This is a genomic window from Mycobacterium zoologicum (genome assembly GCF_020181635.2).
In the GTDB taxonomy this organism is placed as follows: domain Bacteria; phylum Actinomycetota; class Actinomycetes; order Mycobacteriales; family Mycobacteriaceae; genus Mycobacterium; species Mycobacterium zoologicum.
In genome coordinates this window covers 1-55,601 of sequence record NZ_JAYJJS010000030.1, presented here as the reverse complement: position 1 = coordinate 55,601, position 55,601 = coordinate 1, and the positions used below count along the sequence as shown (strand labels likewise).

Here is a 55,601-nt window from a genome sequence, read left to right as displayed (position 1 = left end):
TGCTGGCGTTGATGCGCAACCAGGTGGCCGCGGCCGAGCGGGCCGGGGTGCATGCCGCCACCATCAACTCGGCGAACGTCACCGAGTGGGCCGACGTGCAGCGCCGAGTTGCCGCGGGTGATCTCGACGTGTTGCTGGTCAGCCCGGAGCGGCTCAACAACCCGGACTTCCGTGACGATGTACTGCCGGCGCTGGCGGCCCGCGCCGGGCTGGTGGTGGTCGACGAGGCACACTGCGTCTCGGACTGGGGGCACGACTTCCGGCCGGACTACCGGCGCATCCGCACCCTGATCGCCGAACTCGGTTCCGGCATACCGGTTCTGGCGACCACCGCGACCGCCAACGACCGGGTGGTCGACGACGTCGCCGGCCAACTCGGGGTCGGCGGTGGCGACACGCTGGTGCTGCGCGGCGGCCTGGACCGCGAATCGCTGCGGCTGTCGGTGGTGGCCGCCGGCGGCCCGGCGCAGCGCGCCGCGTGGATCGGCGCCCACTTGAACGAGCTGCCGGGTTCCGGGATCGTCTACACACTGACCGTGGCCCAGGCCCACGACGTGGCCGCCGACCTGCGGGCACAGGGGTTCGCGGTGGCCGCCTACACCGGCTCCACCGAAGCGGCCGACCGGGAACAGCTGGAGGCCGACCTTTTGGCCAACCGGGTCAAGGCGCTGATCGCCACCTCGGCGCTGGGGATGGGATTCGACAAACCGGACCTCGGGTTCGTGATCCACCTGGGGGCGCCGTCGTCGCCGATCGCCTACTACCAGCAGGTGGGCCGCGCCGGCCGGTCCACCGCTCATGCCGAGGTCATCCTGCTGCCCGGTATCGAGGATCAGGACATCTGGCGTTACTTTGCGTCGCTGGCCTTCCCGTCGGAAGCCTTGGTACGCAAGGTGATCGGGGAGTTATCGCAAGACCGGCCGACCTCGACGCCGGCCCTGGAGCCGCTGGTCGACTTGAACCGATCGCGACTGGAGATGGTGCTCAAGGTGCTCGACGTCGACGGCGCGGTGCGCCGGGTCAAGGGCGGCTGGCTGGCCACCGGGGCGCCCTGGAGCTACGACGAGCAGCGCTACCGGACGCTGGAGGAGCTGCGCCGGGCCGAGCAGCAGGCCATGCTCGACTACCAGCGAACCGATGACTGCCGGATGAGCTTCCTGCGCGCCCAGCTCAACGACCCGCAGCTGCGTGCGGGGGAGCGGTGCGGTCGGTGCGACAACTGCGCCGGGTCGCGATTCCACGGTGTGGTGGACGCCGCGGTCGCGGCGGCCACCCGGGAGCGGTTGATGCGTCCCGGGGTGGAGATCATCCCGCGCCGCCAATGGCCCTCCGGCCTGTCGCGACTGGGTGTCGAGCTGTCCGGCCGGATCACCGGCGGGCCGGAGCCCGGCCGGGTCATCGGCCGGCTGACCGATCTGGGCTGGGGTGCCCGGCTGCGCCGGTTGCTCGACGAGCCGGATCAGCCGGTGCCCGACGAGGTGGTGCGGGCCGCGGTCGCGGTGCTGGTGAGCTGGGACTGGCAGATACGCCCCACCGCGGTGATGGGGCTGGACTCGGCCACCCACCCGGTGCTGATCGGGTCACTGGCCGAGCGGCTGGCCGAGCTTGGCCGGCTGACGCATCTGGGAACGTTGCGTTACGCGGACGGGCGGCGGGCGGTGACGGCCGCCAACTCGGCCTACCGGGTGGTCGCCCTGAACGGTTCGTGGCAGGAACCCGCCAAGCTCGAATCGGACGGGCCGGTGCTGCTGGTCGACGACGTGACCGACACCGGGTGGACGTTGACGATGGCGGCCCGGGTGCTGCGCGCCGCCGGTGCGCCGCAGGTCCTGCCGTTCGCTCTGGCCAGCGTGAACTGAGTACGGGCGTACGGTCGAGTGATGAGCGCAATCAATCGAGCCATGGCCGCGGCCTTGACGGGTGCGGCGCTGATCCTGACCCCGGCGGCGCACGCAGCACCATGCGAGCAGACGTTCGGTGAGGGGGTCGACGCCTACCTGAACCGGCACCCGGACGTCCGAGCCGAGCTGGACGCGAAGGGCCGGCAGGAAGACCCGGGCGCCCCGAATCCGACGCTGTCCTATCTGGAACGGCACCCGCACGTGCGGCAGGCGCTGATCACGCTGTCTCAGCAGTGCATCTGACGAACGGCGTCCGGAACACGTAGCGACTGGTGGGCACCGTGTCGATGTTCTGGTTCGCGCCGAACCTCGAGACGCTGGCGACCATCCGGCCCACCCGATCGGTGAGATCGGCCTGGTCGGCGGCGCCGTAGAACGCGTACGGGTCTGACACCGCCTCGTCTGGGAAGTTCTCCTCGACGATGGCGTCGATGCGGGGCGCATCCGGAGTGAGCGGGCGGACCACCGCGTTCTGGGTGTAGCCGAAGGTGGCCTGGGTGTCGATGGCGACCTGGGTGTGGTCGATGTGCCAGCGATGCAGCCAGGTCGCCTCGTCCAGATCGGCCGGCCTTCGCAGCAGCGCGACATTGGCCATTCCCGGGGTGCGGCCGCCCTCGCCCGGGTCCGGCGGCGGCATGGGCATCGATTCGGTCACCAGATAGGCTGCCGCCGAATCGGATTCGGCCTGGATCACTGCGATGGCCGCGCGGGTCGCCTCGCTGTAGTACTGCTGGGTCCACAGGCTGATGACCGCGGCTGCCGGGGGATCCAGAGTGGTCAGGGCGAGCATGGAGTCGCGCACCGGCTCGTCGCGCACATTGACCACGACTCCCGGCAGTCCCAGGTCCAGCAGCTGTGCGGCGATGGGGCCGCGCAGTTTCTGGCACCACTGTTCGCTGAAGTTGGCCTTCTGCGCGACGATCATGACCTTTTCCATGACTCTCCCTCCTCGGTGGCGGATCAATCGGTGGCAGCGCGGAACGCCTCGACGAGTTCGGACAGCAGTTCGCCTGCCCGGCCGCTGTCGCGCGGCAGTGAACAAGTCACCCGCACATCGGTGACGCCGGCCGCCACCAGTGCCGGCGCGCTGGCCGCGGTGGCCGCGGAGTCCAGTGAGCCGTCCGGGCGCTTGACAGTGGTGGCGTGGCCCAGCACCTGCAGATCGGCCGGGTCGCCACCGAGGGTGCTGATGCGGTCCCTCATCGCGGCGATGGCGCCGGCCGGGTCGCGCATCGCCGGGCCCCAGGGAATCCAGCCGGTGCCGAACCGGGCCAGCCGGCGCGCCACCGCGTCGTTCACGGTACCGCTGACCCAGATCGGAACACCGTGTGGCTGCGCTGGTTTGGGCATCTGGTGGATATTGTCGAAGGACAGCTCCGCCGAGTGGTAGCTGCTGCGCTGCTCGGTCCACAGCGACTGACACACCTCCAGGGTGTGATCGAGCAGCCGACCACGGTTCTCGAAGGCCAACCCCGCGGCCTCGTACTCCTCGCGCTGCCAACCGACCCCCACACCGAGATCCAGCCGCCCACCCGAGAGCACGTCCAGGGTGGCCAACTCCTTGGCGAGCACCGCCGGACGGCGCAGCGCCGCCAAAAGTATCGCGGTGCCCAGTCGGATTCTGCTGGTAGTGGCCGCCAGCGCGGTCAGCACGATCAGCGGGTCCAGCCACTGCCCGTCGGGACCGGTCGGCTGGCGTCCGCCGGTGATCCCGCCGAGCCGAGGATCCGCGTAGGCATCCGGGTTCTCGCCGAACACCACGTGATCGGAGACCACCACACGGTCCACCCCGGCGGCGTCCATAGCCCGGCCCAACGCCAGCGTGGCACCCCAGTCATGGTCAGGATCGTCGGTGAAAGTCTTGAGCTGCAGCGAGATCTGCGGTCTGGTCATGGTCGAACCTGCCGTGTCGTTCGGGTCTCTATCGCATCGATGGTCAAGGCGCGCAACGCGATCCGCCAGCCCGGCCCGACGCGGTGGTAGGTGTCGCGGTAGCGCAGGTACCAGGCGTGGTCGGTGATCTTGCCGTCGGCCTCGATCCAGTGGTGCGCCACCCCGGTGATGTCGCCGGTCGCCGTGTCGGTGGCATCGCTCTCGGAGGTGTAGATCTCCCCGAGGATGCCGTGGTGTGTCCGGGTGATGCCGGTCAGTGCGGTCATCGCGTCGAGCACTCCGGCGTGCCCGTTGTGACGCACGCACGGCTCGAGGTGTTCTGGCGGTTTCGGCAGGATCAATTCGGCGTCGGCGGCGAACAATTCGGCCAGATCGTCGAATCGGCGGGCGTCGACGTATCCGGCGTAGCGGTGCACCAGCTCGGACAGCTTCAGCCGGTCGGCCGCTGTCAGGGTCATGCCGGCGGCTTCGGCTTGGTGCCGCCGAGCTGCGCGGTGAGCGCGTCGGCGGCGCGCATCAGACCGCGGGCCCATCGGGTGATCTCGGAGTCGGTGAGCCCACGCTGGGCGTGCAGTGACACGACCATCACCTGACGTTGGTGATCGTCATAGACCGGAGCGGAGATGACGCTGATGTCGTGGCGGCCCCGGCCGCCGGCCTCGCTACGCAGGTACACCCGCTCTCCGATATCGGAGACCAATTCGGCCAGCAGCGCCCGCAATTCGTCCGGGAGGTTACTGGACAGGCCGGCCATCAGGCCGTAAAGCCGTTGCCCGCCCGGGGTCAGCCGCTCCACCAGGTAGCCGTTGGCCCGGCACTCGTCGACCACGCGCTGCAGCCGCTCGCTCTCGGCGCGCAGCGGAATGGTGGGCTGGCGGGCCAGCCAATCCTGTAGTGCGCGCTCGTCCCAGAGCACGAACATCAGCCCCACCGGCGGTGCAAACGGATAGCTCTGCCCGGCCTGCACGCCCAGATGTGCATCGGGCGCGGCGACCAGTTCCAGCACGGTGATCCGATCGTCGACCACCGCGCTCAGCGCGGCGGAAGTGGCGAAGTCCTGCGAGAGCCGTCGCAGTTCGTCACGTGCTTCCGGGCCGACCCGCAGTGACTGCTGCGCGGCGCGACCGAGCGAGATCAGCCCCGGACCGAGTCGATAGGTCTTGTCCAGATCGTCACGCATCAGGTAACCCACCGCGGTCAGGGTCGTCGCGATACCCAGACAGGTCGGCTTGGACAGGCCGGTGCGGCGGGCCAGTTCGGACAGGCCGAAGCGCTGGTCGGGGTGGTGCGCCAGAAAGTCCAGGATGGTCACCACCCGCTCGGTCGGCGGTGATGACCGAGCTGCGGTCTCCGCTTGTTCTGGCACAGCCATTGCAGCATGCTACCCCGACCGGCTAATCTCGGTTCGAGATATCTACCGAAATGGTCCAATATTGAACCGAGAGGGTGCTGCGTGATGTACTCCGAGCCACTGTCGGCCGCGATCGCCGAGGCGGAGCAGCTGGTTGCCGCCGCCGGTCACATCGAGACCGAGGCCGACCTGCTCGAAGGCCTGCAGTACCTCGCGGGCGGCGTCGAGGCGTGTGTGCACGCCGCCTTCAATGGTGAACGCGACCATCCCTTCCTGATGTCGGGAACCGGGCCGTTCACCAAGATGGGGCTGGACAACCCCGACACGCTGTACTTCGGTACCGTCGTGCGCGCCGACCACGACTACGTCGTCACCGGCCGGCGGGGCAGCACCACCGACCTGAGCTTCCAGCTGCTCGGCGGCGAATACACCGACGACAACGTCCCGGCCAGCGAGGCGGCCTTCGACGACCGCGAACTCGATGTCGCCGACGACGGCAGCTTCACCTGGCGGTTCCGGCCGAAGAAGCCCGCGCAGTTGGTCATCCGCGAGGTCTACAACGACTGGGCCGCCCAGCGCGGAACGTTGGCGATCTCCCGCACCGACACGGTCGGCACCGCGCCGCCCCCGCTGACCCGTGAGCTCGTCGAAAGACGTTATGCGGCAGCGGGGAAGCAACTGATCAACCGGGTGAAGACCTGGCTGGCGTTCCCGCAGTGGTTCTACCTGAACCTGCCGGTCAACACGATGGTGGCACCCCGGCTCACCCCCGGCGGCCTGGCCACCCAGTACTCTTCGGCCGGACACTACGAGTTGGCGCCCGATCAGGCCCTGGTGATCACCCTGCCGGTGACCGACGCGCCCTACCTCGGGTTCCAGCTGGGCAGCCTGTGGTACATCTCGCTGGACTACATCAACCATCAGACCTCGCTCAACGGCACTCAGGCACAGGCGGATCCGGACGGCAAGATCCGTATCGTGGTCTCCGACACCGACCCCGGCGTCACCAACTGGGTCGAGACGCTGGGCCGCCGCAAGGGCTTCCTGCAGTTCCGCTGGCAGCGGGTGTCACGCGCGCTGACCGAGGCGGACGGCCCGACCGTCAAACTCGTCGACGTCGACAAGGTGGCGTCGGCGCTGCCCTACTACGACGACAACAAGATCACCCAAGACGCTTGGCGGGCGCGGATCGCGCTGCGGCAGCAACAGATCGCAAACAGGATGCTGGGGTAGAAGATGACCGGAATGCTTGACGGAAAGGTCGCGGTGATCAGTGGAGTCGGGCCGGGGCTCGGCAGCACGCTGGCGCACCGGATCGCGGCCCAAGGCGGCGACCTGGTGCTGGTCGCGCGCAGTGCCGACCGCCTGGAAGACGTGGCGCAGCAGATCAAGGCCGTCGGTCGCCGCGCGCTGGCCGTCCCCGTCGACATCACCGACGACGACGCGGTCGCCAACCTGGTGAAGGTCGCCACGGCCGAGTATGGCCACATCGATGTGTTGATCAACAACGCCTTCCGGGTTCCGTCAATGAAGCCGTTGGCGCAGACCAGCTTCCAGCACATCCGTGACGCCATCGAGCTGAGCGGCCTAGGCGCGCTGCGGCTGACCCAGGGCTTCACCGAGGCCCTGGCGGCGGCCAACGGCTCGATCGTCAACCTGAACTCGATGGTGATCCGGCACTCGCAGCCCAAGTACGGCGCCTACAAGATGGCCAAGGCTGCGCTGCTGGCGATGTCGCAGTCGCTGGCTTCTGAGCTCGGCGAGCAGGGCATCCGGGTCAACTCCGTTGCGCCCGGCTATATCTGGGGTGACACCCTGCAGGGCTACTTCGCCCACCAGGCCGGCAAGTACGGCACCACCGTTGAGCAGATCTACGCCGCCACTGCCGCCAACTCCGACCTGAAGCGACTGCCGACCGAGGACGAGGTGGCCTCGGCGGTGCTGTTCTTGGCCAGCGATCTGTCCAGCGGCATCACCGGCCAGGTCATCGACGTCAACTGCGGGGAGTACCACAACTGATGGCCGGGCGCACCGATGTCGGCACCGTTGAGGATCTGCACGCCTCGGCCACCAAGATGGTCGGCCTCGATGACTTCGGCCCGGATGACGACGACTACCGCGAAGCACTCGGGGTGCTGTTGGACTCCTACGCCCATGAGGCCGATCTGACCGAGCTGGGCAGCAAGATGAACCGGTTCTTCCTGCGCGGTGCGCTGGTGGCCCGGCTACTCTCCCAAGCCGGCTGGAATGCGCACCCCGAATACGTCGACGTCGCCGTCGAGCGGCCGATCTTCGTCACCGGGTTGCCCCGCACCGGAACCACCGCCCTGCACCGGTTGTTGGGTGCCGACCCGCAGCATCAGGGTCTGCAGATGTGGCTGGCCGAGTTCCCGCAGCCCCGCCCACCGCGCGACACCTGGGACACCAACCCGGTGTACCAGCAGATGGCTGCCCAGTTCGCCCGGCATCATGACGAGAACCCGGACTACACCGGGCTGCACTTCATGACCGCCGACGGTCTGGAGGAGTGCTGGCAGTTGCTGCGGCAGTCGCTGCACTCGGTGTCCTATGAGACGCTGGCGCACCTGCCCAGCTATTCGCGGTGGCTCTCCGAGCGGGACTGGACGCCGTCGTACCAGCGGCATCGCCGCAACCTGCAGCTGATCGGGCTCAACGACCCGGGTAAGCGGTGGGTGCTCAAGAACCCCAGTCACCTGTTCGCACTCGATGCGATCATGGCGGTGTATCCGGATGCGCTTGTGGTGCAATGCCATCGGCCGCCTGCGACCATCCTGGCGTCGATGTGCTCACTGGCTCAGCACACCACCGAGGGTCAGTCGGGCAAATTCGTCGGCGCGCAGATCGGCATCGACGAGATGGAGACCTGGGCGCGCGGACTGGAACTGTTCAACAGTCAACGCGCCAAATACGATCCGGCGCAGTTCTGCGACATCGACTACCGTGAGTTCGTCGCCGATCCGGTGGCAACGGCGGTCGGAATCTACGACCGGTTCGGTATCGCGTTGTCGGACGAGGCCCGCCGAGCGATGGACGAGGACTACGCGGCCAGCCAGACCGGCCCGCGTGCCCCGAAGCACCACTACGCGCTGGAGGACTACGGTCTGACCGCCGAGCAGGTCAACGAGCGCTTCGCCGGACTGTGAGGCCCTAGTCGATTCCGTCGCCCGGTGGGGGAGCGCTGGACTTCTCCTCCAGGTTGCCTTCGGCGACGGCGTGCCGAATGCTCTTGGCCAGGTTGGGACAACCACGGTTGCGGTTGCTGGCGTGACCGGCCTCGCGCTCGGCGGTGAAGTACGCGCACTGGCTCATGGCAGCCGAATTCCACTGCACTGAGGTGTATCCCGGCCCGAGCTTCTTCACTTCGACGGTGGCCCGACAGTGTCGGCATTCCACCGGCGCCAGGCCCGAGTGCAGGTAGCGCTCCGAATCCCGTTCGGTCGCAGCGCGTATCGCCTCGTAGTGGTCCGGGTCGACCGGGAACAGCGGTTGCCGCGCATACCGGGTGTCCGGGCCGGACTCGCCCGCCGGCTCGTCGTCGTGGTCGTCGTGGTCGTCGTGCGGGCCGTAGAGCGCCAGCATGGATCGGGCCAGAGCTTCGACTTCGGGCACCTCGGGGGCCATGGCGGTGTTACTCGGCCTTGACGGTCTCGGCCTCGGCCTGCTCCCGCAGGTTGTCGGCGACTTCGGCGTTCCATTTCTCGTTGGCCACCGTGGCGTCGATCTCGATCTCGAAGCGATCGGTCATCTCCGGCGTGACATCGGCGGCGTCGACGTAGAACTGCGAGTACCAGCGGCGCAGCTGGTAGACCGCGCCGTCCTCCTCGACCAGCAGCGGGTTCTCGATGCGGCTCTTGTGGTTCCAGATCTCGACGTCCTGCAGGAAGCCCTTGCTGACACCGTCGGTCATCGCATCGGCGATCTTCTCGGTGGTCGCGTCGTCCAGGCCCTTGGGCTTCTCCACGATGACGCCCCACATCAGCCGGAACTGGTCCTGGCTGATCGGGTAGTGGCAGTTGATCAGGATCGACTCGGCCTTGAAGCCGTTGTAGCTGTTGTGCAGCCAGTTGATCATGAACGACGGGCCGAAATAGGAGGCTTCCGAATCCAGCTCCGAGCCGCCGTAGCTGGTGCCCAGACCCGGAACGTCGGGGCGTCCCACGTTGTGCAGGTACTGGGAGGCGATGTGGCCCTCGAAGACGTTCTTGAACGAGGTGGGCAGGCCGTAGTGGATGTAGAAGAAGTGCGCGAAATCGGTGACGTTGTCGATGATGTCGCGGCAGTTGGAGTCGATCACCATGGAATTCCAGCGCCAATCGGTCCACTCGCCGCTGGACCACTCCGGGATCTCGGGGATGCGCACCTCGTCCGGTGGCGGGTTGCCCTCCGGGTCGTGCCACATGAACAGCAGGCCGCCGCGTACGTCGGTCGGGAACGAGCGGGTCCGGGCTACCCGGGGGGTCCGCTTGGAGTAGGGGACCAGCTTGCAGCGGCCGTCGCCGCCCCAGCGCCAGTCGTGGAACGGGCAGGCGACCTCGTCGCCCTTGATGGTGCCGCGGCTCAGGTCGCCGCCCATGTGCCGGCAGTAGGCGTCGAGTACGTGCAGGTCACCGTGCGAGTCGCCGAAGACGACCAGCTTGGCCCCGAACCCGTGGATGGCATGCGGCTTGCCGTCCTGGAACTCCTTCACCGGGCCCAGGCAGTGCCAACCCCTCGCGTAGCGATCCGGCAGCGTGCCGGTGTCGATTTCGCGGACGCCGACCTCAGCGCTCTCAGTGCTCACCTGTTGCCTCCAACCCTCAGCTTCTAACTAGAACACGTTACAGTTTTGACGCCTGTTTGCGCAATAAGGCCTGCTGGTTCAGGGTCTTTAGTCCTGGTATATGTGGACGATGCAGCTGTACTCCTTCAACGGGCGCTCGCCGCGCGTCGACCCGACCGCCTTCGTCGCGCCCACCGCCACCCTGATCGGCGATGTCACCATCGCCGCCGGCGCATCGGTCTGGTTCGGCGCAATTCTGCGTGCCGACGACGCGCCCATCGTGGTGCGGGAGGGCGCCAACGTGCAGGACGGCTCGGTGCTGCACGTCCCGCCGGGTGTTCCCGTCGACATCGGCCCGGGTGCGACGGTGGCGCACATGTGCCTGGTGCACGGCGCGCATGTCGGCGCGGAGGCGCTGATCGGCAACCACGCCACGGTGCTCGACGGTGCGGTGATCGGCAGCCGCAGCCTGGTCGCCGCCGGCGCGACGGTGTTGTCCGGCACCAAGATTCCCGACGGGGTGCTGGTGGTCGGTTCCCCGGCCGTCGTCAAGGGACCGATCGCCGGTACCGGCGCCGAGATGTGGATCGACGCGAACCCGAAGTACTACCAGGATCTGGCGCAGCGCTACCGCGAAGGCCTGGAGCGGGTCGAGCAGGAGTGACCTGCTCGGGTGGTCGACCGGTCAGATTTGCGGCTGATCCCCGCGGCCTGGGCGACGACTTCTTGCGTCAAGCCGCGCTCTTGGCGTAGCTCGGCCAATGTCCGACCCAGGGCCTCCGCCAGCTCTCGTTCAATGGCGGACTCTGGCACCCCCGAAACAAGCCGATGTCGATCCTCAGATCTTGCGGGCGCTCGCCGCGGCCCGGTCCAACTCCCAGTAGGCGCGCAGCGCGACCAGCTGACCGGCCGCGTTCGCCCGGTAGGTGAACACACCCTCGGTGACGATCTGGTGGCCGCCCATGGTGATGGTGATGTTGCCGGTGTTGGCTTCCTCGTCACCGCACTGGAAGGTGTCGGAGAAGTTGAACTCGATCTTGTCGGTGGGTGCGATCGCGTTGTCCCAGAACGCCGAGATCGCCTCGCGGCCGGTGTGACCCTTGCCCTCCGGGTCGAAGTGCGACGGGCCGATCGGGTCCTGCACGATCGCGTCGTCGGCGAAGTTCGCCAGCCAGGCTTCCTTGTCCCGGGCCGCCACCGCGTCGCGGGAGCGCTTACCGGCCAGGTGTGCGGGGTGATCTGCTTTCATCGGTGTTCCTCTCAACCAGCGGGCTTGTCGGCGCCGACAACCCACATCGAGTAGTACTGCGAGCCACCGCCATAGGCGTGGCCCAGTGCCTTGCGGGCACCCGGAACCTGGTGGTCGCCGGCCTTGCCCATCACCTGGATCGCCGCTTCGGCGAAGCGGATCATGCCCGAGGCGCCGATCGGGTTGCTCGAGAGCACGCCGCCGGAGGCGTTCACCGGCAGCTTGCCGCCGATGGCGGTCTCGCCGGCCTGGGTGAGTTTCCAGCCCTCGCCTTCGGCGGCAAAGCCCAGATTCTCCAGCCACATCGGCTCGAACCAGGAGAACGGCACGTAGATCTCCGCGGCGTCGATCTCGTCGATCGGGCTGGTGATCCCGGCCTGCTTCCACAACGCGGCGGCGGCGTCCCGGCCGGCCTGCGGGTTGACCTGGTCGCGACCGGAGTAGGCCAGCGGCTCGGTGCGCAGCGAGGTGGCGTGAATCCAGGCCACCGGCTGACCCGCGTCGAGGTGGGCTTGGGCGGCGGCCTCGTCGCCGATCACCACCGCGCAAGCGCCGTCCGACGACGGACACGTCTCGTCGAATCGGATTGGGTCCCACAGCATCTGCGAGGCCATCACCTTCTCCACGGTGATGTCGGGCTGGTGCAGATGGGCCAGCGGGTTCTTCGCGCCGTTGAGCCGGTCCTTGACCACCACCTTGGCGCCGGTGTCCAGGGGCGCGCCGGAGCGGCGGATGTAGGCGCGCACGTGTGGGGCGAAATAGCCGCCCGCACCGGCACCGACCGGCTTGGTGAACGGGATCGGGATGCTCAAGCCCCACATGGCATTGGACTCGGACTGCTTCTCCCATGACATCGCCAGCACCCGGCGATACTTGCCGGACTTGACCAGGCTGGCGGCGACGATCGCGGTCGAGCCGCCCACCGACCCGGCGGTGTGCACCCGGATCAGCGGCTTGCCGGTGGCGCCCATGGCGTCGGCCATGAACAGCTCCGGCATCATGACGCCCTCGAAGAAGTCCGGGGCCTTGCCGACCACCACCGCGTCGATGTCGGCGAACGTCGAGCCGGAGTCGGCCAGGGCGCGGTCGATCGCCTCGCGCACCAGGCCGTTCATCGACACGTCGTGGCGCTTGGCGACGTATTTGGTCTGCCCGGTCCCGAGCACCGCGGCGAGTTGAGCCATCAGTTGCGTCCTTCCATGACCGCGACCAGGTTCTGCTGCAGCGCCGGGCCGCTGGTGGCGTGCGCCAGCACCCGGCCCGCCGAACCATTGAAGATGTGTTGGGCGGCAAAGCCGATGCGCTCCAGGCCCGCGACGAACATCGGGTTGGCCGCCAGCGCGCCTCCGGACGGGTTCAGCTTGACCTTCGACGGCAGTCGCATCGCCTCGGTGAGGATCAGTTGCTGGTGGGTGAACGGCGCATGGATCTCGGCGACGTCCACCGCGGGCATGTCATCGCCGGTGGCGGCCCTAGTTGACGCGAACGTCGACGGTGAGCGGGTCAGGTCCCGGCTGCCCAGCACCGGTGACTCGATGCGGTGCTCGAAACCGGTTATCCAGGCGGGGTTTTCACACATCTCGCGAGCCTTGTCGCCGGACGCCAGGATGATCGCGGCGGCGCCGTCGGTGATCGGGGCGATGTCGTGCCGGCGCAGCGGGTCTGCGAAGAACGGACGCTCCAGCAGTTCGTCAAGGCTGTCCGAGGCCTCCACGCCGTCCACCCGCTCGGCGTGGGCGAACGAGTCCATCGCCACCCGGGCCATCTGCTCGGCGGTCCACTGGCCGCCGTCGAGACCGATCCGGGCCTGCAATCCGGCGATCGAGATCGAGTCCGGCCACAGCGGGGCGACGGTGTAGGGGTCGGTCTGCAGGGCCAGGATCCGGCGCAGCTGCCCGGCCGAGGACTTGCCGAAGCCGTAGGCCAGTGCGGTATCGACCTCGCCGGTCAGCACCTTGATGTAGGCCTCGTACAGGGCCCACGCGGCGTCCATCTCCACGTGTGACTCGTTGATCGGTGGAACCGCGCCAATCGAGTCGATCGCCGAGATGAACGAGAAAGCCCGCCCGGCAAGGTAATCCGAGCTGCCCGAACACCAGAATCCGATGTCGGTCTGGGCGATGCCCAGTTCGCGGTAGAGCTGTTCGAAACACGGCATCAGCATTTCGACGCCGTTGGTGGTGCCGTCGGTGCGGCGGACGTGCGGGGCATGGGCGAAGCCCACCACCGCGACATCGCGAGTGCTCATGTGGCGGTTCCCCTTACAGGTGGTGCTTGTAGGTGTCGTACTCGGCGTCCGGTTCCCCGGTCGGTGCGAAGTACTCGATGTTCTCCATGCCGTAGGTCCATTCCTCGCGGGGCTTCCACACGGCGCGCACCCGCATGCCCATCCGGACGTCGTGGGCGTCGATCTCGGAAACCAGTGTCAGGAAGGGGATGTCGGCGCCGTCGAGCAGCACGTAGGCAGCCACGTACGGCGGCTTGATCTTCTGTCCCTGGAACGGGATGTTGATGATCGCGAACGTGGTGATGATGCCTACGTCGGGCAACTCGACGTAGTCGGTGAGCTGCTGGCCGGTGGCCGGGTCGGCCTCGCGGGCGGGGAAGTACACCTTGCCGGCCTCGCCGCTCTCGCTGAGGGTGCGCGCCCCCAACAGCTTGCCCTCCTTGATCGCACGCAGGTAAGCGCTCTCCGGGTGCGAGGCGCTGTGCTGGATCTCCAACGCGATCGGGGTGATCACCATCGTCACCGGGTCGCGATCGTCCGTACCCGCTTCGACCGGTTCGGGGTCCTCACCGATCTCGAAGTAGGCGATGTCGGTGATCGCGCCTTTCGGCTCGTCGGCCCAGTGCGCGTGCACCCGGGTGCCCACGCTGATCGCGCCCGGGCCGTCCGCGGCGACCGCGTGCAAAAGCGGCACATCGGCGCCGTCGAGTGTGATCAGTGCGTAGGCGAACGGGGTCTGCAGCGGCTGGCCCTCCAGGGGGTCCGGCTGCCAGGACCAGGACACCACGGTGCCCACACTGGCCACCGGTACGATCTCGGTGAGCTGTTCGTAGCTGACCGGGTCGTATTCGGCGGGCGGCACGTACACCCGACCGTCGGAACCGCGGACGCCGACGATGCGGCGCTCACGCAGGGCGGTGAAGAACTGGCCAAGCACCGGTCCCGTCGAACGGGTGTAGTCGAAGGACAGCCCCAGCGGAGCGGACAACGGCGGTTCTGGCGGTTCTGTCAGGGCGGAGCGGTGTTCGCTGACGGTCACGGCATCGAGTAGAACAGGTTCTAGGAATCTGGGCAAGAAGGCGGAAGGAAATCAGGCGATGAAGCTGGGACTGCAACTGGGGTATTGGGCCGCGCAGCCGCCGACCAACCACGCCGAACTGGTGGTAGCGGCAGAGGACTCCGGCTTCGACGCCGTCTTCACCGCCGAGGCCTGGGGCTCGGATGCCTACACGCCGCTGGCGTGGTGGGGGTCGTCGACGTCTCGGGTGCGGCTGGGCACCTCGGTGGTGCAGCTGAGCGCGCGTACCCCGACCGCGTGTGCGATGGCCGCGCTGACGCTGGACCACCTCTCCGGCGGTCGGCACATCCTGGGTCTGGGCGTGTCCGGCCCGCAGGTCGTCGAAGGCTGGTACGGGCAGAAGTTCGGCAAGCCGCTGGCGCGCACCCGGGAATACATCGACATCCTGCGCCAGGTCTGGGCCCGCGAGGCCCCGGTGACCAGCGCCGGCCCGCACTACCCGCTGCCGCTGTCGGGTGACGGCACCACCGGGCTGGGCAAGGCCTTGAAGCCGATCGTGCACCCGCTGCGGGCCGACATCCCGGTGATGCTGGGCGCCGAGGGCCCCAAGAACATCGCGCTGGCCGCCGAGATCGCCGACGGCTGGCTGCCGATCTTCTACGCCCCGCGGCTGGCCGACATGTACAACGAATGGCTGGATGAGGGCTTCGCACGGCCCGGGGCGCGGCAGACCCGCGAGACCTTCGAGATCTGCGCGACGGCACAGGTGGTCATCACCGACGATCGCGCCGCCGCATTCGCCGGAATCAAGCCCTACCTGGCGCTTTACATGGGCGGCATGGGCTCGGAGGACACCAACTTCCACGCCGAGGTATACCGGCGGATGGGGTACTCCGAGGTCGTCGACGACGTCACCAAGCTGTTCCGTAGCGGACAGAAGGACAAGGCTGGCGAGATCATCCCCGACGAGCTGGTCGACGACGCCGTGATCGTCGGCGACATCGACTACGTGCGTAAGCAGATCAAGGTGTGGGAGGCCGCCGGGGTGACGATGATGGTCGTCACCGCACGCGACACCGCCCAGGTGCAGCAGCTGGCGTCGCTTATCTAGCGGCGCGCGGGGGTACTCGAGCGCCATGGACGTCGGCATGGACGAGGAACTGCCCTACATCGATGAGCACGTGGTGCGTGTCGACGCACCGCGAGAGCCGGTATGGGCTGCGCTGCAGCGGTACACGACGTCGTTGCTGAGCAGCGTCAAGCGCAATCCGCTGCTGGTGCCGCTCGGCCTGCAGCCCCGGGCGGGGTTCGCGGTTGCCGAGAGCATCGAGCAGCGGCGCATCAGTCTGGTCGGGCGGCATCGGTTCTCGCGGTATCGACTGGTCTTCGAGCTCAGCGATGATCCCGGTGGCGCGACGCTGTTGCGCGCGCGCAGCTACGCGGCGTTCCCCGGACTCCATGGCCGCGCCTACCGTGCCCTGGTGATCGGCACCCGACTACACGTCGTGGCAACCAACTACATGCTGCGTGCGATCCGCGCCGATGCGCTGGCCTTGCGAGAGAACTAGAACACGTTCTAGATTGACCGGATGAGCGAAGCCGGTCTGTGGAACATCGCCCGTGACACCCCCGACGCCGTTGCGGTGGTCGACGTGCTGGGGGGTCAGCTGACCTACGCGGAACTGGCCGCCCGCGCCGACCGCTACGGTCGCGGCCTGCAGGCGCTGGGCCTGGAGCCCGGCGACGTGCTGGTGATGGTGCTGCCCAACATCGTCGACACCCTGGCGGTGTACTTCGCCGCCATGCAGACCGGGCTGTACATCGTGGCGATCAACTGGCACCTGACCGGCCCGGAGATCGGCTACATCCTGGCCGACAGCGGCGCCAAAGCCCTCGTCGCCCATGAACGGTTCGCTGAAGCGTCACGGATCGCCGCCGATGAGGCCGGCCTGGCCGCCGAGCGGCGGTTCGCCGTCGGCTCGATCGACGGCTTCGTCCCGCTGTCGGAGCTGGGCGCCGGTGAGCAGGGCCGGCCCGACGTCCGCACCATGGGCGCGGCCATGCTCTACACCTCCGGCACCACCGGCAAGCCCAAGGGCGTCAAGCGTCCGCTGACCGGAGCCGACCCCGACGCCGTGCCCGTCGCCGCGGCCGGCTTCTTCGCGCTCTATGACCTGGCACCATTCGACAACCATGTGCACATCTGCGGCTCGCCGCTGTATCACACTGCGGTGCTGAACTTTTCGGCCATCTCCGTCCAGCTCGGCCACAAGGTGGTGCTGATGGACAAGTGGGACCCCGAGGAGAATCTGCGCCTGATCGCCGAGCACAAGGTCACCCACAGCCACATGGTGCCCACCCAATTCCGGCGGCTGTTGGCGCTGCCCGCCGAGGTGCGCGCCCGCTACGACATGTCCTCGCTGCGCAACATCGTTCACGGTGCGGCGCCGTGCCCGCCCGAGGTCAAGCGGCAGATGCTCGACTGGTGGGGGCCGGTGATCACCGAGTACTACGCGGCCACCGAGGGCGGCGGCACCAAGATCAGCGGCGCCGAGTGGCTCGCCCACCCCGGTTCGGTCGGCAAGGCCTGGCCGTACTCGACTGTCAAGGTGCTCGACGACGACGGCAACGAGCTTCCGGCCGGTGAGGTCGGCACCGTCTATATGCAGATGGGCGGATCGAGCTTCGCCTATCACAACGACGACAAGAAGACCGAGGAGAACCGCGCGGGGGATCTGTTCACCGTCGGTGACGTCGGCTACCTCGACGAGGACGGCTACCTGTTCCTGCAGGACCGCAAGACCAACATGATCATCTCCGGCGGAGTCAACGTCTACCCGGCCGAGATCGAGAACGAGCTGATCATGCACCCCAAGGTGCTCGACGTCGCGGTGTTCGGCGTGCCCGACGAGGACTGGGGCGAGGCGATCAAGGCCGTCGTGCAACCGGCTGACGGCGTGGTCGGGGATGAACTGCTGACCGCCGAGCTGATGGAGTACGCCGCCGCGCGGCTCGCGAAGTTCAAGCTGCCCAAGTCAATTGACTACATCGTCGAGATGCCGCGCGACCCCAACGGGAAGCTCTACAAGCGGAAATTGCGGGACCCGTACTGGGAGGGGCGGGGCGCGAAGATTTAGGGCCGTCACCCCGCGCCGATCACCTCGGCGTCGCCGAACGTCATGTCGACGTGGCCCACGATCGACGACATCATCGGCCGCTTCGGCAACCCCAGCGCGGCCAGCTCGCGGGCGTACGGGTGGCTGCCCAGCGTCAACTTGGTGCCGCCCAGCGCCCCGCGAACCCCGGAAATCTTCATGCCCCAAGGGATTTGCCGGGTGACACCGTCGAGGTGGCTGAATGCTATGAGCGTCCGCGGCTTTGAGGTGAACAGGCCGGGAACCGGCAATCCGCGCCCGAACTCCATTGTGGCGATGTGCTCGCCGTCGGCGGCCACGTCGAAACCCAGTCGTCGGCCGTCGCGAACGGTGAAGTCCGCCATGATCTTAGGGAATCCCCAGATGGTGCGCCCGGCCTCGAGCGTGAACTCCTGATTAACCGGCAGGTGGTGGATGAAAGCCCCGGCATCGCCGAGCGCCCGCCAGCCGCTGGTCGTCGACCCCGGCGGGTTGATCATCACCGCGGTGCCGAATTCGTGATACCGGCCGAGGTCGCCGTCGATGTAGCGGGCCAGCATCAGGTTGACCACGGCCTGCCCCGGCCGGTGCTGGAAGACCTGCAGTCCGCTGTAGTCGATCATCGCCTGCGCGGCGTCCGCCGCGACCGCGAACATGGCGGAATGCACATCTGCCTGACGGACGCGGACGGGCATGGTAAGCACAGTGCCAGCGATGGTGTGCTGCGAAAGGGCCATGACGCCCACTGTAATCCGGAGGATGCCGATGACCGAGGTAATGGCGCAAGCCCAGCCGACGACGAGGCCCGACGTCGACCTGACCGACGGCACGTTCTACTCAGACGGTGGCGCACGGGCTGCCTACCAGTGGATGCGCGCGCATGAGCCGGTGTTCCGGGACCGCAACGGGCAGGCCGCCGCGGCCAGCTATGCCGCGGTGATCGACGCCGAGCGCAACGCCGAGCTGTTCTCCAGCACCGGCGGCATCCGGCCGGATCAGCCGGGCATGCCCTACATGATCGACATGGACGACCCGGAGCACCTGGTGCGCCGCAAACTGGTCAACGCCGGCTTCACCCGCAAGCGTGTGCACGCCCAGCTGCCCTCCATCGGCGACCTGTGCGACGCGCTGATCGACGCGGTGTGCGAGCGCGGTGAGTGCGACTTCGTCCGCGACATCGCCGCGCCGCTGCCGATGGCGGTGATCGGCGACATGCTCGGTGTGCTGCCCGAGGATCGGTCGAAGTTGCTGAAGTGGTCCGACGACCTGGTGGCCGGGCAGAGCTCACACCTGGACCCGGAGTCGGCGACGTTTCAGGCCGTCATGGAGGCGTTCGCCGGCTGGACGGAGTTCACCCGGGAGATCATCGTCAAACGTCGGGCCGACCCGACCGACGACCTGTTCTCGGTCCTGGTCAACGCCGAGGTGGACGGCGCTGTGATGACCGACGACGAGATCATCTTCGAGACCCTGTTGATCCTGATCGGCGGCGACGAGACCACCCGCCACACGCTGTCGGGGGGCACCGGGGAATTGATGCGCCACCGCGATCAGTGGGACCAGCTTCGCGCGGACTCGAGCCTGTTGCCCGGGGCCATCGAGGAGATGCTGCGCTGGACCTCGCCGGTGAAGAACATGTGCCGCACGTTGACCGCCGACACCGAGTTCTACGGCACCGAGCTCAAGCAGGGTGAGAAGATCATGCTGCTGTTCGAAGCGGCGAACTTCGATGAGGCGGTGTTCGAGGATCCGGAGCGCTTCGACATTCGGCGCAATCCCAACAGCCACCTTGCGTTCGGCTTCGGCACCCACTTCTGTATGGGCAATCAGCTTGCCCGCCTGGAGCTTTCGCTGATGACCGAGCGGGTGCTGAAACGGCTGCCGGACCTGCGGCTGGCCGACGGGGCGGAGGTGCCGCTGCGGCCGGCGAACTTCGTCAGCGGCCCGGAGGCGATGCCGGTGGTGTTCACGCCGACGGCGAGGGTGCTGGGCTAGGAGCATTTAACTGCCCCCGCCGAACGTCTAATCAGACCGGAAAAGTCGCCGGATTCTCGGTCCCAGTACACGTTCGGCGAGCGCGGGCAGCAGCAACCCGACTGATGATCCCGGCTTCGGTGTCTTCGACAGTGACCCGGATGTCGATCCAGCCAAGCCCGGTCACTGTTTCGTGACGCCTGATGCCCTTGTTGAATGCCCCGCGGGTAGTTCGATGGTGATCACCTTCATAGTCGACGCCGACTTTGATGTCCTCCCAACCCATGTCCAGTACCGCAACGAGCTGCCCCCACTCGTCGTAGACCGGGATCTGGGTCTGCGGAGGCGGAAAACCCGCGTTGATCAACGACAGCCGCAGCCGAGACTCTCGCGGCGACTCGGCTCCGGCGTCGACGAGTGACAGCGCGATGCGGGCTCGCCGGATGTTGCGCCGGCCCGGATACCGGTCGGCCAGTAATTCGACGTCGGCCATCTTGAGGCGCGTTGCGCGGGCCAGCGCGTCGATGGCCGCGACGGCCTTCCAGACCGGGTACCGGCAGGCCAGGTCCAACGCGGTGCGTGCTGGGGTGGTGACCCGCATGCCCGCGATCAGCTGGACTTCGTCGTCCTCGAATCGGTCCGACCAGGTCGTCACGCCCCGGGGCGGACGCCGGCAGTCGTAGAGCAACTCGGCCGGCGCGCGATCGTCGACCCATTTCGCGCCGTGCAGGGCGGCGGCCGACTGGCCCGCGACGACGCCGCGCCGTCGTGACCACAGCCACGCGGCTTTGGCCCGCAGCACGGCGGTGGGCCGGGTGCCGCGCGGCAGGTACACGTCGTGGTGGACCGAGGTGAACCGACTGCTCAACGCATATTTGGTCAGCCGCCCTGCGGCGACGGCTTCGCTGCCGATAAATGGCTGTCTCATGACGGGAGTCTGCCAACGACCACCGACAAGCCGCCGAGCGTGTACTCAGACCGAAAAAGAGCCCGAAAAATCGGGCTGATTACACGTTCGGCGACGAGACCCCCAGCGACTCGACAATTGCGTCGGTCGGCGAACTCCACTTCAGGTCCAGATCCGCCAGGGTGGCCGAGTCATCGGTCGGGGTGGCCGAGGTCAGCAGCCAGGCCGCCTCGTAGCTCAGCGACTCGGGCAGCGGCAGCAGCCGGCTGGCCAAATCACTCACCCGCCCGATCCCGCGGAACACACTGGGGGCCACCCGGATTCGGCGCACCGGCTTGCCCAACCCCTGCTCCACGGCCGCGATCATCTCGTCGAAGCTCACCATGATCCCGCCGCACAGGTAGCGGTGCGGGCCGCGGCCGGGCCGCATCAGCGCCTCGTGCACCCGGCCGATGTCGCGGACGTCGACCATGGCCATGCCGCCGCGCACGATCGGCGCCACCCGATACTTCACGATCGGTACCCAGCCGCGTTCGGTGACGCCGGGTGCGGTCCAAAACGCGGGCCCCACAACGCTGGAGGGGTAGGTGACCACCACCGGTGCACCCTCGTCCTGCAGTCGGCGGGCCACCCGCTCGCCGTAGGCCTTGGTGCGGGCGTAGGCGCTGCGACCCGGCACGGTCGGGGAATCGGGGCCGATCACACCGTTCGGCGGCGGGAACAGCGCACTGTAGGAGCTGACCGAGACCACCGGGTCCAGGCCCGCCGCGACGGCGCGGGTCAGGATCGACTCGGTGGCGTAGGCGTTGATGTCCCACATCAGTTTCTCGTGGCGGTCGTTGGTGCCGACCACGCCGGCGGCGTGCAGCACCGCGTCGCAGCCGTCCAGCAGCGCGGCCACCACCCCGTTGTCGCGGATGTCGCCGTCGAGCACCTCGACCGCGCCCAACTCCTGCAGCCGGGGAATGACCGGTTCGTCGCCGCACCCCGGGGCGACCATCAGCCGCACCGAATGTCCGGCTTCCAGCAGGGTCTTGACGGTGTGCGCGCCGAGGTAGCCGGTGCCGCCGGTGACTGCGATTTGCATCAGCGGTTCTTGAACTCGGGCTTGCGCTTCTCGGCGAACGCCCGCGGGCCTTCTTTGGCGTCCTCGCTCAAGAACACCTTGATCCCGATCTGGGTGTCGAGCTTGAACGCCTCGTTTTCGTGCATGCCCTCGGTCTCGTGAATGGTGCGCAGCATCGCCTGCACCGCCAGCGGACCGTTGTTATTGATCTGCTCGGCGATCTCCAGCGCCTTGGTCAGCGCCTGGCCGTCCGGCACCAGGTGCCCGATCAGGCCCATTGACAGGGCTTCGGCGGCGGTGATGTGGCGGCCGGTGAACAAGAGGTCACACGCCATCGTGTAGGGAATCTGGCGCACCAGCCGCACCGCGGAGCCACCCATCGGGTACAGGCTCCACTTCGCCTCGGAGATGCCGAACTTGGCGCTCTCACCGGCGATGCGGATGTCGGTGCCCTGCAGGATCTCGGTGCCCCCGGCGATCGCGGGTCCCTCCACCGCGGCGATCAACGGTTTGGTGAGGCGCCGGCCCTTGAGCAGTCCGTCGATTCGTGACGGGTCGTAGCTGCCGTCTTTGAAGGAGTCGCCGGGCGCCTTCTTGTTGGCGGCTTTGAGGTCCATGCCGGCGCAGAAATAGCCTCCGGCGCCGGTCAGGATGCACGAGCGGATCTCGTCGTCGTTGTCCACCCGGTCCCAGGCTTCGACCATGATCGCCAGCATTTCGCCGGACAACGCGTTGCGGGCCTCGGGCCGGTTCAGCGTCAGGATCAGGGTGTGTCCGCGCTGCTCAACGAGGGCGTGGGGCTGTTCTGACGACTCGCTCACCGGCGACCGCCTTTCCGGTATGGGGCCTCGACTTGAAATCGAAATGTAACACGTTCTAGTTTGTGTGGTGTGGCTCTCAACATTGCGGATCTCGCCGAACACGCCATCGACGCCGTACCGGATCGGGTTGCCCTTATCTGTGGTGGCGACCAGCTGACCTACGCGCAGCTGGAGGAGAAGGCCAACCGGCTCGCCCATTACCTGATCGACCAGGGCGTCAAGAAGGATGACAAGGTCGGCCTCTACTGCCGGAATCGCAACGAGATCGTCGTCGCGATGCTCGGCATCGTCAAAGCCGGCGCGATTCTGGTCAACGTCAACTTCCGCTACGTCGAGGGAGAGCTGCGCTACCTGTTCGACAACTCAGACATGGTCGCGCTGGTACACGAACGTCAGTACGCCGACCGGGTCGCCAACGTGCTTCCCGACACCCCGAAGGTGAAGACCATCCTGGTGGTCGAGGACGGCAGTGATCTGGACTACCAGCGTTACGGCGGCGTGGAGTTCGAGTCGGCGCTGGCGCAGAGCTCACCCGAGCGCGACTTCGGACCACGCAGTGCCGATGACATCTACCTGCTCTACACCGGCGGCACCACCGGGTTCCCCAAAGGTGTGATGTGGCGCCACGAGGACATTTACCGAGTCTTGTTCGGCGGCACCGACTTCGCCACCGGTGAGCCGGTCGCCGACGAGTACGACCTGGCCAAGGCCGCGGCCGCCAACCCGGGGATGATCCGCCACCCGATCCCGCCGATGATCCACGGCGCCACCCAGTCGGCGACCTGGATGTCGCTGTTCAGTGGCCAAACCGTTGTGCTGGCACCGGAATTCGATGCTGACGCGGTGTGGCGCACCATTCACGACCACAAGGTCAACCTGCTGTTCTTCACCGGCGACGCGATGGCCCGCCCGCTGCTGGACGCGCTGTTGGCGCACCAGGATGCAGGCGAAGAATACGACCTGTCGTCGCTGTTCCTGCTGGCCTCGACCGCGGCGCTGTTCAGCCCGAGCATCAAGGAGAAGCTGCTGGAGTTGCTGCCCAACCGGATCATCACCGACTCCATCGGGTCTTCCGAGACCGGCTTCGGCGGCACCAGCATCGTCGCCAAGGGCGAAGCACACACCGGCGGGCCGCGGGTCACCATCGACAAGACCACCGTGGTGCTCGACGAGGACGGCAACGAGGTCGAGCCCGGTTCGGGCGTGCGGGGCATCATCGCCAAGCGCGGCCACATCCCGGTCGGCTACTACAAGGACGAGAAGAAGACCGCCGAGACGTTCCGCACCATCAACGGGGTGCGCTACGCCATTCCCGGCGACTTCGCGCAGGTCGAGGCCGACGGCAGCGTCACGATGCTGGGCCGCGGCTCGGTGTCGATCAACTCCGGTGGCGAGAAGATCTACCCCGAAGAGGTCGAGGCCGCACTCAAGACCCACCCGGACGTGTTCGACGCCCTGGTCGTCGGCGTGCCCGACCCGCGCTACGGCCAGCACGTCGCCGCGGTGGTGCAGGCACGGGCGGGCGCCCGCCCGTCGTTGGACGAGATCAACGCCTGCGCCCGCACCGAGATCGCCGGCTACAAGGTGCCGCGCAGCCTTTGGTTCGTCGACGAGGTGAAGCGCTCCCCGGCTGGCAAACCCGACTACCGTTGGGCCAAGGAGCAGACCGAAGCGCGGCCGGCCGACGAGGTGCACGCCAAGCATGTGGTGGCTGACAGTTAGCCGTTTTTAACGGCGAGCTACACCCGGCGGTCCGTCGCCTGAGCTAATCTCGGTCGATGCAGCGACTTTCGGGAGTGGATGCGGCGTTCTGGTCGGCCGAAACGGCGGGCTGGCACATGCACATCGGCGGCCTGGCGATCTTGGATCCGAGCAACGCGCCCAACTACAGCTTCGAGCTGGTCCGCCAGCTGCTGATCGAGCGACTGCCGCAGTTGCCGCAGCTGCGCTGGCGGGTCAGCCCGGCTCCGCTGGGCCTGGACCGGCCGTGGTTCGTTGAGGACGACGAACTCGACATCGACTTCCACCTGCGGCGCATCGGGGTGCCCGCCCCGGGCGGGCGACGCGAGGTCGAGGAGCTGGTGGGCCGGTTGATGTCCTACAAACTGGACCGGTCCCGGCCGCTCTGGGAGCTGTGGGTGATCGAGGGGGTCGCGGGCGGCCGGATCGCGACCCTGACGAAGATGCACCACGCGATCATCGACGGGGTGTCGGGGGCGGGACTGGCCGAGATCATGTTCGACATCACGCCGGAACCTCGCCCGCCGCAACCGGAGTCGGTTCGTTCGTTGTCCGGAATCGGCTTGCCCAGCTTCGAGCGCCGCGCGATCGAGGAACTTCTCAACGTCGCGGTGATGACGCCGTACCGTATCGGCCGGCTGCTTCAGCAGACCGTCCGCCAGCAGATCGCCGCCATGGGCGTGACCCGCAAACCGCCGCGTTTCTTCGATGCGCCGGTGACCCGGTTCAACGCCAGTGTCTCGCCGCACCGGCGGATCACCGCGTGCCGGGTCGAACTCGCCCGGATCAAGGCCGTCAAGGACGCCTACGACGTCAAACTCAACGACGTGGTGCTGGCCATGGTCGCCGGTGCCGTTCGCGACTATCTGAGCAAGCGCGGTGAGCTGCCCGACAAGCCGCTGGTCGCCCAGATCCCGGTGTCGACCCGTACCGAGGAGAGTCAGGGCGAGGTCGGCAACAAGGTCAGTTCGATGACGGCTTCGCTGGCCACCGATATCGAGTCAGCGGCCCAGCGGCTCAAGACCATTCACGCCAGCACCCAGAGCGCCAAGCAGATGGCCAAGGCGCTGTCGGCGCACCAGATCATGGGGCTGACCGACACCACCCCGCCCGGGCTGCTGCAGCTCGCGGCGCGGGCTTACACCGCGACCGGCCTGTCGAATCGGCTGGCTCCGATCAACCTCGTGGTCTCCAACGTTCCGGGGCCGCCGATTCCGATCTACATGGCTGGCGCGGAATTGGAATCGCTGGTGCCACTGGGGCCGCCGGTGATGGACGTGGCGCTGAACATCACCTGCTTCTCCTACCGCGATCACCTCGACTTCGGCTTCGTCACCACGCCCGAAGTCGCCGACGACATCTACAAGATGGCCGACGCGATCGAGCCGGCGCTGGCGGAGTTGGAACGCGACATCGACCGCGGGAAGGCCCGGACCGGCCGACGCTGAGCGCTACCGGCCCGGCAACGCCTGGATTGCGCGGATCATCGGGGTCAGCAGCTTCTGCCACAGCGGGCCGGAAATCCCCAGCGGCGGATCGAGATTCAGGACCCGGGCGGTGGAGACCGTTTGCGACTCGGTGTACTTGAGGATCCCGTCCGCACCGTGGCGGCGCCCCACCCCGGAGGCCTTCATGCCGCCCATCGGTGCGGCGACGCTGCCGAAGGCCAGCGCGTAACCCTCGTCGACGTTGACGGTGCCGGACTTGATGCGCGCGGCGATCGCCTCGCCCTGGGACTTGCTGGCCGCCCACACGCTGGCGTTGAGCCCGTATTCGGTGTCGTTGGCCTTCGTGATGGCCTCTTCGACGCTGTCGACCGGGTAGATGGACACCAGCGGGCCGAACGTCTCGTTGCGGCCGCACTCCATCTCGTCGGTGACGTCGGTGAGCACCGTCGGCTCGTAGAACAGCGGCCCGATGTCCGGGCGGGCGTTTCCGCCGGCAATCACCTTGGCGCCCTTGGCCTTCGCGTCATCGACGTGGTTGGACACGGCCTTGATCTGGTCTTCGGAGATCAGGCTGCCCATGTCGGCGTTGAAGTCGTAGACCGCGGAGAGCTTCATGGCCTTTACCTGCTCGGCGAACTTCGCGGCGAACTCGTCGGCGACCTCGCGCTCGACGTAGATCCGCTCGATCGAGATGCACAGCTGGCCGGCGTTGGAGAAACACGCGCGGGTGGCGGCCTTGGCGACCTCGGAGAGGTTGGCGCCCTTGGTAACGATCATCGGGTTCTTGCCGCCGAGCTCCGCGGAGAAGCCGATCAGCCGGGAACCGCACTGTTCGGCCAGGGTGCGCCCGGTGGCGCTGGAGCCGGTGAACATCAGGTAGTCGCACTGGTTCACGATCGCGGTGCCCACCACTGAGCCCTGGCCGGGCACCACCGCGAACACGTCGCGTGGCAGGCCCGCCTGATACAGCAGTTCGGCGTTGGCCAGCGTGCAGTAGGGCGTCTGGCTGTCCGGCTTGATGACCACCGCGTTGCCCGCCAGCAATGCGGGGATGGAGTCCGAAATAGACAGTGTCATCGGGTAGTTCCATGGCGATATCACCCCGATGACGCCCTTGGGATGGTGGTTGACGACGGTCTTGACGATGCCCGGAAGCAGGCCAGCGACCCGCTTGGGGGCCAGCAGTTTGGCGGCGCTGCGCGCGTAGTAGCGCGCGTTGAGCATGATGTCGAGGATCTCCTCCTGGGCCGCCGAGCGGGCCTTGCCGGTCTCGGCCTGACAGACGTCCATCAGGAAGTCTCGGTTGGCGATCACCAGGTCGCGGTAGCGCTCGATGATGGCGGCGCGGTCCTTGACGCTGCGGGCGGCCCACCGAGCCTGTGCGGTACGCGCTTTGACGAAGGCCGCCGTCACGTCGTCGGCGGTGCCGATCGGGATTGTCGTCAGTTCCTTGCCGGTGAAGACCTCGTCGATGGACCGAACCGGGCGGCTGTCCATGTTGTCGATGGCGACCAGCTGGCGCAGTCGGTCGAAGTCGGTGGCGGATGGGGCGGGCATGGCGGCCTCCTACTCGCGGGTAACAAGGGCGTTACCGGCCAACCTACCCGCTAGCAGTGGCCACCGGGTAGGGCGGCGGCATTGGCGGACAGCCATTGGGTCATCTGATTCAGCGCTGCCACCCCGGCGTCGAAGCTGCCGTTATTCGGTTCGGCGGCCAGCGCGACCCCGATGTCGCCCTGGGGGCCGCGGACGACGCCGAACTGCCGCACCAGATATCCGCCGCTTGGTCCGGGGCCCCAGCCGCCCTTGGTGGGGACACCAAGGGCGGCCAGACCCCAGCGCTGATCCGTAACGGTGTTGTTCATCAGGCGGTAGACGGGTGCGGCCACGCCCAGACACGGCAGATGTGCGGCGAACACAGCCTGGCGGGCCAGCGGCCACTGGGTCTGGCCGAATGCGCTGAACTCCGGTCGCAGCCGCCGGGATTCGACCGCCGTGCCGCTGTCGCCGCCGGCCCGCAGCACGGCCTGCACCTGCTGGGCGGCCTGCGGGGCAGGCCCGAGCTCGGACCACAGCTTCTCGGCGGCATCGTTGTCGGAGGCGGTGACGGCCTTGGCGGCCAGATCCTGGGCGTTGGGGACGTTGGCGTGGATCGCGGCGATGGACAGCGGCACCTTGATGGTCGACCAGGCGACGCCGTTCTGCAGGGTGCCCAGCGTGCCTGCCGCATTCTGTCCGACGGGCGCGTAGGCGATGCCGATGGTGGCGGGAATGGTGCCTGCCAGCTGCGCGAACGAGGCCTGCAGCGGTTCGGCGGAGGCGGGGGAGGACGGCGAAACAGGCGAGGCCAGGATCAGGATGGCGGCCAGGGCCGCGACGAGCACTCGGCGAGCAGGCATTGGTTCAGTATTGCGCTCCGGCTGGCCAGGGCTGTGGATAGAGCCGGCCGTGTCGCATGTGATGCACTAACACCTGATGTATGCGCACCACCTTGTCGATTGACGAGGAAGTGCTGCTGGCCGCAAAAGAACGAGCCGGCCGGGAACGGCGAACCGTCGGCGCCGTGCTCTCCGACCTGGCACGCCAGGCGTTGCTGAATCGGCCCCGGCGGGCATGACGAGGCGGGCCGTTCCGAATCGACTGATGCGCGCCCCGATATCGCGGCGAAGTTAGGTGACGCAGTCAGCGTCCGGTACCGAAATGCGCTACCCGATACTTACGTCCCAGATCAAAGACAGCTCCTGCGCGACGCTGCTGCGGACCAAGTAAACGTACCGTGATCACCCGCTTCGCACCAGATCGTGATCCGCTCGTCCGGCGTCCTGGGCTACCGGGGAATTCGGAACACCGGGTCGGCGCATTCGGTGCCCTCGGCGGACAGCACGCGCTTGAGCACCTTGAACGTCTCGGTGCGCGGCAACTCTTCAGTCACCCGCACGTACGACGGCCACTGCTTGGGTCCCAGGTCGGGCTGCTCGGCAAGGAAGGCGCGGAAGCCGTCGGCGTCGAATGTCGCCCCGCCGGCCAGGACCAGCGCCGCCATCACCTGATCGCCCACTGCCGGATCCGGGATCGGATAGACAGCGACGTGGGCAACATCATTATGCCGCAGCAGGATTCGCTCGATCGGTGCGGTCCCGAGGTTCTCGCCGTCCACCCGCATCCAATCGCCCAACCGGCCGGCGAAGTACGCGAAGCCGGCCTCGTCGCGGTAGGCCAGATCACCGGTGTGGTAGATGCCGCCGGCCATCCGCTGCGCCTCGGCGTCGGGATCGCGGTAGTAGCCCCGGAACTGGCCGCGCCCACTGGTATTCACCAGTTCGCCCACCACCCCGGGCGGGCAGAGCTCGCCGGTGTCGACGTCGATGATCGCGTTCCCGTCGACCAGTGGGCCCAGCGCGCCGGCCGGGGTGTCGGGGGTGCGCGCGATCGCCACGCCGCCCTCTGTGGAGCCGAACGCGTCGACCACAGTGCAGCCGAACCGCTGCGCGAACCGCTCCAGATCCCGTGGCGCACCCTCGTTGCCGTACAGGACCCGCAGTGGGTTGTCGGCGTCATCGGGCTGCGGCGGGGTGGCCAGCACATACGACAACGGCTTGCCGACGTAGTTGGCGTAGGTGGCCCCGAATCGTCGCACGTCGGGAAAGAATCCGGACGCGGAGAATTTGCGCCGCAACGCGATCGACGCGCGCGCGGCCACCGCCACCGACCAGCCCGCCATCACCGCGTTGGAGTGGAACAGCGGCATCGACAGGTAGCAGACATCCGAGGGTCCCAGCCCGAACCGCTGCGACAGCAGCGCCCCGGGGAAGGCTGCCTTCCACTGCGTGCAGCGCACCGCCTTCGGGTCGCCGCTGGTTCCGGAGGTGAAGATCAGCATGAACAGCTCGTCCGGGTCGGCCTTGCGGAACACCACCGGCGTCCCGGCATAGCGGGCCAATTCCTCGGCCCACGAAGATGACTCGACATCGATTGCGCCGACGACATCCACCCCGGCGGTGTTGTCGGTGAGTACCAGCTGGCAGTCGGCGTGGTCCACGTCGCGCTGCAACGCTTCACCGCGCCGGGTGGGGTTCAAACCCACCGGAACCAGCCCGGTCAGCGCCGCGGCCACCAGCACCGTCGAGAAGAACGGGGTGTTGCCCAGCAGTACGCCGACGTGCGGGGGCTTGTCTGGGTCGAGACGTGCGCGCAACGCGGCTCCCAGCGCCGCCCCCGCCGCGATGTGGTCTCGCCAGCTGACGAACGAGTCCTCGAAATACACGCCGCGGTCATCGACCTCCGCCAGAGGGGCCAGTAGATCGGTGACATTGACGGTCGCGTCGGGTAACACCGGTGTCGACATAGCGTCAGACTAGGGCAGCGCTGTCAGCGCAGCTTGATGCTGCCGCCGTCGATTGCAACCTTGCCGTCGAGCCTCATCGGCCGCCTCCGTTCAGGCCGGCGACACCGGCCGCCAGGAGCCGGCGTGCCTCTGCATCGCCGTCCAGGGTCCGGCTGATCCGCCGGATGATCTGCCAGCGGCCGTCGAGCCGGCACAGTTGGAAGTGGTGCACCCCGGCGCGCGCCACCAAGTACTTCTTGTCGTGCCGCACCACCATGAGCGATTCACAGACCGCCACGGCGTCGTCGGCGTCCACGGTCACCACGGCCGGGCCGAGGAAATGTGCGCTGCCGCCGGCGATCAAGCCCTGGTGGGCGTCGGAACGCACCATCGCGGCGACGTCGGCGCGGCTGTTCATCGACCAGCCCTCCACCTCGTAGGCGCCGTCGACTGCCCACAGCTGCGCCGTCGCCTCGGCTTCACCGGCATCCGCCAGTGGGCCATAGGAGGCGATCATGCGCTCGATGGCGCGTTCGTCCTCGATCCGGGCCAGCCGGGCCTCCAGTTCTGCGAGTCGGTCGATCATGCATCCTCCTGTTCGATGGTGTCGGCCAGCGACCGCAGGGCCGCCAACTGGTCGCAGTAGTGGCCGACGATGCCCGCACCGTTCTCCCACGCCGACGCCGTGCCGGGGGTCTGAACCGCCACCGGGGTCGAAAGCCCCAGCCGCACTAGCTTTCTCCCATCAGCTTCTGCATGAAGCGATGGGTGCCCAGTACCACCTTGGCCCGGTCCGGGTCGTTGCGGCGCTCCACGTCGGCGCCGTTGCCGCCGGCGACGAACACCGGCCCGTGCGGCAGCTGCTCGAGACCTTCGCGGGCGACGTCGGCGGGCTCGGCGACATTCATGCCGGGCACGTCGAAGTTCAGCCCGACCCGCGCCATGGCCGGGGTGCGGGTCACCCCCAACACCAGTTCCAGCACGTGGACGTTGTGCTCACGCAGCTCCAGCCAGAGCCCTTCGGCGAAGATCCGGCCGAACGCCTTCACCCCGCCGTAGATGGTGTGGCGCACCGAGCCCAGGTATCCGGCCATCGACCCGACCATCAGGATGCCGCCTCCGCGGCGTTCTCGCATGGCGCGGCCGTAGTGCTGGACCAGTCTGAGCAAGGTGGTGATGTTCAGGTCGATCACCGATGCGAAGTCGGATAACGTCCCGTCGAGGAACTCCTCGCTGCAGGTATTGGCTCCGGCGTTGTAGATCAACAGGCCGACGGTGAGCTCGGCGGTCGTCTCGATCAGCCGGTCGACAGCGGCGCCGTCGGTGAGATCGGCTGCCAGCGTGCGCACTTCGACTCCGTGGCCACGACAGTTCGCGGCGGTGACTTCCAGCGGTCCGGGCTTGCGTGCGACGAGTACCAGGTTGATGCCGGCGGCGGCGAGCAGGTGGGCGAATTCGGCGCCGACACCCTCGGACCCGCCAGCGATCACGGCCCACGGCCCGTAGTTCGAAAGATCAGTCACGCCGAACATCCTCACCCCTGAGGTGGTCTCGCGCGCGCGTCATCTCGCTGGATGAGATACGCCCCCGCCGCGGTGGGCCGGTGTGCTGCAATGGACGGCGTGAGTGATCTTGAGGACATCGAAGCCATCAAGCAGGTCAAATATCGCTATCTGCGGGCGCTGGACACCAAGCACTGGGCCGACTTCGCCGTAACGCTGGCCGAGGACGTCACCGCCGACTACGGCAAGTCGATGGGCACCGAGCACAAGTTCACCGACCGCGACTCGTTGGTGGACTTCATGCGGTCCTCGCTGCCGATCAACGTGCTCAGCGAACACCGGGTCAGCCATCCGGAGATCACCCTGACCGGACCCGACACCGCATCGGGCATCTGGTACCTGCAGGACCGGGTGATCATGCCCGACTATGACCTGATGTTGATCGGTGCCGCGTTCTACCACGACTCCTACCGCCGCACCTCCGACGGCTGGAAGATCAGCGACACCGGCTACCAGCGCACGTACGACGCCACCATGCCGCTGTCGAGCGTCCCCGGTTTCAAGGTGACGCCGGGGGATGCGCTGCACTGTTAAATTCGAGGAATGTCCAGGCTCTCCGGCACTCAGGGCCAAGAGTTGGCTCCGCCCTCGATGGTGGAGCGGGTGACCTCGATCCTCGACGCTTTCGAACAGCGGCCGACGGCACGGCTGAACCTGGACGAGATCGTCGCCCGTACCGGGCTGCCGAGGTCGACCACCCACCGCATCCTGCGGCAGCTGGTCGGACTGCAGTGGCTGGAGTACCGCGGAGCCCAATACTGTCTGGGTTCACGGGCGTTGGGCCTGGGCGGCCAGGATGGGCTGCACGGCGAGATCCGCAAGGCGGCCGCGGAGCACCTGCACCAACTTCATCTGCGCACCGGGCTGGTGGTGCATCTTGCGGCGCTGGAGGGCACCGACGAGGTCTATCTGGACAAGATCGGCGGGCATTTCGCGGCGACCTTGCCTTCCAGGGTCGGCACCCGGCAGCGGGCCTACCTGACCACCGGCGGGCGGGCGATGCTTGCGTGGATGTCTCCGGAGGAGATCGACGCCCGATTCGGCCGGCAGCTGACGCGCTCCGGCGGTGGTGGGGGCTGGGACCTGAGCACCCTGCATCGCGAACTGGCCCACATCCGGCGGGCCCACGGCATCTCGATCGACCGCGGTGCGCAGACGCGCGTGCTCGTCGGGGTGGAACTGCCCAGTGTGGCGGTGGCTGTCCACGGCGCCGAGGGCCCGGTCGCAGCGATCTGCCTGGCTGGTGCGGCGAACTCGGTGCCGATCGAACGGGTGGTGCCGCTGGTCGCCGAAGCGGCCGCCCGGACGTCGCAGGTGTTGCGCTAGTCGGGCAGGTTGACCAGGCCGAGCTCGGCTGAGTAGGTCATCGACGACGCCGAAACATTCACCGCCGCAACGGTATTCTGGTTGCGATCCCGTTGGGTCGGACCGCCGAACCCGAGGAACTGTCGAAGTTCGTGTGCTTCCTGGCCAGCGACGACTCCTCGTACGCCACCGGTGCCGAGTTCGTCGTCGACGGCGGGCTGATCAGCGGGGTCCCGCACAACATCAAAGCGGCCACCTCCGAAGGTCGCTCGCCGAAAGGCCTTGTCACCGACGAACTCATCGAGTTTCACCGCCGCTACGTCGACGGCGGAGTGGGTATGACGACACTGGCCTACTGCTGTGTCGCGCCGGAGGGCGCCAGCGCTCCGGGTCAGATCCTGATGAGCCCCAAGGCGATACCGGGATTGCGCAAGTTCACCGACAGCATGCACTCCGGAGGCGCCGCGGCCTCCGCCCAGTTGGGCCACGCCGGGGTGGTGGCATCCAAGAAGTTCACCGGCGCCACCCCGATGGCGCCGAGCAGGTTCTTCAACCCGTCAAGCCTGCAGTACTGCCGGGGAATCACCACCGATGAGATCGCCCGGGTCGTCGACCAGTTCGGCGAAGCGGCCGAGGTCGCCGTGCAATCCGGCTTCGACGCGGTCGAACTGCACTTCGGCCACCTCTACCTGCCCAGCTCCTTTTTGAGTCCGAAACTCAACCGGCGCAAGGACTCCTACGGTGGCAGTATCGACAATCGCAGCCGGTTCGTCCGTGAGATCGCCCAGCGGGTCCGCGAAACCGTCGGCGACAAGATCGCGGTGATCGCCAAGATCAGCATGGACGACGGCATCCACGGCAGCATCTGGCTGACCGAATCGCTGCGCACCGCGCAACTGCTGGATCAAGACGCGAATCTCGACGCCATCGAACTCACCCAGGGCTCATCGGTTTCGCGGCAGATGTATCTGTTTCGCGGCGATGTGCCGGTCGATGAGTTCGCTGCGGTGATGCCACAGCCGCTGAAGGCCGGGGTGCGGATGTTCGGCAAGCAGATGATGGGCCAGTACCCCTACCGAGATCTGTACATGCTCGAATCGGCCCGCCAGTTCGTGCCTACCCGACCTGTGAGCGCGGGCTGCTCAGGCCGGGGTCTCGGCCAGCTGTCGGCCGATCGCCAGCAGCGCTCCGGTGGCCCCACCGACCGCGAACTCGGTCTGCTTGGCGGCCAGGAAGTAGCGGTGGATCGGGTGGTCGATGTCGATGCCGACGCCGCCGTGGATGTGCACGATGCTGTGCGCCACCCGGTGCCCGGCCTCGGCGGCCCAGAACGCGGTGGTGGCCACGTCGGTGGTGGCCGGCAGGCCTTCGCCGACCCGCCAGGCCGCCTGGGTCAGGGTGAGCCGCAACGCCTTGACGTCGATGTAGGCGTCGGCCAGTCGCTGCGACACCGCCTGGAAGCTGCCGATCGGCTTGTCGAACTGCTCGCGCTCGCGGGCGTATTCGGCCGTCAGCATCAGGCCGCGCTCCAGCACACCCAACTGGTAGGCGCTGCACCCCAGGGCGTTCAGCGTGGTCAGGTAGTCGAGCACCTCGGCACCGCCGACCAGCCGACCAGCCTCCAGCTCGACCCCGGACAACTCCAGGTGCCCGACACTGCCCAGGCCGGTGGTCTGCAGCGCGGTCACGATCACGCCGGGATCGCCTGCCGCTACCAGGAAAACACTGGTGCCGGAGTCGGTTTCGGCCGGCACCAGGAAGGCGTCGGCGGCCGGGGCGAATCCGACCTGGGTGCGGCTGCCGGTCAGCCGGAAGCCCGCACCGGACGGCGCGGCCCGCACCGGACCCTCGCCCATGTCACCGTCGAGGGCGGCGGTCAGGATCTTCTTGCCGGCCACCGCCGGAGCTCCCCAGGTCTCCTGCAGCTCGGCGGAGCCGAACTTCGCCAGCGCGCCGGAGCCCAGCACCACCGAGTCCAAGTAGGGCACCGCGGCCAGCTGGCGGCCCAGGGCGGTCAGGATCGCCGACTGTTCCAGCACGCCGAATCCGCCGCCGCCGAGTGACTCAGCGGCCGCACTGGACACGACGTCGGCGTCGACGAGCTTGCGCCACAGGTCGGTGTCGAACCTCTGCTCGAACCCGTCCAGCTCGCGCTGGCGTTCGGGGGTGCAGACCGCATCGACGATGGTCCCGACCAGGCCGGAAAGGTCTTGGGCCGCTTCGGTGGTGGTGAAGTCCATGAGTTTTACGCCCTCCAGATGGGATGGTCAGATCAGCGATTGCGGGGCAGGCCGAGAGCGACCATGCCGATGATGTCGCGCTGCACCTCGTTGGTGCCGCCGCCGAAGGTCAGGATCAGACACGCCCGGTGCATGCGCTCGACGCGGCCGCGCAGCAGCGCTCCGGGGGAGTCCTGGCGCACGGTGGCCGCGGTGCCCAGCACCTCCATCAGCAGCCGGTAGGCCTCGGTGGCCAGTTCGGTGCCGAACACCTTGGCCGCCGAGGCATCCGCCGGGGAAGGGGTGGTGTCGGAGGCAGATGCGAGCTCCCAGTTGATCAGCTTGAGGACCTCGGCCTTAGCGTGCACCCGGGCCAGGTTGAGCTGCACCCACTGCGAGTCGATGATCCGGTTGCCGTGCGCGTCCTTTGTATTCTGCGCCCACTCGCGCACCTCGCCCAGGGCGAGGAAGATCGGCTGCGCCGAGACCAGGGCGACCCGCTCATGGTTGAGCTGGTTGGTCACCAGCTTCCAGCCCTCGTTCTCCTCGCCGACCAGGCTGCTCACCGGTACCCGGACGTCCTGATAGTAGGTGGCGCTGGTGTCGGGCCCGGCCATGGTGTGCACCGGCGTCCAGGAGAAGCCTTCGGCGGTGGTGGGGACGATCAGCATCGAGATGCCGCGGTGCTTCTTGGCCTCCGGATTGGTCCGCGCGGCCAGCCACACGTAGTCGGCGTAGGCGATCAGCGACGTCCACATCTTCTGGCCGTTGATCACGTAGTCGTCGCCGTCGCGCACCGCGGTGGTGCGCAGCGCGGCCAGGTCGGTCCCGGCGCCCGGCTCGGAGTAACCGATCGCGAAGTGCAGTTCGCCGGCGGCGATCTTGGGCAGGAAGAACTTCTTCTGCTCCTCGGTGCCGAACGCCATGATCGTCGGCGCGACGCTGTTGATGGTCAGGAACGGCACCGGGGCGCCGGCGATGGCGGCCTCGTCGGTGAAGATCAGCTGCTCCATGGTGGAGCGCGCCTGGCCGCCGTACTCCTTCGGCCAGCTCAGCGTCAGCCAGCCGTCCTTGCCCATCTGGGCGACGGTCTCCCGATAAACGTTGCCGGTGCCGTACTCGCCCTGCGTGGAGCTCAGTGCCTCACGACGCTCCGGCGTCATCAGGGTGGTGAAATAGGACCGCAGTTCGGCCCGCAGCTCTTCTTGGGCGGGCGTGTAACTGATCTGCATCGGACCGTCCTTCGGATAGGATTCTGTGCGACAGCTCGTTGTAACACGTTCTAGTCTCGGGGTCCAACAGCCCTAGTCCGTCGCGTGCGCGAGCTGTTGGATCGTAGGGTGGAAACAGCCGATTATCTAAGGGAGATTGTGATGCGAGTTGAGGTGGATCTGGATCGCTGCGAAGGCAACGCGATTTGCGTCGGAATCGACCCCGACCTGTTCGAACTGAACGACGATGAGCAGGCCGTCGTCAAGATCGCACCGGTGCCCGCCGACCGCGTAGCACACGCCGAGCAGGCCATCGCGGAATGCCCGCGGGCGGCGCTGCGCCGCGTCGACGACTAGCCTGCCACGGGCAACAACTAGAGGTATTCATGAAGGAGCGCTGTAGATGACTGACAACTCGATCGATCTGTCCGGAAAGGTCGCGGTGGTCACCGGCGCGGCCGCCGGGTTGGGCCGGGCAGAGGCGATCGGGCTGGCCCGCTCCGGGGCGACGGTCGTGGTCAACGACATCGCGCCGGCGCTGGAGTCCTCCGACGTGATCGACGAAATCGCCGCGGCCGGCGGTAAGGGCGTGCCGGTCGCGGGTGACATCAGCCAGCGGTCCACCGCCGACGACCTAGTCAGCACGGCCGACGGTCTGGGCGGGTTGAACATCGTCGTCAACAACGCCGGCATCACCCGGGACCGGATGCTGTTCAACATGTCCGACGAGGACTTCGACGCCGTGATAGCGGTGCACCTGCGCGGACACTTCCTGCTGACCCGCAATGCCGCCGCCTACTTCCGGCAGAAGGGTAAGGAATCCGCCGACGGGACGGTTTATGGCCGGATCGTCAACACTTCCTCGGAGGCCGGCCTGATGGGTCCGGTCGGGCAGGCCAACTACGGTGCGGCCAAAGCGGGCATCACCGCACTGACGCTGTCGGCGAGCCGGGCGCTGAGCCGCTACGGCGTCACCGCCAATGCGATCTGCCCGCGGGCCCGCACCGCGATGACAGCCGACGTGTTCGGTGCGGCCGAGGTTGCCGAAGGCGAGATCGACCCGCTATCGCCCGAGCATGTGGTGACGCTGGTCCGGTTCCTCGCGTCGCCGGCGTCGGCCTCCGTCAGCGGACAGGTCTTCGTGGTCTACGGGCCTGAGGTAACGCTGATGGCGGCGCCGACGGTGGAACGCAAATTCAGCGCCGACGGTCAGGCATGGGACCCGGCCGGGTTGTCTGACACGCTGGCGGGTTACTTCGCCGGTCGCGATCCGGGCCGGACGTTCTCAGCCTCGGAGCTGATGGCAGGCGATTAGGGCAACGTTAGAACGCGTTACAGGAGATGTGGGTCACAATACCCTGTGAACAGCGAGAATATCTTGGCAGTCTCGTTGAAATGTGTCCTTTGACACTGAGAACGTGTTCTAGTTAGCATGATCCGGCTCACGCCAAGCGATGTCTGGAAAAGCTGGATTCAGCGTCGATCACGGGGCGTGTCCGGATAGAGCTTGCGAGCATCGGCGGCGAGGCTGCCCAACCTGAGGGAAGGACGTGCCTTGATCGAACAGCTCACGGTTCCTGCCCGGGCCGTGGGCGGCTTCGTCGAGATGACGCTGGATACGTTCCGCGCGATGTTCCGCCGGCCGTTCCAGTATCGGGAATTCCTCGAGCAGACCTGGATGATCGCTCGGGTCTCGCTGGTGCCCACCCTGCTGGTTGCCATCCCGTTCACCGTGCTGGTGGCGTTCACGCTGAACATCCTGTTGCGCGAGATCGGCGCCGCCGACCTGTCCGGCGCCGGGACCGCGTTCGGCACCATCACCCAGCTGGGTCCGGTCGTCACCGTGCTGGTGGTGGCCGGCGCCGGCGCCACCGCCATCTGTGCCGACCTGGGCGCCCGCACCATCCGCGAAGAGATCGATGCGATGCGCGTGCTCGGCATCGACCCGATCCAGCGGCTGGTGGTGCCGCGGGCGCTGGCGTCGACGTTCGTCGCGCTGCTGCTCAACGGGCTGGTGTGCGCGATCGGCATTACCGGCGGATACGTGTTCTCCGTCTTCCTGCAGGGCGTGAACCCCGGCGCGTTCATCAACGGGCTGACCGTGCTGACCGGGCTCGGGGAATTGATCATGGCCGAGATCAAGGCGCTGCTGTTCGGTACGGCCGCCGGACTCATCGGTTGCTACCGCGGGCTGACCGCCAAGGGCGGACCGCAGGGCGTCGGCAACGCGGTCAACGAGACCGTCGTCTACGCCTTCATCTGCCTGTTCGTCATCAACGTCGTCATGACCGCGATCAGCGTGCGGGTGCTGGTCAAATGAGTTATGACGCCACGCTGCGGTTTCGGCGGATGTTCCGCGGGCTGCCCAAGGCCGTCGACAACTTCGGCGAGCAGGCGTTGTTCTACGCCGAATCGATCCGCTTTGTCCCCAACGCGCTGACCAAGTACCGCAAGGAGACGATCCGGCTGATCGCCGAGATCACCATGGGCACCGGCGCGCTGGCGATCATCGGCGGCACGGTCGGGGTGGCCACCTTCCTGACCCTGGCTTCCGGCGGCGTGATCGCGGTGCAGGGCTTCTCATCGCTGGGCAACATCGGCATCGAGGCCCTGACCGGCTTCCTGTCGGCCTTCCTCAACGTGCGGATCGTGGCGCCCGTGGTGGCCGGGATCGCCCTGGCCGCCACCATCGGCGCCGGCACCACCGCGCAGCTCGGCGCCATGCGGGTCGCCGAGGAGATCGACGCCGTCGAATCGATGGCGGTGCACGCGGTGTCCTACTTGGTGTCCACCCGGTTGGTGGCGGGTCTGATCGCGATCATTCCGCTGTACTCACTGTCGGTGCTGGCGGCGTTCTTCGCGGCCCGGTCCACCACGGTGTTCATCAATTCGCAGTCCCCAGGCCTCTACGACCACTACTTCGACACCTTCCTGATCCCGACCGACCTGCTGTGGTCCTTCCTGCAGGCGATCATCATGTCGATCGCGGTGATGCTGGTGCACACCTACTACGGCTTCAACGCGGCCGGCGGCCCGGTGGGCGTGGGTATCGCGGTCGGTCAAGCGGTGCGGACGTCGCTGGTGGTTGTGGTAGTCATTACGTTGTTCGTCTCACTTGCCGTTTACGGCGGGTCCGGAAACTTCAACCTCTCGGGATAGCAAGGGAATGCAGGTGGATACCGGATCGAGGCGCACCCAGGGGCGGATTGCCGCGGCAGTCCTGGGTGCGATCCTGTTCGCCGCCACCGCGTTCACCTACCTCGCCTATATCTCGGTGTTCAGCTCCACCGACAAGGTCACCGTCACCTCGCCGCGAGCCGGCCTGGTGATGGAACAGGACGCCAAGGTCAAGTACCGCGGCATCCAGATCGGCAAGGTCAAGGAGATCAAGTACCAGGGCGACCAAGCCAAGCTGACGCTGGCCATCGACAGCTCGGCGATGCACTACATCCCGTCGAATGCTGCTGTACACATCGCCAGCAACACCATCTTCGGAGCCAAGTCGGTGGAGTTCGTCCCGCCGCCGACACCGTCGGGCAAGGCGTTGCGCGGCGGTGCCAACGTCCAGGCGTCCGACGTGCAGCTGGAAGTCAACACGCTGTTCCAGAAGCTCACCGACCTGCTGGACAAGATCGACCCGGTTCAGCTCAACGGATCGATCACCGCGCTGGCCGAAGGGCTGCGGGGCAACGGCGACAATCTGGGTGCGCTGCTGTCCGGGCTGAACGGCTACCTGGAGAAGTTCAATCCGCTGCTGCCGCAGCTGCAGAAGGGTTTCGCCAAGACCGCGGTCGTCGGCAACATCTACGGCGACGCCGCCCCGGACCTGGCGACGACGTTCGACAACGTCCCGACGATCAGCAAGACGCTGGTCGACCAGCGCGACAACCTGAACAGGGCGCTGCTGGCGACCGCCGGGCTGGCCAACAACGGCTACGACACCATCGCGCCGGGCGCCGATGACTTCATCGCCGGGATCCAGCGGTTCCGGGCGCTCGGTGATCTGCTGGCCGAATACTCGCCGGAGTTCGGCTGCCTGTTCAAGGGCATCAAGGGGGCGATGGAGAAGTTCGGTCCGTCGATCGGCGGCACCAAGCCGGCGCTGTACACCCACTCCAACTTCCTTCCGGGTGCCCCGGCCTACACGTATCCGGAGAGCCTGCCGGTGGCCAACGCCAGTGGCGGACCCAACTGCCGCGGCCTGCCGGACATCCCCAGCAAGCAGTTCGGCGGCTCCTGGTTCCGCTCGCCGTTCCTGGTGACCGACAACTCCTACATTCCGTTCCAGCCGAACACCGAGGTGCAGTTCGACGCACCCTCGACCGCACAGTTCCTCTTCAACGGTGCCTACGCCGAACGGGACGAGTACTGATGAACACTCGCGGGACGTTGATCAAGGTGGCGATCTTCACCGTCGCGATGCTGCTGGTGTCGGCGGGCCTGGTGGTGATCTTCGGCGAGTTCCGGTTCGCGTCCAACCACACCTATCACGCCGATTTCGCCACCGCATCCCGGCTCAAGGGCGGCGAAGATGTGCGGATCGCCGGGATTCCGGTGGGCACGGTGAAATCGGTGAAACTGAAGCCGGACAACAGTGTCGACGTCACGTTCGACCTCGACAAGCGCTACCAGATGTATGACTCGACGCGTGCCCTGATCCGGTACGAGAACCTGGTCGGCGACCGCTATCTGGAGATCGCCTCCGGCGACGGCGAGATGCGCAAGCTGCCGCCCGGTGCCACGATTGTGCGGGACCACACCCAGCCGGCGCTGGACCTGGACGCGCTGCTGGGCGGGATGCGCCCGGTGCTCAAGGGTCTCGACGGCGGCAAGATCAACGAGATCAGCAACGCGATCATCGAGATGCTGCAGGGCCAGGGCGGTGCACTGTCGCAGATGCTGGCCAGCACCAGCTCGTTCACCACCACGTTGGCCTCCCGCGACCAGCTGATCGGCGACGTGATCAACAACCTCAACACGGTGCTGGCCACCGTCGACGACAAGAGCACGCAGTTCGACGCCACCGTCGACCGGCTGCAACAGCTCATCACCGGTCTGGCGCAGGGCAAGGATGCGATCGCGGGTGCGATCGGTCCGCTGGCCAGCGTCGAGACCGACCTCACCGACACCCTGCGCCGCACCCGGCGGCCGATCCAGGGCCTGATCGAGAACGTCCGCCCGTTCGCCACCGTGCTGGACCGGCGTAAGGACGAACTCAACGCGGTCATCGATCCGCTGGAGGAGAACTACCTGCGGCTCAACGCCCTCGGCGCCTACGGCTCGTTCTTCAACATCAACTACTGCACGGTCTCGATGAAGTTCAACGGGCCCGCCGGCAGCGACATCACGTTGCCGATGGGCGGACAGGCCGACACCAGCAAGGGGAGGTGCTCTCCTGTCAAGAATTGACGGCGTAAACCCGGTTCGCACCGGAACTCTGGGCATCGTGCTGATCGCATGCCTGGTATTCGTGTCCTTCGGCTACACCAGCCTGCCGTTCTGGCCGCAGGGCAAGGCCTATCAGGGCTACTTCGCCGACGCCGGTGGCGTCATACCCGGCAATGACGTGACGGTGTCCGGCATCCGGGTCGGCAAGGTCTCCAAGGTGGCGCTGGACGGAGCCAGTGCAAAGGTGAGTTTCACCGTCGACCGCAATGTCCGGGTGGGCGATCAGTCGCTGGCCGCGATCCGCACCGACACCGTGCTGGGCGAGAAGACGCTGTCGATCAGCCCCGCCGGTGCGGGCTCGGTCACGGTGATCCCGCTGGAACGCACCCGGTCTCCGTACACTCTCAACAACGCGCTGCAGGACCTCGGCGGCAACGTCCAAGAACTGGACAAGCCGCGGTTCGAAGAGGCGCTGGGTGTGCTCTCCGACTCGATGCGCGAGGCGACCCCGCAATTGCGAGGGGCGCTGGACGGGGTGTCGGCGCTGTCGCGCAGCATCAACAGCCGGGACGAGGCGCTGGCCCAGCTGCTGACCCACGCCAAGACGGTCACCGGTGTGCTCAACCAACGAGCCGAGCAGGTCAACCGGCTGGTGCTCGACGGCAACCAGCTCTTCGGCGCACTCGACGAACGCCGGCAGGCGCTCGGTGCGCTGATCGGCGGTATCGACGATGTGTCGCAACAGCTTTCGGGCGTCGTCACCGACAACCAGAAGAACGTCGGTCCGACCCTGAAGAAGCTCAATCTGGTGCTGGACAACTTGATCGAGCGCAAAGACCGCATCACCGGCGCGCTGGACCGGTTGCCCGGATACGCCACCACACTGGGCGAGGTGGTGGCCTCGGGACCCGGCTTCCAGATCAACCTCTACGGCCTGCCACCACCCACGCTGTCGGAGGTGCTGCTCGACATCTACTTCCAGCCCGGCAAGATCCCGGACAGCCTGGCCGACTACCTGCGGGGAATGATCAGCGACCGCACCGTGATTAAGCCGAAGTCGCCATGACGCGCCCGACGTTGCGAATCCTGCTCGCCGGGGCGCTGGCCGCGTTGCTGGCCGCCGGTGTGTATGTGGTGCTGCCCGCGCAGCGCGGCTACCGGATCACCGGCTACTTCGCCTCGGCGGTGGGCCTGTACCCCGGTGACGACGTCCGGGTGGTCGGGGTTCCGGTCGGCCGGATCGAGTCCATCGAACCGCGCGCGGAGAACGTCAAGATCACCATGAAGGTGAACAACGACGTGCCGCTGCCGGCCGACGTGCACGCGGTGTTGATGGCGCCGAACATCGTCTCGGCGCGGGTGATCCAGCTGGCTCCGGCCTACACCGGCGGCGATCGGCTGGCCGACGGCGCGGTGCTCGGCGAAGACCGCACCGCGGTGCCGGTCGAGTGGGACGAGGTCAAGCAGGAACTCACCCAGCTCAGCGCGCAACTGGCGCCCGAGCAAGGCAAACTCAACGGCACGCTGAGCGCGTTCGTCAACCAGGCCGCCGACACCTTCGACGGCAACGGCGACTCGTTCCGCAACGCACTGCGTGAACTCTCGGCGACCACCGGCCGGCTCGGGGACTCGCGCACCGACCTGTTCGGCACTGTGAAGAACCTGCAGGTGCTGGTCAATGCGCTCTCGGGCAGCAACGAACAGCTGGTGCAGTTCACCGACCACGTCGCGGCGGTCTCGGCGGTGCTGGCCGAGAGCTCCGCCGACCTGGATGTCACGCTGGGCACGCTGAATCAGGCGCTGCGCGACGTCCGCGGTTTCCTGCACGACAACAACGACGCGTTGATCGCCCAGGTCAACAAGTTGGCGGACTTCACCAAGGTCCTCAGTGACAACAGTGAGAAGTTCGAGCAGGTCCTGCACATCACCCCGCACGGCCTGACCAACTTCTACAACATCTACAACCCCGCGCAGGGCACGTTGAGCGGCCTGCTGTCGCTGCCCGACTTCGCCAACCCGGTGCAGTTCATCTGCGGCGGCGTCTTCGATGTGGGTTCGGTGCCGGACAACTTCAAACGAGCGGAGATCTGCAAGGAGCGGATGGGCCCGGTCATGCGGCGCTGGTCGATGAACTTCCTGCCGTTCCTGTTCCACCCGATCAACTCGATCACCGCCTACAAGGGGCAGATCATCTACGACACCCCGGCGACCGAGGCCAAGGCCGAGACTCCGGTGCCGTATCTGAAATGGATGCCGGCGCCGGGCGTGACCCCCCCGAGCACCGACGACGTCGCCAAACTGTTCCTACCGCCCGATCCGGGGCAGATGGGCGCGGCACCAGGACCGACCGGCCCGCAGCAACCGGGGGCGGGCGCACCGCGGGAGGGCGGATGAGCGTGAAGTCTGTTGCCGGCGTGGTTCGGCGGGCCGGCCGACGAGGTGCGGCACTGGGCGCCGGGGCGCTGGTGCTGTCCGGGTGCCAGTTCGGCGGGCTCAACTCGCTGAACATGCCGGGCACCGCGGGCCACGGCCGGGGCTCCTACAGCGTCACGGTGCAACTGCCGGATGTGACCACACTGCCGCAGAACTCGCCGGTGATGGTCAACGACGTGACCGTGGGCAGCGTCTCGGGTATTCAGGCCGTGCAGCAGCCCGACGGCAGCTTCTACGCGGCGGTCAAGCTGTCGCTGGACGGAAACGTGGCGCTTCCGGCGAACGCCATCGCGAATGTCGCTCAGACCTCACTGCTGGGATCCCAGCACATCGAGCTCTCCGAACCGCACGACGAAGCCCCGGTCGGCAGACTCGCCTCGGGTGACCAGATCCCGCTCAGCCGGACCGGCCGCTACCCCAGCACCGAGGAGGTCCTGTCATCGTTGGGTGTCGTGGTCAATCAGGGCAATCTCGGTGCATTGCAGGACATCACCGAGGAGGCGTATGCAGCGGTCGCCGGCCGGGCCGGCACGCTTGCCGGACTGGTGCCCCGGCTGGCTGAACTCACCGCTTCGCTGGACCGCCAGGCCCACGACATCATCGCCGCCGCCGAGGGCCTGAACCGGGTCGGGGCGACGCTGGCCCGCAGCGCACCCAGCCTGGCGCGCGCGCTGGACACCATGCCGGCCGCATTGGCGGTGCTCAACGACAACCGGTCCAGCATCGTGGACGCGTTCGGTGCCCTGGGCCGGCTGGCGACGGTCGGGTCGCGGATCATGACCGAGACCAAAGAGGACTTCGCCGCCGACATCAAGGACCTGTATCCGATCGTCAAAGCCTTCGCTGACAACGCCAATGAGCTGGTGACGGCGTTCCCGTTCATCCCGACGTTCCCGTTCCCGTCGATGTACCTGCGCAACGCGGTGCGCGGTGACTTCCTCAACGTCTACGTCACGTTCGACCTGACGCTGCGCCGGTTCGGCGAGTCGGTGTTCACCACCGGTGGCTTCGACCCGAACATGCCCCACATGCACGACGTCCTCAACCCGCCCGACTTCCTGATCGGACAGATGGCCAACCTGTCCGGGCAGGCCGCCGACCCGTTCAAGATCCCGCCCGGCACGGCCGCGAACTATGGGGACTGATCAATGCTGACTCGTCTGGTTCGTATTCAACTCGGGATCTTCGCGGTGGTCACCGTGATCGCCGTGGGCGCGATCGCGATCCTGTACCTGCACGCCCCGAGCCGGCTGGGTATCGGCACCTACAAGGTGACGGCCGACTTCATCGGCGGCGGCGGAATCTACAAGAGCGCCAACGTCACCTACCGCGGCGTCACGGTGGGTCGGGTCGACAACGTACAGCTCACCGACCACGGGGTTGACGCCGAGATGCGGCTCAACAGCGGCACCAAGGTTCCGGGGAACGTCACCGCCACCGTCAAGAGCATGTCCGCGATCGGTGAGCAGTACATCGACCTGGTCCCACCGAAGGAGGTCGCCGCCGCCGGGGTGCTGCACAACGGTGCGCGCATCGGCCAGGACCGCACCGCCATCGGCCAGGACATCGCCGGACTGCTCGACCAGGCCCAGTCGCTGGTCAACAGCGTCGCCAATAGCCGCCTTCGCGACCTGTTGCGCAGCGCGTTCGACGGGTTCAACGGTTCGGGGCCCGAACTGGCCCGCATGATCGCGTCGTCGCGGCAACTGATCGACGAGGCCAATGCCAACTTCGAAGCGACCGCGGGCCTGATCGATCAAGTCCAGCCGTTCCTGGACGCCCAGATCCGCAGCGGCGACGACATCAGGAAGCTGACCAAATCCCTGGCGGCGGTCACCACCGAGGTGCGCAACGCCGACCCGCAGCTACGTGAGGTGCTGCAGACCCTGCCCGGCGTCACCGATGAGGCCAACACCACTTTCAGCGGAATCCGCGCATCGTTCCCGACCCTGGCGGCCAGCATGGCCAACTTCGGCCGGGTCGGAGTGATCTACCGCAACTCCATCGAGCATGCGCTGGTGGTGTTCCCCGCGCTGATGGCCGCACTGCTCACCGTTGCCGGTGGTGTGCCGATGGAAGAGGGCGTCAAGCTGGACTTCAAGATCGACATGCACGACCCGCCGCCGTGCACGGTCGGCTTCCTGCCGTTCACCGAGATGCGCTCATCCGCCGACGAGACCGTGCGCGAACTGCCGAAGGACCTGTACTGCAAAGCGGCACAGAATGATGCGACCGCGGTCCGCGGTGCCCGCAACTATCCGTGTATGGAGTACCCGGGCAAGCGTGCCCCGACCATCCAGCTGTGCAGGGACCCGAAGGGCTTCATCCCGATCGGGTCGAACGCATGGCGCGGCCCGCCCGTGCCGTACGACACTCCGATCACCGACCCGCGGATGTTGCGGCCGATGAACAAGTTCCCCTACATCCCGCCGAACTCCGACTACGACCCCGGCCCGCCGGTGGTCGCGCTGCCACCGGGTGTGCCAGCGGGCCCGGGTCCGGCGCCCAACCCGCCCTACCCGCTGCCGTACCCGCCGAACGCGCTCGGACCGGAGAAGCCGGCGCCGTGGCCGTTCTACGCTCCGCCGGACCAGAACATGCCGACCAGCCCCGGCGGCAACGGCGGTCTGCCCCCCTACAACCGGGACCCGGCGCCGGGACCGGCCCCCGGGCCACTGCCGGCCGAGGCTCAGGCCAATGGGGTGGCCTACAGCAGCTACGACCAGCGCACCGGAAAGTTCGTCGACCCGGCGGGCGGAACCGGAGTGTTCGTCTCCGGCGGTGACAAGTGGCTGCCCGCCGAGAACTGGGCTGACCTGATGCTCGAGCCGAGGCAGACGTGACCGGTCCGGAGGATGCCAAGGTTCGTCGCCGCGCATCGCGGGATGTCGGCCCGGCCGGTGATGCCGCAGAGATGACCGCCGTGCGGGTGAGCGTGCCCAGTCGGGCCGCCGCGCGGGAGCTCCGCCCGCTCGGTCCACCGCCGCGGCGTCTGCCCAATGCGCGGCAGGTTGCGCGGGTGGCGGGTGGCACCGGTCTGGCAGCGAGTATCGTGCTGGGCGCGCTGGTTGCGCTGCTGCTGGTCCAGCACCGGCACGCCGTCGCGTCGGACAGTCGAGACCAGCGGTTCGTCGACACCGCCGTGCAGACGGTTCTGAACATGTACACCTACACCCCGGACACCATCAACGACCAGGTGAACCGGTTCGTCGCGGGCACCAGCGGCCCGCTGCGCGACACCATGGCCGCCAACGCCGAGAACCTCAAGGCGCTGCTGCGGGAGACCAAACACAGCTCGGAGGCCGTCGTGAACGCCGCGGCCCTGGAGAACGTCGATGAGGTGCCCGGCAACGCCACGGTGTTGGTGGCGATGCGGGCCACCGCCACCGATGCCGACGGCGTCAACAAGCCCTCGCAGCCGTACGCACTGCGGATCGTCGTGCACGAGGACGACGCCGGCAACATGACCGCCTACGACCTCAAGTGGCCGGACGGCAGCCGATGAACCGCCGCTGGTCGGTGCCGGCCGCCCTGGTGGTGATCCTCGGCGTGTTCGTGGGTCTGGGCGCCATGGCGGGCTCGCTGTACTGGAGCCGGGTCGAGTCGCATGGCGAACAGTTGACCCGCGTCGAGCTGGCGAAGCTGACGGCCGATGAGATCCCCAAAGTACTCGGCTACGAGTACACGACGGTGGAACGCAGCCTCACCGAGACCTACCCGATGTTCACTCCGGACTACCGCCGTGAATTCGAAGCCCGCGCCGTCAACGACATCATTCCGCAGGCCCGGGAGAAGCAGCTGGTGAACCAGGTCGACGTCGTCGGTGTCGGTGCCCTGGACGCCAAGCGGACCACCGGTTCGGTGCTGGTCTTCGTGAATCGCACCGTGACGGGCAAGTCCAAGGAGAAGTTCTACGAGGGCAGCCGCCTGCGGGTCGACTTCCGCAAGATCGACCGCCAATGGCTGATCAGCAATATCGCGCCGATCTAGCTGAGAGGATGTGCGCCATGAGGGAACTCGTTCGCGGTCTGGCGGCCTTCGCCCTCGCGATGGCCGCGAGTGTCGGGCTGGCAGTCGAGGCCGGCGCCGACGATGACGACGCGCTGCCCGAGGGCACGTTGGAGGGCGTATACACCTACAACGGAAACGGCATCACCGCGAATTGGAAGATCTACCCGCTGTGCGTCCCGACGGTGGGCGACGGCCGGGTGCCGTTGCACCTGGCAGTCGGCTGCCGACTGCAGGTGGAGAGCGACGGCCCACCCGGACAGGCCGGTTCCTACCGGCTGGCCAACGGTCGCTGGACCTACCACACCCCGCTGCTGGCCGGCACCCGATGCTCCGACGGCAGTACCGCCGCCAGCGAAGAGCTGTATCAGTTCGACACGTCGCTCAACGGCACCTACACCCACTCGAACGCCGCCGTCTGCGGCAGGCAGCCCGGGCTGGACAAGCACCCGTTCACGCTGACGTACGTCTCGCCGCTGCCCAACCCGGTGGTCCGCTACCCGCTGACCTGCCAGGACAACCCGATCCACCTGTGTAGCTGAGCTATTTCGGGGCCCCGGCGAGCGCGTCGAGGAAGGCGCGGGCCCAACGGTCCACGTCGTGGGCCAGCACCTGCCGGCGCAGCGACCGCATCCGGCGGCGTCCCTCTTCAGGTGTCTGGTTGACAGCCGCCTCGATGACGTCCTTGACGCCCTCCAGATCGTGTGGGTTCACCAGGTAGGCCTGGCTCAATTCCGCCGCGGCGCCGGTGAATTCGCTCAACACCAGGGCTCCGCCCAGGTCACTTCGACAGGCCACGTACTCCTTGGCGACCAGGTTCATCCCGTCGCGCAGCGGGGTGACCAGCATGACGTCGCTGGCCACGAAGAACGCGATCAACTCATCGCGGGGGACCGGCCGGTGCAGGTAGTGCACCACCGGGTGGCCGACCTCGCTGTACTCGCCGTTGATGTGGCCGACCTGGCGTTCGATGTCCTCGCGCAGGAGCTGGTAGCTCTCCACCCGCTCTCGGCTCGGTGTCGCCAACTGCACCAGCACTGTGTCGTCGCGTTTGGCCCGGCCCTCGTCGAGCAGCTCGTTGAATGCCTTGAGCCGCACGTCGATGCCCTTGGTGTAGTCCAGCCGGTCCACCCCGAGCAGGACCTTGCGGGGATGCCCCAGCTCGGCCCGGATCTCCTTGGCGCGCCGCCGGATCGAGCGCTCACGCGCCTTACGGTCGAGTTCGCCGGAGTCGATCGAGATCGGGAATGCGCCGACGCGCACGGTGCGGTCGTCCAGCCGCACCTCGCCGAACCGGCTGCGAACCCCGACCAAGCCCCGCGAGGTGTCGGCACCGGCCAGTCTGCGGGCCAGGATCAGGAAGTTCTGGGCGCCGCCGGGCAGGTGGAAGCCGACCAGGTCGGCGCCGAGCAGGCCGTCGACGATCTCCGCGCGCCACGGCAGTTGCATGAACAGCTCCACCGGCGGGAACGGGATGTGCAGGAAGAAACCGATGGTGACGTCGGGGCGCAGCGCGCGCAGCATCTTGGGCACCAGCTGCAACTGGTAGTCCTGAACCCACACCGTGGCACCCGGCGCGGCGGCCCGCGAGGCGGCCTCGGCGAACCGCTGATTGACGTCGACGTAGCGGTCCCACCACTGCCGGTGATAGAGCGGTTTGACGATCACGTCGTGGTACAGCGGCCACAGCGTCGCGTTGGAGAAGCCCTCGTAGTATTCGGCGATGTCGGTGGCGCTCAGCGCGACCGGATGCAGCCGCAGATCTTCGTCGTCGATCGGCCCGTCGGGGCAGTCCGGGCTGCCCGGCCAGCCCACCCAGGCGCCCCGCCGCTTGCGCAGCAGCGGCTCCAGAGCGGTCACCAGGCCGCCGGGGCTGCGCTTCCAGGTGGTTGTGCCGTCGGGCAGCTTCTCGATGTCGATGGGCAGCCGGTTGGCCACCACGACGAAGTCGGAGTCCCCGGGCTCGCCCGGGACACCCGACGCAGCCATTTACGCGCCGGGCTTGTCGGGGGTGGCCGGTCCGATCCCCAGCATGGACAGGAACACCCGACACTCGTCGGCGTCCTCGGCGTAGGCGGCAACGACGCGCCGTGCCTGGTTGGCGGTGTTGTCGGCCAGCGGTGCCACGTCCTCGATATCGGCGTGTTCGGTTTTAGCAGCCATAGGGAGACTCTAGCGAAGTGCCCAGCGCGCCGTAGCCTGTCCAGCATGACCGCACACGACCTGGTCGACTACGAGACGCTCGACGACGGGCGCATCGCCCGGATCTGGTTGAACCGCCCGGAGAGCCACAACGCGCAGAACCGCACGCTGCTGGTGCAGCTCGACGAGGCGCTGCGCCGCGCCGAAGCCGACGACACGGTGCGGGTGGTGATCCTGGGCGCCCGCGGTAAGAACTTCTCCGCCGGCCACGACCTGGGGTCCGAGGAGGCGTTGGCCGAGCGCCGGCCCGGCCCGGGCCAGCACCCGAGCTTCGGCGTCAACGGCGGTACCCGCGAGCCGGTGGTGGAGAAGACCTACCTGCAGGAATGGCACCACTACTTCGCCAACACCTGCCGCTGGCGGGACCTGCGCAAGATCACCATCGCGCAGGTTCAGGGCAACGCGATCTCGGCCGGGCTGATGCTGATCTGGGCATGCGATCTGATCGTGGCCGCCGACAACGCCCGGTTCTCCGACGTGGTCGGGGTGCGCCTGGGTATGCCGGGAGTCGAGTACTACGCGCATCCCTGGGAGTTCGGGCCGCGCAAGGCCAAGGAGCTGCTGCTGACCGGAGACTCGCTCGACGCCGACGAGGCCTACCGGCTCGGCATGGTGTCCAAGGTCTTCGCCGCCGACGAACTGGTCGACAAGACGCTTGAGTTCGCCCGCCGTATCGCAGCAGTGCCGACCATGGGCGCGCTGCTCATCAAGGACTCGGTGAACGCCGCCGCCGACGCGATGGGTTTCTCCGAGGCGCTGCGGCACGGATTCCACATCCACCAGCTGGGCCATGCGCACTGGGCGGCGCACAACGACAACAAGTTCCCCATCGCGTTGCCACCGGACGTACCGGACTGGCGTACCGCCAAGGCGACCGATTTGGCCCGTCGCGACCAACCCTGACCGGCGGGGCTGCGAGCATGGTTCTATAGGTAGAACGTGTTCCAGTTTTGACGTAAGGGGTTCGGCGTGCAGCTTTCCTTTCAAGACCGCACTTACCTGGTCACCGGTGGTGGCAGCGGCATCGGTAAGGCCGTGGCCGCCGCGTTGGCGGCCGCGGGAGCCGACGTCCTGATCCTCGGGCGGGGTGCCGAACGACTGGCGGAGGTGGCCGCCGAGATCGGCGCCCGCTACTTCGCGGCCGACGTCACCGACGAGGACAGCGTGATCGCCTCCGTCGAGGCGGCGGTCGCCGAGCACGGCCGGCTGCACGGGGTGGTGCACGCCGCCGGCGGTTCGCTGACCATCGGACCGATCACCCAGATCGACTCGGAGTTGTGGCGGCAAACCGTCGACCTCAACGTCAACGGCACGATGTACCTGATCAAACACGCCGGGCGTGCGCTGGTGCGCGGTGGTGGCGGTTCGTTCGTCGGGATCTCCTCGATCGCGGCCGGCAACACCCACCGCTGGTTCGGCGCCTACGGCCCGACCAAGGCGGCACTGGACAACCTGATCCAGCTGGCCGCCGACGAACTCGGTGCCTCCTGGGTGCGGGTCAACAGCATCCGTCCCGGCCTGATCCGCACCGAGCTGGTCGCCCCGATCCTGGACTCGCCCGAGCTCAGTGAGGACTACCGCAGCTGCACGCCGCTGCCGCGGCCCGGTGAGGCCGAAGACGTCGCCAACCTGGCGCTGTTCCTGCTCAGTGACGCGGCCTCCTACATCAACGGCCAGATCATCAACGTCGACGGCGGCCAGATGCTGCGCCGCGGCCCGGACTTCACCTCGATGCTGGAGCCGGCGTTCGGGGCCGACGGGCTTCGGGGCGTGGTCGGGGGCTAGCCGTGGGTGTGTATGCGGTGACCGGGGCGGCATCCGGCATGGGTAAGCAGGCCGCCGACAAGCTGCGGGCGGCCGGCCATACCGTGATCGGGGTCGACCTGCGTGAGGCCGAGGTGGTCGCGGACCTGTCGACGACGGAGGGCCGGGCGGCTGCCGCCGAACAGGTGCTGGAGGCGTGTGGGGGCCGGCTGGACGGGGCGGTGCTGGCCGCCGGTATCGGGCCGACCCCGCGGGCGACCCAGCTGATCCTGCAGGTTAATTACTTCGGGGTGGTCGACCTGTTGGAGGCGTTGCGTCCGGCGCTGGCGGCCACCGGCAGTGCCAAAGTCGTTGTCGTGTCCAGTAATTCGACCACCACGGTGCCGGCGGTACCAGGGGCCGCAGTGCGGGCACTGCTTGCCGGCAACGCGGCGAAAGCGGTGCGATGGCTGCGCGCGTTCGGGCCGGGTGCGCCGTCGATCGCGTATGCGGCATCCAAGATCGCGGTGTCACGCTGGGTGCGCCGCCAGGCCGTCACGCCGGAGTGGGCGGGGGCGGGTATCCGGCTCAACGCCCTGGCTCCCGGGGCGATCATGACGCCGTTGCTGGAGCGCCAGCTCGCCACCCCGGGACAGGAGAAGGCGGTCCGCAGTTTTCCGGTCCCGGTCAGGGGTTTCGGTGACCCCGGGCAACTGGCTGACTGGATGCTGTTCATGCTGTCCGACGCCGCCGAGTTCCTGTGCGGCAGCGTGATCTTCGTGGACGGCGGCACCGACGCCTACTTCCGCGCCGACGACTGGCCGCGTGCGGTGCCGGCGCGACGTGTGCTGGGCTACCTCCTGCGGATGAGGTCGTTCAGTAAGACCTAGGCCGGTTCTATGATCACGGGCGACACGCGATCGATCAACGCGGTGAGGGTGCTGATGTCCATTACGCCTCGATGAGGTCGAATCCCTTGTAGCCGGCGGCCGCGACGTCGGCGATGATCTGGCCGTAGACGCCGAATCCGCCGATGAACGGCATGAACACCCGCGGTTTACCGGGAATGTTCGCGCCCAAGTACCACGAATTCGCCTGCAGCATAAGGGTGCCGGTGGCCCGGTCGGAGCACTCCTTGACCCAGTCCGCCGCCGCGTCGGCGCACGCTTCGATGCCGACGGTGCCGTGGGTGTCCAGATGCGCGATGGCCGCGGCGATCCAGTCCACATGCAGCTCGGCATGCAGCACCATGTTCGCCAGCACCGAGGGGCTGCCCGCCCCGGCGATGTTGAACAGGTTCGGGAAGCCGGGAACACCCAGGCCGAGATAGGTGACCGGGCCCTCGGCCCAGGCTGCGTTGAGCGTCTGCCCGCCGCGGCCGACGATGTTGAGCTTGTCCACCGATCCGGTCATCGCGTCGAACCCGGTGGCCAGCACCAATGCGTCCAACTCGTAGTAGTCGTCGGAGGTGTGTATGCCGCCGGCGTCGATCCGCTCGATGGGTGTGGCGCGCAGGTTGACCAGGTCCACGTTGGGCCGGTTGAACGTCTGGAAATAGTGGTCGTCGGTGCAGATCCGTTTGGTGCCGATCGGGTGATCCTTGGGGATCAGCAGGTCGGCGATGTCCGGGTCGTCGACCACGGCGCGGATCTTGTCCTCCCAGAACTCCCGGGCCGTGTTGTTGGCCTCCACGGTCACCGACTGGTCCGAGAATGTCTTGGCGAACAGCACGCCGCCCAGCTGCCAACGCTTCTCGTAAGCCGCCCGCCGTTCCTCGTCGGAGACCTCCAGCGCCGACTTGGGGTGCGGCCGATGCGGGGAACCGCCGCCGCTGAGCATCGACAGCCTGCGTCGTTCGGCATAGGTCGCCTTGTGTTCCCGGACGGTCTTGTCATCGAGCGGGACATTGCCGGCCGGCACACTGTAGTTCGGCGAGCGCTGGAACACGTGCAGCTGTGCGGCTTGTTGAGCGATGCACGGAATCGCTTGAATGCCAGACGATCCGGTTCCGATCACACCGACCCGCTGCTCGGTGAAGTCGACGACCTCATGCGGCCACTTGCTGGTGTGGTAGACCGGCCCGGCGAACGACGCCAGGCCCTCGATGGCCGGGATGTTCGCGTTGGACAGCGGACCGACGCCCAGGACGACGAACCGCGCGGTGACGGCGTCGCCGGAGGCGGTGGTCACCTGCCACCGGGTGGTCGTCTCATCGAAGACGATGTCGGTCACCCGAGTGTTGAACTTGATGTCGCGGCGCAGATCGAACCGTTCGGCGACATGGCGGAGGTAGGAAAGGATCTCCGGCTGGGTGGCGTAATTCTCGGTCCAGGTCCAGTCCTGCTGCAGTTCGTCGTCGAACGAGTAGGAGTAGTCCACGCTTTCCACGTCACAGCGTGCACCGGGGTAGCGGTTCCAGTACCAGGTGCCGCCCACGTCGCCGGCCGACTCGAAAACCTGCACCCGCAGGCCGTTGCCGCGGAGCCGATGCAATGCGTAGAGCCCGGCGAAACCGGCCCCGATGACCACGACGTCGAGGTTCGAGGGAACGGTTGTCTCGATCGATGATGCCGGCGCGTTCACACTGGTGGCCCTTCTGCCATGGACGGTCCTCGTCGATCAGGCTAGGAGGTGGCGGGCCCGGACAACAGGGGTTGGGGCGGTACGGCGGTGATCGTCGACCCGCTCGATGACGAAGGCGCTGCGATGGCGGAACCCAGGCGTGCGGCACGCTTCGGCTGGCGTTAGCGTGTCTAGCTAAGTCACTGTGCCGAGTAGGAGAGATATGACGTCCGAGCTGAGCCACGACGCGACCCTGCGTGAGGTCACCACCGATCAGGGCGTGCTGCGCTACCACGAGGCCGGTGACGGGCCGACGCTGCTGCTGCTGCACGGCTCCGGGCCGGGCGTGACCGGGTGGCGTAATTACCGCGGTGTGCTGCCGGCCTTCGCCGAGCACTTCCGGTGCCTGGTGCTGGAGTTCCCCGGCTTCGGCGTCAGCGACGACTTCGGCGGGCACCCGATGATGACGGCGTTCGCCGCGGTGCCGGCCTTCGCCGACGCGCTGGGCCTGGACCGGTTCAACGTCGTCGGCAACTCGATGGGCGGCGGCGTCGGAATCGGCTACGCGATCGGCAACCCCGACCGGGTGAACCGGCTCGTGACCATCGGCGGCATCGGCACCAACCTGCTCAGCCCCGGCCCGGCCGAGGGCATCCGGCTGCTGCAGGACTTCGTCGACAACCCCAGCCGTGAGGCGCTGGTGCGCTGGCTGCACTCGATGGTCTACGACCCGTCGGTGATCACCGAAGAGCTCATCGAGGAGCGGTGGGCGCTGGCCACCGATCCCGAGACGCTGGCCAGTGCCCGGCGGATGTACGGCAAGGAAGCCTTCACCAACATGGTGAAGATGATGCAGGCGTCCAAGGGGCCGCTGCCGTGGGCGATGATGCACCGGCTCAAGACGCCGGCGCTGGTCACCTGGGGCCGCGACGACCGGGTCAGCCCGCTGGACATGGCGCTGATCCCGATGCGGACCATTCCCAATGCCGAGGTGCACGTGTTTCCCAACTGCGGGCACTGGACCATGATCGAGGCCAAGGACGCCTTCACCCGCGTGGTGCTGGAATACCTGACCCGCGACTGATATGTAGGGAAGTTTGTCAAGGGCAGGGTGAAGCGGCGGCCACGACCGTCG

The 55,601-nt window shown here is 67.4% G+C and carries 57 protein-coding genes and 2 pseudogenes (1 of these 59 running past the window's edge); 33 read left to right on the top strand and 26 right to left on the bottom strand.

Annotated features, from left to right (window positions below):
• On the top strand, positions 1-1,859 hold the 3' portion of the coding sequence (locus K6T84_RS19920; protein WP_225400786.1) for a RecQ family ATP-dependent DNA helicase. It extends 235 nt beyond the left edge of the window; only the last 1,859 of its 2,094 coding nucleotides appear in the window; its start codon lies beyond the left edge, outside the window; it ends in the stop codon at positions 1,857-1,859.
• Positions 1,860-1,880: 21 nt separating this feature from the next.
• A complete protein-coding gene (locus tag K6T84_RS19915) occupies positions 1,881-2,144 on the top strand; it encodes a heme-binding protein (protein WP_225400785.1) in 264 nt (87 codons plus the stop codon).
• Here the strand turns inward: K6T84_RS19915 and K6T84_RS19910 are convergent.
• From K6T84_RS19910 to K6T84_RS19895, 4 genes are read right to left on the bottom strand one after another with little or no spacing between them, the layout of a single operon-like run.
• Complete coding sequence (locus K6T84_RS19910) at positions 2,119-2,838, bottom strand: EthD domain-containing protein (RefSeq protein ID WP_225400784.1); 720 nt, start codon at positions 2,836-2,838, stop codon at positions 2,119-2,121. The two genes, K6T84_RS19915 and K6T84_RS19910, sit on opposite strands and share 26 nt — an antisense overlap.
• A 23-nt stretch (positions 2,839-2,861) precedes the next feature.
• Positions 2,862-3,794 carry a TIGR03619 family F420-dependent LLM class oxidoreductase gene (locus K6T84_RS19905; RefSeq protein ID WP_224862994.1) on the bottom strand — a complete coding sequence of 311 codons (933 nt, stop codon included), beginning with the start codon at positions 3,792-3,794 and terminating at the stop codon, positions 2,862-2,864.
• A complete protein-coding gene (locus K6T84_RS19900; RefSeq protein WP_224862992.1) occupies positions 3,791-4,252 on the bottom strand; it encodes a nuclear transport factor 2 family protein in 462 nt (153 codons plus the stop codon). The genes K6T84_RS19905 and K6T84_RS19900 overlap by 4 nt, the downstream gene beginning before the upstream one ends.
• Positions 4,249-5,166 carry an IclR family transcriptional regulator gene (locus K6T84_RS19895; protein WP_224862990.1) on the bottom strand — a complete coding sequence of 306 codons (918 nt, stop codon included), beginning with the start codon at positions 5,164-5,166 and terminating at the stop codon, positions 4,249-4,251. The genes K6T84_RS19900 and K6T84_RS19895 overlap by 4 nt, the downstream gene beginning before the upstream one ends.
• 84 nt (positions 5,167-5,250) lie before the next feature.
• Between K6T84_RS19895 and K6T84_RS19890 the strand changes: the two genes are divergently transcribed.
• The 3 genes from K6T84_RS19890 to K6T84_RS19880 are packed head-to-tail and all read left to right on the top strand — an operon-like array spanning position 5,251 to position 8,309.
• Positions 5,251-6,378 (top strand): hypothetical protein, encoded by a 1,128-nt coding sequence (locus K6T84_RS19890; protein ID WP_225400783.1) that lies wholly within the window; start codon positions 5,251-5,253, stop codon positions 6,376-6,378.
• 3 nt (positions 6,379-6,381) lie between these two features.
• Positions 6,382-7,164, top strand: coding sequence for an SDR family oxidoreductase (locus K6T84_RS19885; protein ID WP_224862986.1), 783 nt, complete (start codon positions 6,382-6,384; stop codon positions 7,162-7,164).
• Positions 7,164-8,309 (top strand): sulfotransferase family protein, encoded by a 1,146-nt coding sequence (locus K6T84_RS19880; protein WP_224862984.1) that lies wholly within the window; start codon positions 7,164-7,166, stop codon positions 8,307-8,309. The genes K6T84_RS19885 and K6T84_RS19880 overlap by 1 nt, the downstream gene beginning before the upstream one ends.
• Positions 8,310-8,313: 4 nt before the next feature.
• On the opposite strand, the gene K6T84_RS19875 is transcribed toward K6T84_RS19880, so the two are convergent.
• Together K6T84_RS19875 and K6T84_RS19870 are read right to left on the bottom strand one after the other, a co-directional pair.
• The gene (locus tag K6T84_RS19875) at positions 8,314-8,787 is read right to left on the bottom strand and encodes a hypothetical protein (protein ID WP_224862982.1); all 474 of its coding nucleotides are present in this window, start codon (positions 8,785-8,787) and stop codon (positions 8,314-8,316) included.
• 7 nt (positions 8,788-8,794) lie between these two features.
• Positions 8,795-9,946, bottom strand: coding sequence for a 3-ketosteroid-9-alpha-monooxygenase, oxygenase component (locus tag K6T84_RS19870; RefSeq protein WP_224862980.1), 1,152 nt, complete (start codon positions 9,944-9,946; stop codon positions 8,795-8,797).
• Positions 9,947-10,055: 109 nt separating this feature from the next.
• Between K6T84_RS19870 and K6T84_RS19865 the strand changes: the two genes are divergently transcribed.
• Positions 10,056-10,589 (top strand): gamma carbonic anhydrase family protein, encoded by a 534-nt coding sequence (locus K6T84_RS19865; protein ID WP_224866002.1) that lies wholly within the window; start codon positions 10,056-10,058, stop codon positions 10,587-10,589.
• On the opposite strand, the gene K6T84_RS19860 is transcribed toward K6T84_RS19865, so the two are convergent.
• Genes K6T84_RS19860 through K6T84_RS19840 form a run of 5 tightly spaced genes read right to left on the bottom strand, consistent with a single transcriptional unit; the run spans position 10,553 to position 14,413 of the window.
• Entirely contained in the window at positions 10,553-10,738 is a 186-nt protein-coding gene (locus K6T84_RS19860; RefSeq protein ID WP_224862979.1) for a helix-turn-helix domain-containing protein, read from the bottom strand. The genes K6T84_RS19865 and K6T84_RS19860 overlap by 37 nt on opposite strands.
• A 25-nt stretch (positions 10,739-10,763) precedes the next feature.
• A complete protein-coding gene (locus tag K6T84_RS19855) occupies positions 10,764-11,174 on the bottom strand; it encodes a nuclear transport factor 2 family protein (RefSeq protein ID WP_224862977.1) in 411 nt (136 codons plus the stop codon).
• A gap of 11 nt (positions 11,175-11,185) precedes the next feature.
• Positions 11,186-12,358: a thiolase family protein gene (locus K6T84_RS19850; RefSeq protein WP_224862975.1), complete on the bottom strand. Its 1,173-nt coding sequence runs from the start codon at positions 12,356-12,358 to the stop codon at positions 11,186-11,188.
• The gene (locus K6T84_RS19845; protein WP_224862973.1) at positions 12,358-13,422 is read right to left on the bottom strand and encodes a thiolase family protein; all 1,065 of its coding nucleotides are present in this window, start codon (positions 13,420-13,422) and stop codon (positions 12,358-12,360) included. The genes K6T84_RS19850 and K6T84_RS19845 overlap by 1 nt, the downstream gene beginning before the upstream one ends.
• Positions 13,423-13,435: 13 nt before the next feature.
• Positions 13,436-14,413 carry a Zn-ribbon domain-containing OB-fold protein gene (locus K6T84_RS19840; protein ID WP_225402068.1) on the bottom strand — a complete coding sequence of 326 codons (978 nt, stop codon included), beginning with the start codon at positions 14,411-14,413 and terminating at the stop codon, positions 13,436-13,438.
• A gap of 85 nt (positions 14,414-14,498) precedes the next feature.
• Here K6T84_RS19840 and K6T84_RS19835 point away from each other — a divergent pair, with 85 nt between their 5' ends.
• The 3 genes from K6T84_RS19835 to K6T84_RS19825 are packed head-to-tail and all read left to right on the top strand — an operon-like array spanning position 14,499 to position 17,556.
• Positions 14,499-15,530, top strand: a complete 1,032-nt coding sequence (locus K6T84_RS19835; protein ID WP_225400782.1) for an LLM class F420-dependent oxidoreductase — start codon at positions 14,499-14,501, stop codon at positions 15,528-15,530.
• Positions 15,531-15,555: 25 nt separating this feature from the next.
• Positions 15,556-15,987, top strand: coding sequence for a hypothetical protein (locus tag K6T84_RS19830; RefSeq protein WP_225400781.1), 432 nt, complete (start codon positions 15,556-15,558; stop codon positions 15,985-15,987).
• Between the two features lie 21 nt (positions 15,988-16,008).
• The gene (locus tag K6T84_RS19825; protein WP_225400780.1) at positions 16,009-17,556 is read left to right on the top strand and encodes an acyl-CoA synthetase; all 1,548 of its coding nucleotides are present in this window, start codon (positions 16,009-16,011) and stop codon (positions 17,554-17,556) included.
• 5 nt (positions 17,557-17,561) lie between these two features.
• Here the strand turns inward: K6T84_RS19825 and K6T84_RS19820 are convergent, their stop codons facing one another.
• Positions 17,562-18,290: an acetoacetate decarboxylase family protein gene (locus K6T84_RS19820; RefSeq protein ID WP_225400779.1), complete on the bottom strand. Its 729-nt coding sequence runs from the start codon at positions 18,288-18,290 to the stop codon at positions 17,562-17,564.
• A 40-nt stretch (positions 18,291-18,330) separates the two neighbouring features.
• Between K6T84_RS19820 and K6T84_RS19815 the strand changes: the two genes are divergently transcribed.
• Positions 18,331-19,548, top strand: coding sequence for a cytochrome P450 (locus K6T84_RS19815; RefSeq protein ID WP_225402067.1), 1,218 nt, complete (start codon positions 18,331-18,333; stop codon positions 19,546-19,548).
• 31 nt (positions 19,549-19,579) lie between these two features.
• On the opposite strand, the gene K6T84_RS19810 is transcribed toward K6T84_RS19815, so the two are convergent.
• The 3 genes from K6T84_RS19810 to K6T84_RS19800 form a co-directional block, all read right to left on the bottom strand.
• Positions 19,580-20,455, bottom strand: a complete 876-nt coding sequence (locus tag K6T84_RS19810) for a type IV toxin-antitoxin system AbiEi family antitoxin (protein WP_224862963.1) — start codon at positions 20,453-20,455, stop codon at positions 19,580-19,582.
• 79 nt (positions 20,456-20,534) lie between these two features.
• Complete coding sequence (locus K6T84_RS19805) at positions 20,535-21,521, bottom strand: NAD-dependent epimerase/dehydratase family protein (protein WP_224862961.1); 987 nt, start codon at positions 21,519-21,521, stop codon at positions 20,535-20,537.
• The gene (locus tag K6T84_RS19800; protein ID WP_224862960.1) at positions 21,521-22,321 is read right to left on the bottom strand and encodes a crotonase/enoyl-CoA hydratase family protein; all 801 of its coding nucleotides are present in this window, start codon (positions 22,319-22,321) and stop codon (positions 21,521-21,523) included. The genes K6T84_RS19805 and K6T84_RS19800 overlap by 1 nt, the downstream gene beginning before the upstream one ends.
• A gap of 69 nt (positions 22,322-22,390) precedes the next feature.
• Between K6T84_RS19800 and fadD19 the strand changes: the two genes are divergently transcribed.
• Positions 22,391-24,043: a medium/long-chain-fatty-acid--CoA/3-oxocholest-4-en-26-oate--CoA ligase gene (gene fadD19, locus K6T84_RS19795; RefSeq protein WP_225400778.1), complete on the top strand. Its 1,653-nt coding sequence runs from the start codon at positions 22,391-22,393 to the stop codon at positions 24,041-24,043.
• A 56-nt stretch (positions 24,044-24,099) separates the two neighbouring features.
• Positions 24,100-25,509, top strand: coding sequence for a WS/DGAT/MGAT family O-acyltransferase (locus tag K6T84_RS19790; protein WP_224862956.1), 1,410 nt, complete (start codon positions 24,100-24,102; stop codon positions 25,507-25,509).
• Positions 25,510-25,512: 3 nt separating this feature from the next.
• Here the strand turns inward: K6T84_RS19790 and K6T84_RS19785 are convergent, their stop codons facing one another.
• Complete coding sequence (locus tag K6T84_RS19785) at positions 25,513-27,066, bottom strand: succinic semialdehyde dehydrogenase (protein ID WP_224862954.1); 1,554 nt, start codon at positions 27,064-27,066, stop codon at positions 25,513-25,515.
• Positions 27,067-27,116: 50 nt separating this feature from the next.
• A complete protein-coding gene (locus K6T84_RS19780; protein ID WP_225400777.1) occupies positions 27,117-27,908 on the bottom strand; it encodes a hypothetical protein in 792 nt (263 codons plus the stop codon).
• Between the two features lie 80 nt (positions 27,909-27,988).
• On the opposite strand from K6T84_RS19780, the pseudogene K6T84_RS19775 reads away from it, so the two are divergent.
• Positions 27,989-28,111, top strand: a pseudogene (locus K6T84_RS19775) (CopG family transcriptional regulator); the annotation flags it as partial.
• A 225-nt stretch (positions 28,112-28,336) separates the two neighbouring features.
• Here K6T84_RS19775 and fadD17 read toward each other — a convergent pair.
• From fadD17 to K6T84_RS19755, 4 genes are all read right to left on the bottom strand, one after another.
• Positions 28,337-29,854: a long-chain-fatty-acid--CoA ligase FadD17 gene (fadD17, locus tag K6T84_RS19770; RefSeq protein ID WP_225400776.1), complete on the bottom strand. Its 1,518-nt coding sequence runs from the start codon at positions 29,852-29,854 to the stop codon at positions 28,337-28,339.
• A gap of 73 nt (positions 29,855-29,927) precedes the next feature.
• Positions 29,928-30,419: a nuclear transport factor 2 family protein gene (locus K6T84_RS19765; protein ID WP_224862948.1), complete on the bottom strand. Its 492-nt coding sequence runs from the start codon at positions 30,417-30,419 to the stop codon at positions 29,928-29,930.
• Positions 30,416-30,565, bottom strand: a complete 150-nt coding sequence (locus K6T84_RS19760) for a hypothetical protein (protein ID WP_224862946.1) — start codon at positions 30,563-30,565, stop codon at positions 30,416-30,418. The genes K6T84_RS19765 and K6T84_RS19760 overlap by 4 nt, the downstream gene beginning before the upstream one ends.
• Positions 30,565-31,356: an SDR family NAD(P)-dependent oxidoreductase gene (locus tag K6T84_RS19755; protein WP_224862944.1), complete on the bottom strand. Its 792-nt coding sequence runs from the start codon at positions 31,354-31,356 to the stop codon at positions 30,565-30,567. The genes K6T84_RS19760 and K6T84_RS19755 overlap by 1 nt, the downstream gene beginning before the upstream one ends.
• 90 nt (positions 31,357-31,446) lie before the next feature.
• Between K6T84_RS19755 and K6T84_RS19750 the strand changes: the two genes are divergently transcribed.
• The 3 genes and pseudogenes from K6T84_RS19750 to K6T84_RS19740 all read left to right on the top strand — a co-directional run.
• Positions 31,447-31,929: a nuclear transport factor 2 family protein gene (locus tag K6T84_RS19750; RefSeq protein WP_225402066.1), complete on the top strand. Its 483-nt coding sequence runs from the start codon at positions 31,447-31,449 to the stop codon at positions 31,927-31,929.
• Between the two features lie 9 nt (positions 31,930-31,938).
• Positions 31,939-32,721, top strand: a complete 783-nt coding sequence (locus K6T84_RS19745; RefSeq protein ID WP_224862942.1) for an IclR family transcriptional regulator — start codon at positions 31,939-31,941, stop codon at positions 32,719-32,721.
• A gap of 197 nt (positions 32,722-32,918) precedes the next feature.
• A pseudogene (locus K6T84_RS19740) lies at positions 32,919-33,818 on the top strand (NADH:flavin oxidoreductase); the annotation flags it as partial.
• A 24-nt stretch (positions 33,819-33,842) separates the two neighbouring features.
• Here the strand turns inward: K6T84_RS19740 and K6T84_RS19735 are convergent.
• On the bottom strand, positions 33,843-34,940 hold the full coding sequence (locus K6T84_RS19735; RefSeq protein WP_224862938.1) for an acyl-CoA dehydrogenase family protein: 1,098 nt from the start codon (positions 34,938-34,940) through the stop codon (positions 33,843-33,845).
• A gap of 32 nt (positions 34,941-34,972) precedes the next feature.
• Entirely contained in the window at positions 34,973-36,151 is a 1,179-nt protein-coding gene (locus tag K6T84_RS19730) for an acyl-CoA dehydrogenase (RefSeq protein WP_224862936.1), read from the bottom strand.
• Between the two features lie 141 nt (positions 36,152-36,292).
• Between K6T84_RS19730 and K6T84_RS19725 the strand changes: the two genes are divergently transcribed.
• The 13 genes from K6T84_RS19725 (at position 36,293) to K6T84_RS19665 (ending at position 48,501) form a co-directional block, all read left to right on the top strand.
• A complete protein-coding gene (locus K6T84_RS19725) occupies positions 36,293-36,487 on the top strand; it encodes a ferredoxin (protein WP_224862934.1) in 195 nt (64 codons plus the stop codon).
• Positions 36,488-36,533: 46 nt separating this feature from the next.
• A complete protein-coding gene (locus tag K6T84_RS19720) occupies positions 36,534-37,445 on the top strand; it encodes a 3-oxoacyl-ACP reductase (protein ID WP_224862932.1) in 912 nt (303 codons plus the stop codon).
• Between the two features lie 240 nt (positions 37,446-37,685).
• Positions 37,686-38,450 (top strand): MlaE family ABC transporter permease, encoded by a 765-nt coding sequence (locus K6T84_RS19715; protein WP_225400775.1) that lies wholly within the window; start codon positions 37,686-37,688, stop codon positions 38,448-38,450.
• Positions 38,447-39,289: an ABC transporter permease gene (locus K6T84_RS19710; RefSeq protein ID WP_224862928.1), complete on the top strand. Its 843-nt coding sequence runs from the start codon at positions 38,447-38,449 to the stop codon at positions 39,287-39,289. The genes K6T84_RS19715 and K6T84_RS19710 overlap by 4 nt, the downstream gene beginning before the upstream one ends.
• A gap of 7 nt (positions 39,290-39,296) precedes the next feature.
• Positions 39,297-40,502 carry an MCE family protein gene (locus K6T84_RS19705; RefSeq protein ID WP_408066149.1) on the top strand — a complete coding sequence of 402 codons (1,206 nt, stop codon included), beginning with the start codon at positions 39,297-39,299 and terminating at the stop codon, positions 40,500-40,502.
• Complete coding sequence (locus tag K6T84_RS19700) at positions 40,502-41,539, top strand: MCE family protein (RefSeq protein ID WP_224862925.1); 1,038 nt, start codon at positions 40,502-40,504, stop codon at positions 41,537-41,539. Before K6T84_RS19705 ends, K6T84_RS19700 begins: the two co-directional genes overlap by 1 nt.
• Complete coding sequence (locus tag K6T84_RS19695) at positions 41,526-42,584, top strand: MCE family protein (protein WP_224865996.1); 1,059 nt, start codon at positions 41,526-41,528, stop codon at positions 42,582-42,584. Before K6T84_RS19700 ends, K6T84_RS19695 begins: the two co-directional genes overlap by 14 nt.
• Complete coding sequence (locus K6T84_RS19690; RefSeq protein WP_224862923.1) at positions 42,581-43,912, top strand: MCE family protein; 1,332 nt, start codon at positions 42,581-42,583, stop codon at positions 43,910-43,912. Before K6T84_RS19695 ends, K6T84_RS19690 begins: the two co-directional genes overlap by 4 nt.
• A complete protein-coding gene (locus K6T84_RS19685) occupies positions 43,909-45,096 on the top strand; it encodes an MCE family protein (protein WP_224862921.1) in 1,188 nt (395 codons plus the stop codon). The genes K6T84_RS19690 and K6T84_RS19685 overlap by 4 nt, the downstream gene beginning before the upstream one ends.
• A 3-nt stretch (positions 45,097-45,099) precedes the next feature.
• Positions 45,100-46,794, top strand: a complete 1,695-nt coding sequence (locus tag K6T84_RS19680) for an MCE family protein (protein ID WP_224862919.1) — start codon at positions 45,100-45,102, stop codon at positions 46,792-46,794.
• Positions 46,791-47,456, top strand: a complete 666-nt coding sequence (locus K6T84_RS19675; protein WP_224862917.1) for an Rv1363c family protein — start codon at positions 46,791-46,793, stop codon at positions 47,454-47,456. Before K6T84_RS19680 ends, K6T84_RS19675 begins: the two co-directional genes overlap by 4 nt.
• Positions 47,435-47,941 (top strand): mammalian cell entry protein, encoded by a 507-nt coding sequence (locus K6T84_RS19670; RefSeq protein WP_225400774.1) that lies wholly within the window; start codon positions 47,435-47,437, stop codon positions 47,939-47,941. Before K6T84_RS19675 ends, K6T84_RS19670 begins: the two co-directional genes overlap by 22 nt.
• Before the next feature lie 17 nt (positions 47,942-47,958).
• Complete coding sequence (locus K6T84_RS19665; RefSeq protein WP_225400773.1) at positions 47,959-48,501, top strand: hypothetical protein; 543 nt, start codon at positions 47,959-47,961, stop codon at positions 48,499-48,501.
• A gap of 1 nt (position 48,502) precedes the next feature.
• Here K6T84_RS19665 and K6T84_RS19660 read toward each other — a convergent pair whose 3' ends face one another.
• Together K6T84_RS19660 and K6T84_RS19655 are read right to left on the bottom strand one after the other, a co-directional pair.
• Positions 48,503-49,948 carry an alpha,alpha-trehalose-phosphate synthase (UDP-forming) gene (locus K6T84_RS19660; protein WP_224862913.1) on the bottom strand — a complete coding sequence of 482 codons (1,446 nt, stop codon included), beginning with the start codon at positions 49,946-49,948 and terminating at the stop codon, positions 48,503-48,505.
• Positions 49,949-50,122, bottom strand: coding sequence for a hypothetical protein (locus K6T84_RS19655; RefSeq protein WP_224862911.1), 174 nt, complete (start codon positions 50,120-50,122; stop codon positions 49,949-49,951).
• Between the two features lie 45 nt (positions 50,123-50,167).
• Between K6T84_RS19655 and K6T84_RS19650 the strand changes: the two genes are divergently transcribed.
• The 3 genes from K6T84_RS19650 to K6T84_RS19640 all read left to right on the top strand — a co-directional run bounded on the left by K6T84_RS19650 (position 50,168) and on the right by K6T84_RS19640 (position 52,794).
• Positions 50,168-51,064 carry an enoyl-CoA hydratase gene (locus tag K6T84_RS19650; protein ID WP_224862909.1) on the top strand — a complete coding sequence of 299 codons (897 nt, stop codon included), beginning with the start codon at positions 50,168-50,170 and terminating at the stop codon, positions 51,062-51,064.
• A gap of 66 nt (positions 51,065-51,130) precedes the next feature.
• Positions 51,131-51,946, top strand: coding sequence for an SDR family oxidoreductase (locus tag K6T84_RS19645; protein WP_225399140.1), 816 nt, complete (start codon positions 51,131-51,133; stop codon positions 51,944-51,946).
• A gap of 2 nt (positions 51,947-51,948) precedes the next feature.
• Complete coding sequence (locus tag K6T84_RS19640; RefSeq protein ID WP_225399139.1) at positions 51,949-52,794, top strand: SDR family oxidoreductase; 846 nt, start codon at positions 51,949-51,951, stop codon at positions 52,792-52,794.
• Between the two features lie 61 nt (positions 52,795-52,855).
• On the opposite strand, the gene K6T84_RS19635 is transcribed toward K6T84_RS19640, so the two are convergent.
• The gene (locus K6T84_RS19635; RefSeq protein ID WP_225400772.1) at positions 52,856-54,487 is read right to left on the bottom strand and encodes a flavin-containing monooxygenase; all 1,632 of its coding nucleotides are present in this window, start codon (positions 54,485-54,487) and stop codon (positions 52,856-52,858) included.
• Positions 54,488-54,689: 202 nt separating this feature from the next.
• On the opposite strand from K6T84_RS19635, the gene K6T84_RS19630 reads away from it, so the two are divergent.
• Entirely contained in the window at positions 54,690-55,550 is an 861-nt protein-coding gene (locus K6T84_RS19630; RefSeq protein WP_225400771.1) for an alpha/beta fold hydrolase, read from the top strand.
• Positions 55,551-55,601: the final 51 nt, after the last annotated feature.

Excerpts from the sequence above, each read along its gene's own strand:
- K6T84_RS19915 (WP_225400785.1), top strand. The coding sequence starts at position 1,881 with ATGAGCGCAATCAATCGAGCCATGGCCGCGGCCTTGACGGGTGCGGCG.
- K6T84_RS19910 (WP_225400784.1), bottom strand. The coding sequence starts at position 2,838 with ATGGAAAAGGTCATGATCGTCGCGCAGAAGGCCAACTTCAGCGAACAG.
- K6T84_RS19905 (WP_224862994.1), bottom strand. The coding sequence starts at position 3,794 with ATGACCAGACCGCAGATCTCGCTGCAGCTCAAGACTTTCACCGACGAT.
- K6T84_RS19900 (WP_224862992.1), bottom strand. The coding sequence starts at position 4,252 with ATGACCCTGACAGCGGCCGACCGGCTGAAGCTGTCCGAGCTGGTGCAC.
- K6T84_RS19895 (WP_224862990.1), bottom strand. The coding sequence starts at position 5,166 with ATGGCTGTGCCAGAACAAGCGGAGACCGCAGCTCGGTCATCACCGCCG.
- K6T84_RS19890 (WP_225400783.1), top strand. The coding sequence starts at position 5,251 with ATGTACTCCGAGCCACTGTCGGCCGCGATCGCCGAGGCGGAGCAGCTG.
- K6T84_RS19885 (WP_224862986.1), top strand. The coding sequence starts at position 6,382 with ATGACCGGAATGCTTGACGGAAAGGTCGCGGTGATCAGTGGAGTCGGG.
- K6T84_RS19880 (WP_224862984.1), top strand. The coding sequence starts at position 7,164 with ATGGCCGGGCGCACCGATGTCGGCACCGTTGAGGATCTGCACGCCTCG.
- K6T84_RS19875 (WP_224862982.1), bottom strand. The coding sequence starts at position 8,787 with ATGGCCCCCGAGGTGCCCGAAGTCGAAGCTCTGGCCCGATCCATGCTG.
- K6T84_RS19865 (WP_224866002.1), top strand. The coding sequence starts at position 10,056 with ATGCAGCTGTACTCCTTCAACGGGCGCTCGCCGCGCGTCGACCCGACC.
- K6T84_RS19855 (WP_224862977.1), bottom strand. The coding sequence starts at position 11,174 with ATGAAAGCAGATCACCCCGCACACCTGGCCGGTAAGCGCTCCCGCGAC.
- K6T84_RS19850 (WP_224862975.1), bottom strand. The coding sequence starts at position 12,358 with ATGGCTCAACTCGCCGCGGTGCTCGGGACCGGGCAGACCAAATACGTC.
- K6T84_RS19845 (WP_224862973.1), bottom strand. The coding sequence starts at position 13,422 with ATGAGCACTCGCGATGTCGCGGTGGTGGGCTTCGCCCATGCCCCGCAC.
- K6T84_RS19835 (WP_225400782.1), top strand. The coding sequence starts at position 14,499 with ATGAAGCTGGGACTGCAACTGGGGTATTGGGCCGCGCAGCCGCCGACC.
- K6T84_RS19830 (WP_225400781.1), top strand. The coding sequence starts at position 15,556 with ATGGACGTCGGCATGGACGAGGAACTGCCCTACATCGATGAGCACGTG.
- K6T84_RS19825 (WP_225400780.1), top strand. The coding sequence starts at position 16,009 with ATGAGCGAAGCCGGTCTGTGGAACATCGCCCGTGACACCCCCGACGCC.
- K6T84_RS19820 (WP_225400779.1), bottom strand. The coding sequence starts at position 18,290 with ATGGCCCTTTCGCAGCACACCATCGCTGGCACTGTGCTTACCATGCCC.
- K6T84_RS19815 (WP_225402067.1), top strand. The coding sequence starts at position 18,331 with ATGGCGCAAGCCCAGCCGACGACGAGGCCCGACGTCGACCTGACCGAC.
- K6T84_RS19810 (WP_224862963.1), bottom strand. The coding sequence starts at position 20,455 with ATGAGACAGCCATTTATCGGCAGCGAAGCCGTCGCCGCAGGGCGGCTG.
- K6T84_RS19805 (WP_224862961.1), bottom strand. The coding sequence starts at position 21,521 with ATGCAAATCGCAGTCACCGGCGGCACCGGCTACCTCGGCGCGCACACC.
- K6T84_RS19790 (WP_224862956.1), top strand. The coding sequence starts at position 24,100 with ATGCAGCGACTTTCGGGAGTGGATGCGGCGTTCTGGTCGGCCGAAACG.
- K6T84_RS19785 (WP_224862954.1), bottom strand. The coding sequence starts at position 27,066 with ATGCCCGCCCCATCCGCCACCGACTTCGACCGACTGCGCCAGCTGGTC.
- K6T84_RS19780 (WP_225400777.1), bottom strand. The coding sequence starts at position 27,908 with ATGCCTGCTCGCCGAGTGCTCGTCGCGGCCCTGGCCGCCATCCTGATC.
- fadD17 (WP_225400776.1), bottom strand. The coding sequence starts at position 29,854 with ATGTCGACACCGGTGTTACCCGACGCGACCGTCAATGTCACCGATCTA.
- K6T84_RS19765 (WP_224862948.1), bottom strand. The coding sequence starts at position 30,419 with ATGATCGACCGACTCGCAGAACTGGAGGCCCGGCTGGCCCGGATCGAG.
- K6T84_RS19750 (WP_225402066.1), top strand. The coding sequence starts at position 31,447 with ATGGACGGCGTGAGTGATCTTGAGGACATCGAAGCCATCAAGCAGGTC.
- K6T84_RS19745 (WP_224862942.1), top strand. The coding sequence starts at position 31,939 with ATGTCCAGGCTCTCCGGCACTCAGGGCCAAGAGTTGGCTCCGCCCTCG.
- K6T84_RS19735 (WP_224862938.1), bottom strand. The coding sequence starts at position 34,940 with ATGGACTTCACCACCACCGAAGCGGCCCAAGACCTTTCCGGCCTGGTC.
- K6T84_RS19730 (WP_224862936.1), bottom strand. The coding sequence starts at position 36,151 with ATGCAGATCAGTTACACGCCCGCCCAAGAAGAGCTGCGGGCCGAACTG.
- K6T84_RS19725 (WP_224862934.1), top strand. The coding sequence starts at position 36,293 with ATGCGAGTTGAGGTGGATCTGGATCGCTGCGAAGGCAACGCGATTTGC.
- K6T84_RS19720 (WP_224862932.1), top strand. The coding sequence starts at position 36,534 with ATGACTGACAACTCGATCGATCTGTCCGGAAAGGTCGCGGTGGTCACC.
- K6T84_RS19710 (WP_224862928.1), top strand. The coding sequence starts at position 38,447 with ATGAGTTATGACGCCACGCTGCGGTTTCGGCGGATGTTCCGCGGGCTG.
- K6T84_RS19705 (WP_408066149.1), top strand. The coding sequence starts at position 39,297 with ATGCAGGTGGATACCGGATCGAGGCGCACCCAGGGGCGGATTGCCGCG.
- K6T84_RS19700 (WP_224862925.1), top strand. The coding sequence starts at position 40,502 with ATGAACACTCGCGGGACGTTGATCAAGGTGGCGATCTTCACCGTCGCG.
- K6T84_RS19690 (WP_224862923.1), top strand. The coding sequence starts at position 42,581 with ATGACGCGCCCGACGTTGCGAATCCTGCTCGCCGGGGCGCTGGCCGCG.
- K6T84_RS19685 (WP_224862921.1), top strand. The coding sequence starts at position 43,909 with ATGAGCGTGAAGTCTGTTGCCGGCGTGGTTCGGCGGGCCGGCCGACGA.
- K6T84_RS19680 (WP_224862919.1), top strand. The coding sequence starts at position 45,100 with ATGCTGACTCGTCTGGTTCGTATTCAACTCGGGATCTTCGCGGTGGTC.
- K6T84_RS19665 (WP_225400773.1), top strand. The coding sequence starts at position 47,959 with ATGAGGGAACTCGTTCGCGGTCTGGCGGCCTTCGCCCTCGCGATGGCC.
- K6T84_RS19660 (WP_224862913.1), bottom strand. The coding sequence starts at position 49,948 with ATGGCTGCGTCGGGTGTCCCGGGCGAGCCCGGGGACTCCGACTTCGTC.
- K6T84_RS19655 (WP_224862911.1), bottom strand. The coding sequence starts at position 50,122 with ATGGCTGCTAAAACCGAACACGCCGATATCGAGGACGTGGCACCGCTG.
- K6T84_RS19650 (WP_224862909.1), top strand. The coding sequence starts at position 50,168 with ATGACCGCACACGACCTGGTCGACTACGAGACGCTCGACGACGGGCGC.
- K6T84_RS19630 (WP_225400771.1), top strand. The coding sequence starts at position 54,690 with ATGACGTCCGAGCTGAGCCACGACGCGACCCTGCGTGAGGTCACCACC.